Here is a 46,211-nt window from a genome sequence, read left to right on the forward strand (position 1 = left end):
GCGACCGGTCATCCGGTCGCCGGGCCCGCGGCTCATCGGGGTACCGCTACCGCTGCTTGCGCAGCTCCCGGACCGCCGTCTCCAGCCGGCGGCCGTAGTCGGCGTCGGCCTGGCGGAAGTTCTCGACCGCCCGCTCGACGATGTCCTCGCGGTCGGCCGAGACCTTGGCGATGAAGCCGGCCAGGTTGGCGATCAGCCGCTGCTTCTCCTCCTCGCCCATCAGCCGGTACAGGTTCCCCGCCTGCACGAAGTCGTCGTCCTCGGCGTGCGAGGGCGCCTCGTGGGTGCCGGTCGCGCCGGTGACCGCCGTCGCGGCCCAGAGCGGGCGGCCGGTCTGCACGGGGCCTCCGAAGCTGTTGGGCTCGTAGTTCTTGCGGCGGCCGTGGCGGCCGTCGTAGAGGTAGCCGTCCCGGCTGTTGGTGCGCGCCTCGGTGGCGTGCGGGCGGTTCACCGGCAGGTGGTCGGCGTTGATGCCGACGCGGTAGCGGTGGGCGTCCGCGTAGGCGAAGAGCCGGCCCTGGAGCATCTTGTCCGGGGACGGGCCGATGCCGGGTACGAAGTGCGACGGCGAGAAGATCGACTGCTCGACCTCGGCGAAGACGTTGTCGGGGTTGCGGTTGAGCTCCAGCTTGCCGAACTCGACCAGTGGGTAGTCGGCGTGCGGCCACACCTTGGTCAGGTCGAAGGGGTTGAAGCGGTAGTGGGCCGCGTCCGCCGCCGGCATGATCTGGACGCTGACCGTCCAGCTCGGGTACTCGCCGCGCTCGATGGACTCGCGCAGGTCGCGCTGGTGGCTGTCCGGGTCCTCGCCCGCGAGCCTGGCCGCCTCCTGCGCCGTCAGGTTCTTGATGCCCTGGTCGGTCTTGAAGTGGTACTTGACCCAGAAGTACTCGCCGGCCTCGTTCTGCCACTGGTACGTGTGCGAGCCGAAGCCGTCGAGGTGGCGGTAGCTGGCCGGGATGCCGCGGTCGCCGAAGAGCCAGGTCACCTGGTGGGTCGCCTCGGGCGACAGCCCCCAGAAGTCCCAGACGTTGTCCGCCTCCTGCGAGCCGGTGTACGGGTCCCGCTTCTGGGTGTGGATGAAGTCCGGGAACTTGGTGGCGTCCTTGATGAAGAACACCGGGGTGTTGTTGCCGACGAGGTCGTAGTTGCCGTCCTCGGTGTAGAACTTCAGCGCGAAGCCGCGCGGGTCGCGGACGGCGTCGGCGGAGCCGAGGTTGCCGGCCACGGTGGAGAACCGGAGGAAGGTCTCGGTCTCCTTGCCCACCTCGGAGAGGAAGCGGGCCCGGGTGTACGCGGTGACGTCGGCGGTCACCGTGAAGGTGCCGTAGGCCGCCGCGCCGCGGGCGTGCACCACCCGCTCCGGGATCCGCTCCCGGTTGAAGTGCGCCAGCTTCTCGAAGAGTTGCTGGTCCTGGATGAGCGCCGGGCCGCCGACGCCGGCGGTCTCGGTGTTCTGGTTGTCGGCGACGGGGGCACCCGCCTCCGTGGTGAGGGTGGGGCGCAGCTCGTCCTGGGTGCTCATAAGGGGGTGCCTCCGCGTGGTCCGGTCGTGACAACAACTCGATCCTAACTTGGACTTTGTCCAAGTCAATACTGGAACCAAAGTGAGAGCTCACCTATCCTGTACGCATGAGCGACCTGCTGGAACGACTTCGCGGACGTGGGTGGCGGCTGACCTCGCAGCGCCGGGTCGTGGCCGAGGTCCTCGACGGGGACCACGTCCACCTCACGGCCGACGAGGTGCACTCGCGCGCCGTGGAGCGGCTGCCCGAGATCAGCCGCGCGACGGTCTACAACACGCTCGGCGAGCTGGTCTGCCTCGGCGAGGTGCTGGAGGTCGCCACCGACGGGCGGGCCAAGCGGTACGACCCCAACGCGCACCGGCCGCACCAGCACCTGGTCTGCTCGGGCTGCGGCGCCATCCGCGACGTCCACCCGCAGGGCGACCCGCTGGCCGGCCTCCCGCGGGGCGAGCGGTTCGGCTTCGTCCTCTCCGGGGCCGAGATCACCTACCGGGGCCTCTGTCCGGACTGCGCGGACCGCGGCTGAGCGAGCGCTACGCGCTCAACTCCGCGTGCAGCGCGCCGAGCAGCCGGCCGGCCCGCTCGGCGACCTCGGCGGGGCCGTAGTCGGCCGCCCGCCGGCACCAGTTCTCCGCCTGCACCGGCTCGCCGCGGCGCAGCGCCAGCAGGGCCAGCCGCAGCGCCGCCCGGCCGTGCCCGGCGTCGGCGGCCCTGGTGTACCAGAGCATCGCCTCGGCCTCGCAGTCCTGCCGGGCCAGCAGCAGGCCCAGGTTGAAGGCCGCGCTGCGGCTGCCCGCCCCGGCCGCCCGCCGGTACCAGCTCTCGGCGATCTCCAGCGCCCCGCGCTCGGCGGCCCGCACGCCCATCCGGACCTGCGCCCGGCGGTGGCCGGCGTCGGCCGCGACCGCGTACCAGTGCTCGGCCTCGTCGTCCGCGTCGCCGCGCCGGTCCAGCACCGAGGCCAGCCGGAACGCGCCCTCGGCCGACCCGCCGGCCGCCGCCTGCCGGTAGCGCTCCAGCGCCCCCGCCAGGTTGCCGCGCTGCTCCTGGGCCACCGCCAGCTGGAGGGCCGCCTCGCCGTGGCCCTCGGCGGCGGCGCGCGCGTACCACTCCTGCGCCTGCCGGTGGTCCCCGCGCCCGGCGTGCAGCACGCCCAGGTTGAAGGCGCCGTCCACGCTGCCGGCCTCGGCGGCCTTGGAGAACCAGGGCTCGGCGCCCGACTCGTCGCCGCGCTGGAGCAGCACCACGGCCAGCGCGTTGCACGCCTCGCGGTGCCCGGCGTACGCGGCGCGGCGGTACCACTGCTCGGCCTGCTGGTCGCGGCCGGCCCCGGCGCAGAGCAGTCCGAGGTTGAAGGCGCCGTTCTGGTCGCCGGCGTCCAGTGCGCTGCGGTACCAGCGTTCGGCCTCGGCCGCCTCGCCGCGCGAGGCGTGCAGCGCGCCCAGGGCGTTGGCGGCGTTGCCGTCGCCCGCCTCGGCCGCCTCCTGCCACCACTCGGCGGCGGCGGTGAGGTCCCCGGAGTCGCGCAGCAGGAAGCCCAGCGCGCAGGCCGCCCGCGGCTCGCCGTTCTGCGCCGACTGCCGGTACCAGCGGGCCGCCTCGTCCAGCAGGCCGTGGTCGGCCCGGGAGCGCTCCTCCAGCAGCACCCCGAGCCGCAGCGCGGCGCGGGCGTGGCTGCGGGCGGCGGCGGTGCGGTACCAGGTCTCGGCGGTCTCCTTGTCCCCCGCGGCCTCGCGCATCCGGGCCAGCCGGTAGGCGGCCTCGCGGTGCCCGGCGTCGGCGGAGACCTTGAACCAGCGCTCGGCGCGCACGTCGCGCCGGTGCTCCATCAGGTCGCCCAACGCGTAGGCGCCGAGCGGGTGCCCGTGGTCGGCGGCGAAGTGCAGCCAGTACTCGGCGGCCTCCTCCTCGCCCTGGTCCCGCAGTTGGAGCCCGAGCGCGTGCGCGGCGGGCGCGCTGCCGGCCACCGCGGCCTGACGCCACCACTGGGCCGCCTCCGAGCGGTGGCCCTGCTGGTGCAGCAGCACGCCGAGGTTGTTGGCGGCCGAGCGCAGCCCGGCCGCGGCGGCGCCGCGCAGGTACGGCTCGGCGTCCTCCAGGTCCCCGCGGCGCAGCAGCAGGGTGCCGAGCCGGCCGGCGGCGTCCGCGTCCCCGTCGTCGGCGGCCTGGCGGTGCCGGGCCTCCAGGGCGGCCTGCTCCCGGGCGGCCAGGGCGGTCTCGAAGCTGGCGGAGTCGAATCCGGCCCGCTCGCGCCCCTCCTCGCCGCCCTCCTCGTCCTCGGTGGCGGCGCCGTAGGGGCCGATGGCGGCGGTGAACTGGCTGGCGGAGACGTGCACCAGGCTGTCGGGGCCGTAGCCGTCGACCGGCCGGCGGTCCGTCAGTCCGCCGGTGCGCTGGGCGGGCAGGGCGCCGGGCCGGTCTTCGGAGTTCTCGGAGCTATCGGCCCAGCCCTCGGTGTCCGCCTCGGTGGTCGCCGCGGACTTGGCTCCTGGCCCGTTCTTGCCGATCAGCCTCATGCCGACTCCCGCTCCCCCAGAGTGTCGCGGCATCCTCCCCCGGCCCGCGGCCGGACGGACCCGCTGCCGGCCTCCGGCCGAAGGGGTCCCCATGGGGCGCGCTGGAGCCGACGGCCGGCCAACAGCCGCGCAACGTCCCCCATGTGTCCCATCGTCGCATCACCCGCAACCCGCGTACACCTGCCCCGGCCGAATTCGGCGGCGCGGAACCGAAGCCGACGAAATTGCTTCGGCGCTTTGTCGATTTCCCGACACTCGGGTCCACAAACCCCCATGCCGGCGTCGGTGGCGACGATCGATCCTACCGGAGGGGCCCACACCACCCTCGGCGGGAAACGCGAGAGGCCCGGAGGATGATCCTCCGGGCCTCTCGGCTACTGAGTAGCGGGGACAGGATTTGAACCTGCGACCTCTGGGTTATGAGCCCAGCGAGCTACCGAGCTGCTCCACCCCGCGTCGGTAGTGAAACCATAGCACGGTCGCGGGGTGGAACAGGAATCGGTTCTCCCAGCTCAGGGGCTCGCGCCCGCCGAGGGGCTCGGCGAGGCCCCGGCCGGCGCGGTGGCCGAAGGCGTGGCGGCGGGGGTGCCGCCGGCCTTCTGCTGCGCCGCCTGGGCCGCCTTGATCGCGTCTCCGAGCGCCTTCTGGGCCTGGCCGTAGGCCGCCCAGTCACCGCTCTTGAACGCGTTCTGGCTGTCGTTGTACGCCTTCTCGACGTCCGCCCAGGCCTTCTGCAGCTCCGGGGTGGTGGCCCCGCCGGTGCCCGGGGTGGCCGGCGCCGTCGGGGTGGGCGTCGGGGTGCTCGGGGTCCCCGGGGTGGTCGGCGCGGTCGGCGTGGTCGCCGGGGCGGCACCCGCGAAGACCTTCTTCAGCGCCTCCTCCAGGGTGTTCTCGAACGCCACGTTGTCGTTGCCGTACACCGCGAGCACCTTCTGCAGCGTCGGGTACTTGGCACCGCGCCCGCGCACGTACACCGGCTCGACGTTGAGCAGGCCGCCGCCGACCGGCAGGGTCAGCAGGTTGCCGTACTCCAGCTCGGAGTCACCGCCGCTCTTCAGCAGGGTGATCTGCTGGGCCACTTCCTGGCGGGAGTTGAACTGCGACTGCACCAGGTTGGGCCCGAGGGTCTTGCTGTCCCCCGGCACCTTGAGCAGCCTGATCTTCCCGTAGTCCGGCCCCGGGTCGGCGCTGACCGCCATGAAGGCCGCCAGGTTCTCCCGGCCGCTCGGCACGAAGGTGCTGGTCAGCGAGAAGCTGGCGGAGGTGACCGCCGGGTCCGGCATCCGCACCGTCAGGTAGTACGGCGGCTGCGGCTGCTTGGTGTCGCTGGTCGGGTCGACCGGGATCTGCCAGATGTCGCTGCCGTTGAAGAACGAGTTGGCGTCCGTCACGTGGTACTGGCCGAGCAGGTCGCGCTGCACCTTGAACATGTCCTGCGGGTAGCGCAGGTGCGGCATCAGCGTGCCCGGGATGTCGGCCTTGGCCTTGACGGTGTCCGGGAACGCCTTCATCCAGGTCTTGAGCACCGGGTCGTTCTCGTCCCACTGGTAGAGCGTCACCTCACCGGTGTACGCGTCCACGGTGGCCTTGACCGAGTTGCGGATGTAGTTGACCTGGTTGGCGGCGGTCAGCAGCTCGCCGCGCTGGTTGGTCAGCGAGTCCTTGGTGGCCGTGCCCAGCGTCGTCTTGGACGAGAACGGGTAGCCGTCGGAGGTGGTGTAGCCGTCGAGCACCCAGACCACCCGCCCGGGCTGGCCGTCCGGGCCGGGCTGCACGACCGGGTACGGGTCGGCGTCGATCGACAGCCACGGCGCGACCTTCTCCACCCGCTCCTTGGGCGTCCGGTCGTAGATGACCTTCGCGCCGTCGGTGATCGCCCCCGCGTAGAGGATCTGCGGCTCGGCGAACTTCACCGCGTACGCGGCCCGGGTGATCGGGTTGTCCAGCGAGACGCCGCTGCCGCCGGTGTACTGGTACTGCTTGTTCTCACCGGAGTCGGTGGTGTAGTCGATCTCCTGGTTGGCACCGCCGACGATCGAGTACGTGCCGGTCTTCTCGCCGTAGTAGACCCGCTGCTGGTAGTCGCCCAGCGAACCGGTGGCCGGCAGGCCCGACTCGGTGAAGACCGGCTGGCCCTTGTCGTTGACCTGGTTGCCCTTGGCCACCACCGCGCCGTAGCCGTGGGTGTACTTGAAGTGGTCGTTGATCCAGTTGCGCTGCACGCCGTTGAGGTCCAGCTCACGCAGGCCGATCACGGTGTCCTGGGCGGTCTCGCCCTTGCCGTAGCGGTCCACGTCCAGCGTGGACGGGAAGGCGTAGTACGAGCGCTGCTGCTCGATCGACTGGAAGGTCGGCGAGACCACGTTCGGGTCCAGCAGCCGGATGTCCGCGATGGTCTGCGCGTCGGGCTTGAGCGCCTCGGCCGTGGTCGAACCCTGCGGGGTGTACTGGGTGGTCTGGCTGTCCGCGATCCCGTACGCCTGCCGCGTCGCGTCGATGTTCTTCTGGATGTACGGCGTCTCCTTGGCCTGCTCGTTCGGCTTGACCTGGAACTGCTGCACGATCGCCGGGTACACCCCGCCGATCAGCACCGCCGAGAGCACCATCAGCCCGAGGCCGATCAGGGCCGGTGCCCAGGTGCGGCGGATCGGGGTCAGGAAGAACAGCACCGCGCAGATGATCGCGACGAAGAACAGGATGGTCTTGGCCGGCAGGAACGCGTTGGCGTCCACGTAGCGCAGGCCGGTCCAGCCGGTGACGCTCTTGTACGAGCCGGTCTTCACCGCCAGCGCGTACCGGTCCAGCCAGTACGCCACCGCCTTCAGCAGCACGAACACGCCGAGCAGCACCGCGAGGTGGCCCTGCGCGCCGGCACTGGCCCGGCGGCCGGGCCCCTGCAGCCGCAGGCCCCCGTACAGGTAGTGCACCAGCGCCGAGGTCAGCAGCGAGACGATCACCGCGCTGAACGCGAAGCCGAGCAGGAACTCGTAGAACGGCAGCTCGAAGGCGTAGAACGAGACGTCCATGCCGAACTGCTGGTCCTTGACGCCGAAGGACGTCCCGTTGGTCCACAGCAGCCAGGTCCGCCACTGGCCCGAGGCGGCGGCGCCGGCCACCAGGCCGATCACCAGCGAGATCCCGATCAGCGCCCAGCGCTTGAACGGCGCCAGGCCGGCCCGGTAGCGGTCCAGGCTCTGCTGCTCCACCGACATCGCCGACAGCGGCGGCCGGAGCCGGTGCGCCAGCCAGATGTTGGCGCCCACGACCAGCGCCATCAACAGGCCGAAGACGGCGAACAGGCCGACCTTCGTCCAGAGCTGGGTGGTGAACACCGAGGAGTAGTGGACCGACTTGAACCAGAGCCAGTCCGTCCAGAACCCGGCGAACATGACGAACAGCAGGAAGAGCACCGCGAGTACGCCCAGGGTCAGCAGGAGTACCCGCGCCCGCCGGGAGGGCGGGCCTACCCTGCGCCGGAATCCCGGCCCTGAGCGTTCCGGCATCTGGAATACCACGGGGCACCTCAGCTGTGTCGTCTGGAATCGAGCGGTCGTCAGTGCAACTTAACCAGGCTTTAGCCGAGTTCCCACCGTTAGCAGACGGTTACTCCGGCGTTCCCCGGCCGCAGCCGTCCGGCCGTCCGGCCACCGGACGCGCCACCGGACTCCGCCGCGGCCCGGGCGCTCCCGGGCGGCCCCGCGGCTCCGCCCCGTGGGCGCCGCGCCCGCCCCCGCCGGACCTGTGGCACCGCCCGGACCGCCCGGCGTGTGAGGATTGAGGCATGTCCGATGTCTCCAATTCCCCCGACGACGTCTCCAAGCTCCCGGCCGCGACCCCGCTGACCCGGGCCGCGCTGGAGATCGACGAGTACGCCGCCACCCTCGGCTGGGACCTCCCGGCCCGGCTGTTCGCCCTGGTGGACAGCGCGGCCCTGCTCAAGGCCGATCCCGGGATCGCCAAGAAGCTCGGCCTCTCCGACAGCCCGGAGGCCGGCCTCACCCCGATCGAGCAGGACGAACTGCCCGAAGGCATGGAGCTGGACAAGTTCCTGGGCACCATCGCCTGGCCCGACGCCGTGGTCGGCTGCGCCCTGGTGGTCGAGCGGCTGATGCTGCCGCCGGGCGCCGAGCAGTCCCGCCCGCGCAACGCCAGCGACGCCCAGCTCGCCGACTGGGTGGCCAACCACCCCAACCGCGAGGAAGTGCGGATCACCGCCGCCGTGCTGCGCGACGGCAAGCGGGAGATCGCCCTGCGGCTGCGCTCCAAGGACGTCGCCCGCGAGGTGCTGACCGGCCCCGACCTCGTCCCCGGCCTGACCGCGGCGCTGCTCGCCACCTTCTCCTAGGCCACGACCGGTACGCCGCGGGCCCCGGACGGGATCGTCCGGGGCCCGCGGTGTCCGGCCGGTCAGCCGGTGGCGCAGGAGGGCAGCGCGGCGGTCTGCCCGCTGCGCACCTGCTCCAGCGACTTCAGCGCGCCGTCCAGCGTCTCGGTCCTGATCAGGGTCAGTCCGGACGGGGTGTTCTTGCCGGCCTCGGCGCAGTTGGCGGCCGGGGTGAAGAAGTACTGGGCGCCGGCGTCCCGGGCCGCGATCAGCTTCATCGATATCCCGCCGATCGGCCCGACCGCGCCGGCGTCGTCGATGGTGCCCGTCCCCGCGACGAACCTGCCGCCGGTGAGGTCCTCCGGCGTCAGCTTGTCGATGATGCCCAGCGAGAACATCAGGCCCGCGCTCGGCCCGCCGACGTCCTGGAGGCCGATGTCGATCTGGAACGGGTAGGTGTGCCGGACGCCGGGCCGGATGCCGACCATGGCGGCGCCGGTGTCGGGGGACTTCACGGTCGGGACGGCGATGTCGGTCCGGGCCGCCGCCGGGTCCGCCTTGCTCGCGTCCTTGACCATCGGCACCACGGTGAAGACGGCCGTCTCGCCGGGCTGGTGCTTGGTGACGGCCTTCGCCACGCTGTCCGCGTCGGTGACCGGGGTGCCGTCGACCGCGATGATCCGGTCCCCGGCGTGCAGCTTGCCCTCGGCCGGGGCGCCGGCCGTGACCGACTGGACGATCAGCTCGTTACCGACCGGGATGCCGAGCTGGGTCAGCGCCGCCGTCCGCGCGTGGTCCTCGGAGAGCGCGAACTCCTCGGCGTTCTGCCGCTTGGCGTCGGCGTCCGTCTGGCCCTTCGGGTAGACGTTGTCGTGCGGTACCACCAGCACGTCGTCCCGGAGCCACCCGACCACCGCGTTGACCAGGCTGGGCTCGTACTTGGCACCGGTGACCTGGACGGTGGTCATGTTGAGGTGGCCGCTCACCGGGTAGGACTCGTGGCCGGTGACGGTGATCACCGGCGTGCCCGTCTTCTCCTGCACCCCGAGCGTGTTGTACGTCGGCCCCGGGCTCATCTCCGTGTACGGCACCTTCATCATCACCGACGCGCAGAGCAGCGCTATGAGCAGCAGGGTGGCGGCGAGCATCGTCGCAGAGCGGCGTGGCATGCCTCGACAGTACGGGACGCGCCCGACGCCACGCCCGCCGGGCTACCGGCCGGGGTCCTCGCCCGGGCCGGGGGCGGCGGTGGTGCGTTCCATGGCGGCCATGAAGCGCCGGTGCTCGGCGAGGGAGGCGGGGTCACCGGTGGCTCTGGGGGACCGCTGGGCCCAGCCCGCCCACACGGCGGCGAACAGTGCGGCGATGACAGGAATGATCAACCAGGCGAGCGCAGCCATATCAGTACTCCCAGCTCGTCGTGTCTATGAGCAGACTAACCACCCCGCCGGAGAACGCGGGTGGCGCCGTCCGGGTTACGGCACGGCCGATCGGCTCACTGCCAGGGAGTATCCGGGGCGCCGGCCCGGACCCGTTCGGGTGAAGGCCCGGCGCGCCTGCGCGTCGGCGGTGTCCGGGTGGGTCAGCAGCCGCCGGCGCCGACCCACTCCTCCTCGCCGTCGGCGAACACCTGGTGCTTCCAGATCGGCACCTCGTGCTTGAGGTCGTCGATCAGCCGGCGGGCGGCGGCGAACGCCTCGCCCCGGTGGGCGCAGGAGACGGCGACGATCACGGCCTTGTCGGTGATCTCCAGCCGGCCGATCCGGTGCACCGCGGCGAGCGCCCGGACCGGGAACTCCGCGACGACCTTCTCGGCGATCCGGCGCATCTCCTGTTCGGCCGAGGGGTGGCAGCTGTACTCCAGCGCGGCGACCGACTTCCCGCCGTCGTGGTCCCGGACCGTCCCGACGAAGACGGTCGTACCGCCGGCGGCGTCGTCGCCGACCGCCTCGTAGACCTCGTCGAGCGAGAGGGGGGTGTCGCGGACGGCGAGCAGGCGGATGGGGTCGTGGTTGTCGGCCATACCCCCATGATTCCCCATCGCGGGTGACTTCGGGCAAGGGGGTTCCGTATCACGATTGGGAAATTTCGCATCGTGAGAATCGAGGCAGGCCGACCGCGGTGGGCACCGGTGGCGGGCCCCGCCCGCCGCGGCCGTCGAAGGGTCAGAAGCGGCGCCGCTTGCGCGCCCGCCGGACCAGCGCGGCCGTACCGACCAGCGCCACCGTCGCCCCGGCCGCGCCCAGGCTGGTGGCGGCCTCCTTGCCGCCGAGCCGCCGCCCGGCCACCGCGTGCTTCCCGGAGACCTGCGCCAGCAGCTCCGCCAGCACCTGCTCGTTGCTGTAGGTCGGACGCCAGCCCGCCTCGTGCAGCCGGCTGCCGGACACCACCCAGGGGTACATCGTGTACGCGAGGTCCCCGGCCGGGGCCGGGGTCAGTCCGAGCCGGTGCAGCCGGGCCGCGGTGCCCAGCGCGAGCGAGGCCGGCAGCTCCATCCGCCGGATGCCCGAAAGCCGCTCCACGTCCTCCTGCTCCAGCCAGCCGTCGCAGCCGACCGTGACCTCGCCCTCGACCAGCCCGAGCGCCGCGTACTCCAGCGCCGCCGCCAGGTCGTCCACGTGGCAGAACTGCCAGCACGGCCGGGAGCCCGCCACCACCAGCAGCCGGGGCGCCTCGAAGTGCCGGGTCAGCACGGTGTCGACGCCGGGCCCGACCACCACGGCCGGACGCAGCACGGTCACCTGCAGCCCCGGGTGGGCCCGCGGGGCCCGCCGGGCCAGCCGCTCGATCTCCAGCAGGTCGCCGACCAGCGAGGCCTCCTCGGTGGCCCGCAGCTCGGAGTCCTCGGCCAGCGGCACCTCGTTGTCGGCGAGCGCGCCGTAGACCATCGCGGAGGTGCACAGCACCACCCGGTGCACCCCGGCCGCCGCGGCGGCGGTCAGCACGGTCTGCGCGCCGCGCACGTTGTAGGCGCTGCGGGCGCGCGGATCGGACTCCATCCCGAGGTCCATCGCCAGGTGGACGACCACGTCCACACCGGCCAGCCGCTCGGCCACCGCCGGGTCGCGGACGTCCAGGACGCGCCACTGCACGCCCGGCACCTCGCCCCGCCGGTCGTCGACGGCGAGCACCTTCCTCACCCCCGGCGAGGCGACCAGGCGGGCGGCGACGCGCTCGCCGAGCACACCGGCGGCGCCGGTGACGGCCACGGTCAGTGGCCTTCCGCCGTAGGCTGGAGGCGGCGACGCCGTGATGTCCGGGGCGTCCTCTCCTCCGGTCAGCCCAGAGCGAACGTCCGAAGGCGGGGAACTCACCGGCCATCCTCCACGGTTAGCTTATGTGCGTACGTACGTGTGTCACGTACGTCCATCCTGCCCGAGGCGAAGGCCCGGCGGTGCACCCGGCGCGGACCAGCCGTGCGGGAGCCGCCCGCCGAACGCGAGTCCCCCACTCCGCGGACCGCCCCGGGCGGGCCGAAATTCCGCCACCACCCCGCATGACGGCCGACCGGATCGAGGACCCCGTGAGCGACCTTCCCTTCGGATTCGGCGTTCCGCCAGAGGAGCCCGAGGACGGCAAGCCCGAGGACGGCAAGGGCAAGCCCGGCGACGAGCAGAAGAAGAAGGACCAGGGCGGCGAGCAGGGCGGCCCCCAGCCGTTCGGCTTCGGCGGGAACCCCTTCGGCGCGCTCTTCGGCATGGGGATGCCCGGCGCTCCCGGCGCTCCCGGCACCCCGAGCGGGCCCGGCGGGGGCGACAACCCCTTCGCCGCGATGTTCGGCGGCCTCAATCCCAACGACCTCGGCGCCGCCTTCCAGCAGCTCGGCCAGATGCTCTCGTTCGAGGGCGGCCCGGTGAACTGGGACCTCGCCAAGGACATCGCCCGCCAGACCGTCGTCGCCGAGCCCGTCGAGGGCAAGTCCAAGGACCGGTCGGTCGGCGCCTCCGAGCGCTCCGCCGTCGCCGAGGCCGTCCGGCTCGCCGACCTCTGGCTGGACGGCGCCACCGAGTTCCCCTCCGGGGCCGGCACCGCCGTCGCCTGGAGCCGGGCCGAGTGGATCGAGGCCACCCTGCCGGTCTGGAAGGACCTCGTGGACCCGGTCGCCGAGCGGGTGGGCACGGCCATGGGCGGCGTCCTGCCCGAGGAGATGCAGGCCATGGCGGGCCCGCTGATGGGCATGATGCGCTCGATGGGCGGCGCCATGTTCGGCAGCCAGATCGGCCAGGCGCTCGGCGCGCTCGCCGCCGAGGTGGTCGGCTCGACCGACGTCGGCCTGCCGCTGGCCCCCGCCGGGAAGGCCGCGCTGCTGCCGCAGAACATCGCCGAGTTCGGCGAGGGCCTGAACGTGCCCGCCGACGAGGTCCGGCTCTACCTCGCCCTGCGCGAGGCCGCCCACCAGCGCCTCTTCGCCCACGTGCCGTGGCTGCGCGCCCACCTGTTCGGCGCCGTCGAGGCCTATGCGCGCGGCATCAAGGTCGACACCTCCCGGATGGAGGAGCTCGCCGGCCAGCTCGACCCGAGCAACCCCGAGGCGCTCCAGGAGGCCCTGGCCGGCGGACTGCTCCAGCCCGAGGACACCCCTGAGCAGAAGGCCGCGCTCGCCCGTCTGGAGACGGCGCTCGCGCTGGTCGAGGGCTGGGTCGACGCCGTGGTGCACACCGCCGCCGAACCGCACCTGCCGCAGGCCGGCGCGCTGCGCGAGACCGTCCGCCGCCGCCGTGCGGCCGGCGGACCCGCCGAGCAGACCTTCGCCACCCTGGTCGGCCTGGAGCTGCGCCCGCGCCGGCTGCGCGACGCCGCCCGGCTCTGGGCGCTGCTCGCCGACGCCCGGGGCATCGAGGGCCGCGACGACCTCTGGCAGCACCCCGACATGCTCCCCACCGCCGCCGACCTGGACGACCCGGACGCCTTCGTGCACCGGGATACCGCCGGCGACACCGAGGGCGGCCTGGACTTCGACGCGATCGACAGGCTGCTCGGCGAGGCCGCCGCGGGCGGGCCGTCGAAGTCCTCGGAGCCCTCGAAGCCTTCGGAGTCCGCCAAGCCCGACCTGGAGAAGAAGGACGACGGCGAGGACGGGAAGGGCGAGCCCACCGCATGACGCTCACCGAGACGGGCACGTCCGCCCTGCACGCGGACGCGGTCCGCACCCTGAGCGGCTGGCGTCCGGCCGGCCCGGACCAGGAGCGGCTGCGCCTCGACTACCTGGACCACCTGGCCGGGCAGCCCGAGGGCCTGTTCCGCTCCTGCCTGCCCGCCCACATCACCGCCAGCGCGGCCGTGGTGGACCCGGCCGCCGGGCGGGTGCTGCTGACCCTGCACCCCAAGGTCGGCCTCTGGCTGCAGATGGGCGGCCACTGCGAGCCGGGCGACCGCGACCTGGCCTCCGCCGCGCTGCGCGAGGCCACCGAGGAGTCGGGCATCCCGGACCTCGTGCTGCTGGCCGCCGACGGCGTACCGGTACCGGCCAAGCTCGACCGGCACCAGGTCCGCTGCACCGGCAAGGACCGGCCGGAGAACACCCACCTGGACGTCCAGTACATCGCGGTGGCCCCGCCCGGCGCCGAGGCGCTGATCAGCGAGGAGTCGCTGGACCTGCGCTGGTTCGGCTTCGACGAGCTGCCCGAGCTGACCGACCACTCGGTGCGCGACCTGGTGGCGCGCGCCCGGCAGCTCACCGGCTGAGGCGCGACAGACCTGAGGGGGCGCGGGCCGCTGTGGCCCGCGCCCCCTCTGTCGTGCGCCCGTCCGCCGCTGACCCGCGCCCGTCCGCCCCGCGTGGCCCGCCGCCCGCGCCCGCCAGGGGTGCGGCGCTCCGGTCAGCCGCAGGATCCGGCCGGCTCGGCCTCCGGCGGACCCGCGTGCCGGGCGCCCGGGATGTGCGGCAGCCGGGCCGCCGAGGCGACGCCCTCCAGATAGCCGCGCGCCCGCTCCGTCCGCGGGTACGCCTCCAGCAGGGCCCAGAACGAGGCGCCGTGGTCCGGCACCAGCAGGTGGGCGAGCTCGTGCAGCAGCACGTAGTCGACGACGTACTCCGGCATGCCCTGCAGCCGGTGCGAGAGCCGGATGGTCCGCTCGCTGGGGGTGCAGGAACCCCAGCGCGAGTTCTGGTTGGTGACCCAGCGGACCTGGACCGGCTGGGCGCGGTTGCCCAGGTAGGCGGCGGACAGCTCCCGCGCCCGGACCGCCAGCGCGTCGTCGCCGAGCACCCGGCGGCTCTCCTGGGCGGCCAGCTTCTCCAGCATCTGCGCGACCCAGCGCTGTTCCTCGGCGTGCGACATCCGGGCCGGGATCAGCACGACCGTGCGGTCGCCCTCGCGGTAGGCCGAGACGGTGCGGCTGCGCCGGGCACTGCGGCGGACCTCCACCCGGGATCGGTCGAAGGGCAGCTCGACGTGTTTCTCCGACGGCGCGGGGGGCTGCGCGGGCGCCGATCCGGGCTGTTGGTCCGGGCGCCCGCGCGTGCTCGGCGTCGCGACCTGGGACCCGGAGGCTGCACGGGCACGCCGACGCGACGCCGGGGGATGGGAGTCCCGTTCGGCTGCCATGGCACACGACGTTACCCGGTACCGCTGACAGAAGTCCGCTGCCATGGCCGAAATCTTTCGTGGAGTGATCGGGAACGAAAGGCCGACGGCGGGTGTCCGGAATGCGACCCCGTACCGGCCGGCAGGTTATCCACAGGGCATGCGAACGGATCATTCGATCATGTGCTCGTGCCTGTGGACAACGCCGGGCACGGATCCGCGCCGATCGGGCAGGCTGGCCCCGGCCGTCCGGAAACGATCGGAAGGAAATCCACCGTGCGCCTCCTGCTGAAGCCCGCCCTCTCCCGCAGCTGGCGGGACTCCGAGACCCTGCAGTTCGGCACCGTCCGCCAGTACGCCGGGGTGGTCGAACGCGCGGACCGGGCCCGCTGCGACTTCCTCGGCCTGCTCGACGGGACGCGGGACCGGCCCGCGCTGCTGGCCGTCGGCGAGCGGGCCGGCCTCGGGCGCGAGCCGACCGGCGCGCTGCTGGACGAGCTGGAGCGGACCGGGCTGCTCGACGACGCCGAGGCGGCGGGCCGTGCGCTGGCCCGCTTCCCGCAGCCGCACCGGGAGCTGCTCGGCCCGGACCTCGCTTCGCTCTCCCTGGTGCACTCCGCCCCCGGCGCCGCCCCCGCCGTCCTCGGCCGCCGGGCCGACCACCGGGTCGAGGTGCGCGGGGCCGGCCGGGTCGGCGCCGCGATCGCCGCCGTCCTGGCGGCCGCCGGTACGGGGGCGGTCACCGTCACCGACACCGGCCGGGTGCGGCCCGCGGACTGCTCCCCCGCCGGCCTGCCGCCCGGCGAGGTCGGGCGGCTGCGGTCCACCGCGGCCCGGGACGCCGTCCGGCGGGCCTCGGCCCGCCGCACGGCTCCGGGCACCCGCCGCCCCTCGGCGCGGGACCTCGACCTGGTGGTGCTGGCGCCGAGGGACGGCAGCGGTGCCTTCGCCGGCGGCGCGGCCGAGGCCAGGGAGCTGCTGCGGGCCGGGGTGCCGCACCTGTACGTCGGGGTGGTGGAGGAGTTCGGCGTGGTCGGCCCGCTCGTCGTGCCCGGTGTCTCGGCCTGCGGCCACTGCCTGGTACTGGCCCGCGAGGACGAGGATCCGGCCTGGCCCCGGATCCTGGCCCAGCTCGCCGACGAGGGCCCCGGCCGGGCCCGCACCCCCGCCTGCGACACCGGCCTGGCCACGGCCGTGGCGGGCCTCGCCGCCCTCCACGCCCAGGTCTACCTGGACGGCGGCCGGCCGCCGAGCCTCGACGGCTGGTGCGAACTCTCGGCCGTCGACGGCATGCCCCGGCGGCTGCGGCTGAAGGGCCACCCCGACTGCGGCTGCCTCTGGCAACCGCAGCCGCCGGGATGACCGCGGGCGGGCGCCGCGGCGACCGCCGCACGACAGGTCGGAAAAGGGGGCCGGGACCGGGGCGGCGAGCGGGCACAATGGCGTAGTGATGGTCGGCCCCCGGTCGTGGGGTGCCGGGGGCGTGTGGATTGGAGGCCCGGGTGAGCGATCTTCCGCGCAAGGCAATGACCCGCACGGCACGGCTCGCAGCCCTGCCGCTGGGAATCGCCGGGCGGGCCACCCTCGGGCTGGGGAAGCGGATCGGCGGGCGCTCCGCCGAGGTGGTGACGGCCGAGCTCCAGCAGGCCACCGCCGACCAGCTCTTCAAGGTCCTGGGCGAGCTCAAGGGCGGGGCGATGAAGTTCGGGCAGGTGCTGTCCGTCTTCGAGGCCGCGCTGCCCGAGGAGGTCGCCGGGCCCTACCGGGCGGCCCTGACCAAACTGCAGGACGCCGCCCCGCCGATGCCCGCCGCCAAGGTCCACACCGCGCTCGCGGAGCGCCTCGGCGAAGGCTGGCGGGAGCTGTTCCGGGAGTTCGACGACCGGCCGGCGGCCGCCGCCTCGATCGGGCAGGTGCACCGGGCCGTCTGGCACGACGGCCGCGAGGTGGCCGTCAAGGTCCAGTACCCGGGCGCGGGCGACGCCCTGCTGGCGGACCTCACGCAGCTGAGCCGGGTGGCCTGGCTGCTCGGCCCGCTCATCCCCGGCCTCGACATCAAGCCGCTGATCACCGAGTTGCGCGAGCGGGTCGCCGAGGAGCTGGACTACGAGCTGGAGGCGCAGGCCCAGCGCCGGCACGCCGAGGAGTTCGCGGGCGACCCGGACATCCAGGTGCCCGGCGTGGTCGCGCAGGCCGACCAGGTGCTGGTCACCGAGTGGATGGACGGCACCCCGCTGGCCGAGGTGATCACCGGCGGCACCCAGGAGGAGCGCGACCGGGCCGGGCACCTGCTGGCCCGGTTCCTGTTCGCCGGCCCGTCCCGGACCGGTCTGCTGCACGCCGACCCGCATCCGGGCAACTTCCGGCTGCTCAAGGACGACGGCCCGGTCGCCGGCTGGCGGCTCGGGGTGCTGGACTTCGGCACCGTCGACCGGCTGCCGGGCGGGCTGCCCGCCCCGATCGGCGCCTCCCTGCGGATGGCCCTGGCGGGCGACGCCGCGGGCGTGCTGGAGATGCTGCGCGAGGAGGGCTTCGTCAAGCCCTCGATCGAGCTGGACCCGGACGCGGTGCTGGACTACCTCGTCCCGATCATCGAGCCGGCCGCGGTGGACACCTTCCACTTCACCCGGGCCTGGATGCGGGCCCAGGCCGCGCGGATCGCCGATCCGCGCTCGCCCGCCTACAACCTGGGCAAGCAGCTCAACCTGCCCCCGGCGTACCTGCTGATCCACCGGGTCACGCTGAGCACCATCGGGGTGCTCTGCCAGCTGGGCGCCAACGCGCCGTTCCGGGCGGAGATGCGGCGGTGGCTCCCGGAGTTCGAGGAGCGCCCCACCACCCCGCCGAAGGCGCGCACCGCCACCAGGGCCACCAAGGCTGTCAAGAAGCCCTGACCGGTACGGGCAGCAACGGCCGCAGGCCGCTCCCCGGTTCGGGGGGCGGCCTGCGGCACGACGGGGGTGGAACTCTTACGGCCCGGCGCGCTACATCAGCGCGACGGCGAGGGCCTTGCGGGCCCGCAGCGAGGCCCGTTCGGCCCTCAGCTTGAGCCGGCGGGCCCGGGCGACCCGGGAGACGAGCCGTTCGTGCTCGGCCTCTTGCAAGCGCTCTTGCATATGGGCACGGGCCAGGGATTCGTGGAGGAGTTGCATCTCAAGGGTCCTGTTCTGGATCTGAAGTTCGGTGGTCTGCTCGGCGCGGACGGTCGGGTCAATGGCGGCGGGGGTCATGTCGTGGTCCTGCTCGTGGTGCGACGTAGGGAAGTGGACGGTGCGGGCCGCGTCGGCCTTGGCGGCGGCGATTCGCACGGAGCGGCGAAGGGCGCTGTCCAGCGGGGGCTGCTCTCCCCGGCGGACGGCCTTGGCTCCGAGCGCGGGGTTCACGCTGCGACCTCGGTCTTGCGCGGGCGGCCACGCGGCCGCTTGCGGGCCACGACGACACCCTGGACGAAGAGCTCGCCACCCCAGACGCCCCACGGCTCGCGCCGCTCCAGCGCACCGGTCAGACACGCGTCCTTGACCGGGCAGGTGCCACAGAGGGACTTCGCGTACTCGACGTCGGCGGGCGTCTCGGCGAAGAAGACCTCCGGGTCGAAGGCGCGGCACGGGATGGGGAGACCGAGCGCCTCGGCCTGCTCGATGGTGGTGATCTGCATCAGGGAAACCTCCGGAGGGTCGGCCTGGTCGGCCGGGGTGATCTGGCTTGTCTGCGGTACGGACGGGATGGGCGGCGTGATGACCGTGGACACTGTGGGCGTCTTCCTCGTCTTTTCAGTGGGTCCGGCTCAGCTGACTGGTGGGGCTGGGCCGGAGGCCCCGGAGGGCCTGGGTGGTCTTGCGTACCGGACAAAACAGAAGGGCCGCGGATCCCGGTGTGACGGGTTCCGCGGCCCTGGAGGTGCCGACCTGAGGCTTCCTCAGGTTCGTTCTCTCCAGGGTTCAGGCCCGCGGAAGGCCCGCATCCGGACGGCCGTGGCTCCCGTAAAGGCGGCCATGGCCTGCTCGTTGATCTGCTGCTCGTTCTGCTTCTGGGCGTTTCCGGCACCGATGACCCGCGCATAGCCGCCATGCATGGCGACGGCTACGGCCGCCTTCGGTGCCTGGGTCGGTCGCTCGTCACGCAGGGAGCGCGACGTGCTCACGGCCGCCCAGCCACGGGACAGACCGGTCTCGACAGAGGTGCCGTCAATACCGCCCGTGATATCCGCGCCGCAGACGCCAGTGTGTCCAAGACCACTGACAACGGAGGCGACGGAAGCGGGAATGACGGAGGCACCCACGGCTTCGAGACCCAGACCGGTTCCACCCAGCTCGGCGAGAGCCCGCAGGCGGGCGGCACGCAGAGAGGCAGCGGCGACGACGGTCTGGCCAGTCAGTTTGGTGATCATGATGGTTTCCACTGCCTTCGCCTCCTCTCGGCGTCTCGCGGGGCCTGGTTTCCCGGGCTCCGAACTGTTCGGATGTCTGTCTCGGTGGTGCAGGTGGTACGTGGTGCGGAGAAGCTGTCGGGCCCAGGAGGACATGGCACAGGCGTCACCCCGTGCGTTCGCGTCCCCTTGACCGCTCCGGCAGGCTATTGCGCTCCCGGTACGGCGCGCAAACTATTTTTCCGGCGAGTTTCTCGACGGCTTCCGAAGGAGCCCGGGGCATCGGCTCCGCCCGCCCCGGGGACCTCCCCGGGACCGGCTCAGGCCGGTTCGTCCGGATCGCCGTCCTCGACGTCGACCGGATCCTCCGTGAGCTCTTCCCCCGCACACAACGAGAGCACGGCGGCCCCGTACTTGTCCAGCTTCATCGCACCGACCCCCGAGATCACCGCCAGCTCCTGGGTGGTCGCGGGGACGTCCTCGGCGATCGCCATCAGCGTCGCGTCGGTGAACACCACGTAGGCCGGGGCGCCCTGCTTCTTCGCCTGCCCGGCCCGCCACTCGCGCAGCCGCTCGTACAGCGCCTCGTCCATCGTGGAGGGGCAGCTCTCGCAGCGGCGCAGCTTGCGCTCGACCGCCTCGGTGAGCACCCGCTCGCAGACCCGGCAGCGGACCGGGCCGCGCACCCGGCGCCCGGCGGAGCGCTCGCCCGCCTCGACGCCACCGCGCCCGCCCCGGCCCCCGGCGCGCGCGCCCGGTGCGCCGGAGTTCGGCCGCAGCCCGTCCAGGAAGCGGGTCGGCTTGCGGTTGCCCCGGCCGCCCGGCGAGCGGGAGAGCGACCAGGAGAGCGAGAGGTGCTTGCGGGCCCGGGTGACGCCGACGTAGAGCAGCCGGCGCTCCTCCTCGACCTGCTCGTCCGTCTTGGCGTAGATGATCGGCATGGTGCCCTCGGTGAGGCCGACCAGGAAGACGGCGTCCCACTCCAGGCCCTTGGCGGCGTGCAGCGAGGCCAGCGTGACGCCCTCGACGGCGGGCGCGTGCTGGGCCGCGGCCCGGCCGTCCAGCTCGGCGACGTACGCGGCCAGGTCGGCCGGCTCCCCGGCCGCCGTGCGGGTCCGCTCGAAGTCCTCGGCGAGCCGGACCAGCGCGGCCAGCGACTCCCAGCGCTCGCGCACCGCGCCGGAGCCGGCCGGCGGCTCGGCGGTGAAGCCCCGGGTGGCGAGCACCGCCCGGACCTGCGCGGCGAGGCCGGGGGTGCCGTCGGTGAGGGGGTCGGAGGCGGCCCGGGCGGCGCCGCGCAGCAGCACGCCGGCGTCCCGCACCTCGGGGCGCTCGAAGAACCGCTCGGCGCCCTTGAGCTGGTAGGAGACGCCGAGGTCGGCGAGGGCCTGCTCGTAGACCTCGGACTGGCCGTTGGTGCGGAACAGCACGGCGACCTCGCTGGCCCGCACCCCGGACGCCAGCAGCTCCTTGATCCGGCGGGCGGTGGTCTCGGCCTCGGTCGGCTCGTCCTCGTACTCGGTGTAGACGGGCTCGGGACCGGCCTCGCGCTGCGAGACCAGCTCCAGCCGGTGCCGGGCCGCCTGACCGCGGGCCTGCGCGAGCAGCCCGTTGGCCAGGTGGACGACCTGCGGGGTGGAGCGGTAGTCCCGGACCAGCTTGACCACCGTCGCCTCGGGGTGGCGGGTGCGGAAGTTCAGCAGGTAGTCGGGGGTGGCGCCGGTGAACGAGTAGATGGTCTGACTGGCGTCGCCGACCACGCAGAGGCTGCCCGCGGCGGGGCCGGTCCACTGGTCGAGCAGCCGCTGCTGGAGCGGCGAGACGTCCTGGTACTCGTCGACGGTGAAGTGCCGGTACTGGGCGCGGACCTGGTCGGCGATGTCCGGGCGGTCCTCCAGGATCGCGGCGGTCAGCAGCAGGACGTCCTCGAAGTCGATGACGCCGCGGCGGCTCTTGGTCTCCTCGTACACCCGGTACACCTGGGCGATCTCGGCCGGGTCGCGCGGGGCCTCGCGGGCCGACTTCTGCACCGCGGCCGGGTAGTCGTCCGGGCCGATCTGGGAGACCTTGGCCCACTCGATCTCGGCGGTGAGGTCGCGCAGTTCGGTGCGCTGGACGCGCAGCCCGCAGCGCGCGGCGGACTCGGCGACCAGCTGGACCTTGCGCTCCACCAGCTGCGGCACCGGGCCGCCCACGGCGCGCGGCCAGAAGTACTGGAGCTGGCGCAGCGCGGCGGCGTGGAAGGTGCGGGCCTGGACGCCCTCGGCGCCGAGCTGGCGCAGCCGCCCGCGCATCTCCCCCGCCGCGCGGGCGGTGAAGGTGACGGCGAGCACCTGGGCGGGCTGGTAGACCCCGCTGCGGACCCCGTAGGCGATCCGGTGGGTGATGGCGCGCGTCTTGCCGGTGCCGGCGCCGGCGAGCACGCAGACGGGCCCCTGCAGGGCGGTGGCGACGGCCCGCTGCTCGGGGTCGAGCCCGGCGAGCACCGCGTCGGGGCCGGACGCGGCGCGGTAGTCGTCGAACGGGCTGCCGCTCAAGAGGTCTTCCTGCATGCGTTCCATCCTCTCAGCCCGGTGCGACAACCGGGCGGGCTTGTCCACAGGCCCGGTGCGATCGCAGGATGAACGGTGCGCGCTCGGGCGTGCGAGGTCGATCTCACGCCGGGCGCACGCGGAATGACCGTTGCGTGACGGACGTTCCTCCCAGAGACCGCACGCCCTCTTTCCCGAAGGAGCCCCTCGATGTCCGGCAGCGTGACGATGTACAGCACGACCTGGTGTGGGTACTGCAACCGACTCAAGAGCCAGCTGACCCGTGAAGGCATCGGCTACACCGAGATCAACATCGAGGAGGACCCGAACTCGGCGTCCTTCGTCGAGTCCGTGAACGGCGGCAACCAGATCGTGCCGACGGTGCTGGTGACGCCGGCGGGCGGCGGCGAGCAGGTCGTGATGACCAACCCGAGCCTGATGCAGGTCAAGAAGGCCCTGGCGGCCTGACCCGCGACGGCCCGCGGGGCCCGGGCCGGCGCACCTCAGGGGGCATCGGCCCGGGCCGGGTCCACCGGCGCCGCGGGTGCGGGCAGCTGGGTCCGGGCGGCGAGGTCGCCGACGCCGTAGACCAGCCGGCTGCGGTCGGCGGAGTAGCGGGTCTCGATGACCCGGACGGGGCCGCGCCGGTCGTAGGTCACCCGGGTCTGGACCATCAGCGGCACCCCGGGGCCGCCCTGGAACCACTGCGCCTCCTCGGGGCCGGGCATCCGGGCCACCAGGTGGTCCACCGCCCCGATCTCGGTCCGGCCGAGCAGCGCGAGCACCGCCTCGTCCCCGCCGTCGATCTGGTCGGGCTCCATCAGCGGGGTGCCCGCGGCGAGGCCGGCCCGGTAGTGGCTCTCCTCGATCGAGTACGGCTCACGGTCCAGCAGCCGGAGCTGGCGGCGGACCACGATCGCCTCGCCGGGCCGGAGCCCGAGCCGCTCGGCGATGTCGACCCGGGCCCGGACGATCATCATCTCGAAGTCGACGGTGAGCTCCCGGCCGGCGTCGGCGGCCTCGCCGAGGTAGACGGCGGTGGGCACGGCCAGGCAGTCCCGCGGCCCGGCGAGCGGGTCGCGCGGCCCCGGCGGCGCCGGGGCCGGTCCGTAGGCGCGGTGGTCCAGGACGGGGTGCTCCCGGAGGTAGGTGCCCTTGCCCTGGAGCCGGACCAGCCGGCCCTCGTTGACCAGGACGTCGACGGCCAGCCGGACGGTGTTGCGGGCGACCCCGTACTGGCGCTCCAGTTCGCTCTCGACCGGGAGGGCGGCCTGGGCGGTGAATTCGCCCTCGGCGATCCGGCGGCGCAGATCGGCGGCGAGGCGCTGGTATTTGGGGGATTGGGTGGTGCCCCGGGGGATTGTCACCCGAGTGAATGTAGCGAGGGCGGTGACCCGGTTTCAGCCGATTCCGACAATGTCGACCCGGATCGGCGACGGTGGGCCCGCGGCGGGCGCCCTGGCCCGCCGGAATACGGCAGGAGGCGGCCCCTCCGGATACGAACGTCAGCGCGCCCGGCCGCCGCGAAATCCGTCCGGACCACCCGTTCGGCCGTGCCGGGCCCCTGGATGACCGGCGCGACGGAGGGCACGAAACGAAATCGGGGGCGCGCGGTAATAAGCCGCACGCCCCCGATTGTCGGAATTACCAGCGCGCCGCCGAAGGCAGCCGCTCCCCGTACCAGAGTTCGACCAGGTGACGGGCGATCGAAATCCCGGACGGCGGCAGGATCTCGCCCGCCGCCATGCCGGCCCGCAGCTCCTCCCGGGAGAACCAGCGCGCCTCGGCCAGCTCCTCGCCGTCCACGGTGATGGCCGTCCCGTCCGGATCGGCCTTGCCCATGAAGCCCAGCATCAGACTGGACGGGAACGGCCACGGCTGGCTGGCCACGTAGGCGACCTCGGCCACCCGCACCCCGGCCTCCTCGAAGACCTCGCGGACCACGGCCTGCTCGATCGACTCGCCCGGCTCGACGAACCCGGCCAGGGTCGACCAGCGGCCCTCCGGCCAGAGCGCCTGCCGGCCCAGCAGGCAGCGGTCCTGCTCGTCGGTGATCATCATGATCACCGCCGCGTCGGTGCGCGGGTAGTGCTCGGCCGCGCAGGAGGTGCACCGCCGGACGTGGCCGGCGCCGGCCTTCTCGGTCGGGTGCCCGCAGCGCGAGCAGAAGCTGTGCAGCCGGTGCCAGTGCTCCAGCGCGACGGCGTGCACCAGCAGCCCGGCGTCCCGGTCGGAGAGCATCCCCCCGACCTCGCGCAGCCCGGCCGGGCGGGCGTCGCCGTCGAGGCGCCCCGGCAGGCTCTCGCCGGCCAGCGCGAAGTACGACACCCCGTCCTCGTCGGTGCCGAGGAAGTAGCGGTCCCCGGTCTGCGGCGCCTCGAACGAGGGCATCAGCACCAGTTCGGTGCCCTGCCCGGTGTCCACCACGAACGCCTCGCCGCCGGCGATCGGCAGCACCTTGGTGGTCGGGTGGCTCCAGGCGGCCGCCAGCCAGGGCTCGTCGAACCGGTGCTGGGCCGCCCGGTCGACCCCGGCCCGGGCCAGTGCCGGGGGCAGCGGGCGTTCGGTCTCAGGCACGGTGCTCACTTCGTTCCATCCCCACGTGATGAATCATCCGGATGAGTGGTCTGTTCGCCAGGACGGGCCGCGGAGGGCGCCCCGCGGCCTTCACGCCGCCTCGCCGCCCGGCCGCCAGTTCTCGGCCAGGTCGGCCCAGAGGTAGGCGGTCGTCTCCACGCCCTTGGCCAGCAGGTCGAGCTCGACCTTCTCGTCGACCGAGTGCCAGCCGTCCGAGGGCACCGAGATGCCGAGGAAGAGCACCGGCGCGCCGAGCACGTCCTGGAGTTCGGCGGCCGGACCGGAACCACCCTCCCGGGTGAACAGGATCCGCTGCCCGAAGGCCCGCTCCATCGCCCGGACGGTGGACCGCAGGGCCGGGTGGTCCAGCGGGGTCAGGCAGGGCCGGGTCGCGCCCGGGAACTCCAGCGCGTACCGGATGCCCTCGGGCACGCGCTCCGCCACCCAGGACCGGACGGCCTCCTGGACCCGCTCCACCTCCTGGCCGGCCACCAGCCGGAAGGAGAGCTTGAGGTGCGCCGAGGACGGCACGATGGTCTTGCCGCCGGGGCCGGTGTAGCCGCCCCAGATGCCGTTCACCTCGGCGGTCGGCCGGGCCCAGACGCGCTCCAGGGTGGAGTAGCCGGCCTCACCGAGGGTGCCGTGCGACTTGGCGACCTTCAGCCACTGCCCCTCGTCGAAGGGCAGCTCGGCGAAGAGCTCGCGCTCGCGCGCGGTCAGCTCGATCACGCCGTCGTAGAAGCCCGGGACGGCCACCCGGCGGTCCTCGTCGTGCAGCGCGGCGGCCAGTTCGGCCGCGACCGCCGCCGGGTTGGGGACGGCGCCGCCGAAGGAACCGGAGTGGATGTCGCTGTCCGGGCCGTAGAGGTCGATCTGGGCGTCGGCCAGGCCCCGCATGCCGGTGCAGACCGTCGGCGTGGTCTCGGACCACATCCCGGTGTCCGAGATGATCACCACATCGGCGGCCAGCCGCCCGGCCTCCCGGCGGACCAGCGCGGGGAAGTGCGGCGAGCCGGACTCCTCCTCGCCCTCGATCAGCAGCTTGAGGTTGACGGCCGGCGCGGTGCGCCCGGTGGCGGCCAGGTGGGCGCGGACCCCGAGCGTGTGGAAGAACACCTGCCCCTTGTCGTCGGCGGCCCCGCGCGCGAACAGCTGCCGGCCGACCACGGTCGGCTCGAAGGGCTCCGTCGCCCAGCCGTCCTCCTTGGCGGCGGGCTGCACGTCGTGGTGCCCGTAGACCAGGACGGTCGGCGCGGACGCGTCCCCCGACGGCCACTCGGCGAACACCGCCGGCAGGCCGTCCGTCTCCCAGACCTCGACCACCGGGAACCCGGTCCCGCCCAGCTTCGCGGCCAGCCACTCGGCGGAGCGGCGGACCTCACCGGCCCGCTCGGGCTCGGCCGAGACGGAGGGGATGCCCAGCCAGTCGGAGAGGTCGGCCAGGAACTCGGCCTGGTGCCGGTCGATGAAGGAGCGGACGACGCTGTCCGGGGTTCTCGTCATACGGACGACTTTAGTTCGCCCGTGCGGGTGCCTGCCCCGGCCGTCCGGCCACCGGGCGCCGGACGGCCTGTAACGTCCGTCACCCCCGGCCGCACGGGGGCGGCGGCCGGGGGTGACGGGGGACACGGGGAACGCGCGGTCAGCCGGAGCGGCGCAGCAGCGAGATCCGCGAGCGGGTGAGCAGCGCGGCCAGCCCCACCGCGAGCAGCGGCAGGACGATCACGGTGACGCCGATGTCGAGCCACGGGAAGACGATCACGCTGTGGTCGGCCGTCTCCTCGGGGGACATCCCCGGGTAGGAGACGGACACGCCCTCCACCTTGCGCAGGGCCACCGCCGGCACCACCCCGGCGACCACGCCGAGCAGGGTGCCCATCGCGGCGATCACCCCGCACTGGAAGCCGGAGAGGCTCCGGCGGATCCGCGGCGCGGCGCCGACCGCCGCGAGGGTGGTCAGGTCGCGCTGCGAGTCGGCGGCGGCGAGCCCGGTGGCGATGCCGGCGGCGCCGAGCGCGACCAGGGCGGCGAAGCCCGTCAGACCGAGGCTGACCAGGTCGTCGTTGGACTGGAAGCCGCGCTCGACCCCGAACTGGGTGCCGTCGGCGAGCTTGTCGATCGCCGCCGTCGCCTTCTGCTCGGCGCTGTCGGACGGCGCCTTGGCGGGCAGCCAGACCGAACCGGCGTCATGGGTGCCCAGCCCGAGCCGGCCGGCGGTCTCCGGGCTCACCAGCGCCTGGCCACCGGTCGGGACGACGGCGCGGAACAGCACCGCGTCGACGGCGATCTCGTGGCTGGGCGCGTCGTGCACGGGCGAGGCGTTCAGCTTGTTCGACTGCTCCTCGGCCGGCTCCGTCACGCTCACGACGAGCTTGCCGTCCTTGACGTAGTCGGCGTCGAACACGACGGCCTTGCCGGCGGCCAGCGCCTGGCCGGCGGCCGGGTCGTCCACACCGAACAGGTTGCGCAGCAGGGTGGCGTCCCCGGCGGCCACCATGCTGAACGGGTTGACCCGGTAGGAGTGGTTCGCCCTGCAGCGCGCGTCCTCCTTGCGGAGCCGTTCGGCCTCGGCCGGGGCGATGGCCTCGCTGCCCTTGTCGAACAGCGGGCAGCGCAGCTCCTTCGGCAGCTCGGTGGTGACGTAGCCGCAGTTGCCGTGCGTCCGGTCGCAGTCGCCCTTGAGGCCGACCTCCTGCACGTCGGCGCGCCGGCCGAGGTCGGGGATGTTGCTCTCGACGGCGCCGCGCAGCTGGGGCAGCAGCTTCCCGTCGGCGGCCGAGCCCCAGCCGCTGCTCACCGTGACCGCGCCGGCCGGCGCGGCGGCGACGTACTCCCGGCGGTGCTCCTCATGGCTGCTGGCGGTGTAGATGCCGACGGCGACCGAGCCGGCGACGGCGGCCATCACCGCCGCGACGGCGGGGGCGGTGCGTCCGCGGTGGCGGACCGAGTCGCGCAGCGCGAGCCGGGGGCCGAGCGGCAGCCAGCGGCCGATCCGCCCGAACAGGCCGACCAGGTAGGGCGTCAGGGCGACCATGCCGAGTTCGGCGATCATCGAGCCGCCGAGCACGGCCGTACTGCGGTTGCCGAAGCCGCTGGTCGCGCCGAGCAGGGCGAGCGCGGCGCCGCCGGCCACCATCAGCAGGCCGAGCAGCGCGAGCTTGCGGCTCGGCGGCTTGAGCGAGTCGCGGCCGGTCAGCGCGGCGACGACGTCCTGCCGGGAGGCCTGGACGGCCGGGACGACGGCCGCGAGCAGACCGGTGACCAGGCCGATGCCCAGGACGCCGAGCAGGTCGAGCGGCTGGAGGTCGAAGTGGCCGAACCGCTCGCCGGCGTAGTTCTCGGCCTGGGTGCGCAGCACCGCGACCAGGCCGACGCCGACGGCCAGACCGAGGGCGGCGCCGGTGACTCCGAGCACGACCCCGCCGCCGAGGACGACCGCGCGGACGTCGGCCCGGTTACCGCCGCCGGCGGCGAGCAGCCCGAGCTGGCGCCGGGAGCGCCTGGCCCCGACGGCGAAGGCGGGGCCCGCGAGGAGCACGATCTCCAGCAGCGCCATGCCGACCACGGTGGCGAGGATGACGACGGAGGTCCGGTCGAGGTAGGGGGTACCGCCGCTGCTCTGGCCCTTCTGGGCGTAGAGCGGCACCTCGGAACGGGCCGGCGGGTCGAGCAGCACGCTGCGGGAGGCGACGGTGAAGCCGTACTTGTTGAACTCGGTCACCTTGGGCCAGTCGATCGCGGCCCCGGCCGGGAGCTTGACCAGCCAGCGGGCGCTCTCCCCCAGCGCGGAGCGGCCGAGGCCCTTGTCGGCGCCGGGCAGCTTCATCAGCGGGTCGACCAGCGCGCCGGGGCGGGCGATCAACCCGGTGGTCCGCAGGTCGCCGGGGTACTCGGCGACGGCCGTGATGGTGAAGGGGGTGGCCTCCAGACCGCGCGGGGAGGTGCGGTCGCCGATCCTGAGGCCGGAGCGGTCGAGGAAGTCCCGGGTGACGGCGACCTCGTGGCCGGCGCTCGGGGCGCGGCCCTCGACCACGTCGATCCGGCCCTTCCAGACCGGGTCGTTCAGGTCGGCCTCGGCGGTCCGCACGCTGAGCAGGCCCTGCACGGTGCTGGTGGGGACGAACGGGCCCTCGCGCAGCGGGACGAGCGTGGTGCCGGCCGGGACCAGCTGCTTGACCAGTTCGGCCGGCTCGGTGTCGAGGCTGCGGCGCTGCTCGGGCGTGTACTGGGGCCGGCCGTTCTCCACCTTGGCCTCGTCGGCGCCGGTGAGGTCGAAGGGCTGGTCCGGGTCCGGTGCCTGCAGGATGATCGAGCCGCGGTCGACCATGTGGATCTCGGCGTCGGACTGGCCCATGGTGCGGACGATCCGCTCGACGGGGTCGAGTTCGGCGCTGCGGAAGAACACGTCGGCGCCGGTGACGCCGAGCACGGGCAGCGCGACCATGGCGACCACGAGCGCGCTGCGGCCCTTGGCGCGCAGCGCGTCCCGTCGGGCGATCCGCAGGGCGACCCGCCAGGCGCTGAACCTCACTGCGCCACCGGGCCCTTCGCGTTGGTGGCCGCGGAGACCAGCAGGGTGCCGGCGTCCTGGCTGATGCTCTCGTCGACCATGCGGCCGTCGCGGAGGAAGACCACGCGGTCGGCCCAGGCGGCGTGCCGGGCCTCGTGGGTGACCATCATCGCGGCGGCGCCGGCGTCGCAGCGGGCGCGCAGCACGGCGAGGACGGACTCTCCGGTGGTGGAGTCGAGGGCGCCGGTGGGCTCGTCGGCGAGGACGAGCCGGCGGTCGCCGATCAGCGCGCGGGCGATGGCGACGCGCTGCTGCTGCCCGCCGGACATGTCGTCGGGGAAGCGGTCGGCGAGCTCGGGGATGCCGAGCTCCTCCAGCGCGGTCATCGCCTCGCGGCGGGCGGCGCGGCCGGAGAGACCGTCGAGCTCGCGCGGCAGCGAGACGTTCTCGGCCGCGGTGAGGGCCGGGATCAGGTTGTAGTCCTGGAACACGTAGCCGACCGAACGGCGGCGGACCTCGGCCAGCTTCTTGCGGTTGAGGCCGCCCAGGGCGGTGCCCTCGACCAGGACCCGACCGCTGCTCGGGGTGTCCAGCCCCCCGGCGAGCGTCAGTAGGGTCGACTTGCCGGAGCCGGAGGGCCCCATCACGGCGACGAACTCGCCGGGGTGCACCCGGAGGTCCACCCCGCGGAGCGCGTGCACCTCGGCCGCGCCCTGGCCGTGCACCCGGGTGACGTTGTCCAGGTGCAGCACCGGTTCGGTGCCGAGCCTGCTCGGATCGGTGTGGATCACACTTCCCCCTGCTGTTCTGGGCCCGGGGTCGCGGATGGCGGCCGGGCCGTGGTTCGTGAAGTCCGTACGGGGTTCAGGCCCGGGTGCGGCGCCGCCCGCGCCGGACGACCTCGGGCTCGGCGGCGCGGGCCTCGGCGGCCCGGGCCTGTTCGATCTCGGCGTGCTGGGCGAGGCGGGTCTCGCAGTGGTCGAGCCAGCGGATCTCGGCCTCGGTCTGGAAGATCAGCTGTTCGAGGACGAGCAGCCAGGCGAGGTCGGCGCCGGGGGCGGCCGACGGGCCGGCGCCGCCGGGGCGGGCCTCGCCGGTCAGCGCGCGGGCCTTGAGCCGGGTGTAGTCCTGGAGCGCCTTGATGCTGTGGCGGCGCTGGCCCTGGACGACGGCGGGCACGTCCACCCCGGGGACGGTGACCGCCATGGCCAGCTTGATCGCCAGCTCGTCGCGCGGCGGGCTGGTCCGCGGCACCGGGGTGTCGAACCAGGTGCGCAGCTCCGCGCGTCCTGCTTCGGTGACCGCGTAGAACTGGTGCCCCTCCTCGTCCTCCCCCGCGGGCTCGACCAGGCCGTCGCGTTCCAGGCGGGACAGAGTGGTGTAGACCTGGCCGACGTTGAGCGGCCAGGTGGCACCGGTGCGCGCCTCGAACTCGGTACGCAGCTGGTAGCCGTAGCGCGGGCCCTGGTCGAGCAGGGCGAGCAGACCGTGACGGATGGACATACCGAGTATGTATACCCGGTATGCCCGGCGGGCTCAAGCGGCGCCCCCTCCCGGCGAGCGGGTACCGTCGTGCGGTGTGAGCCAGTTGCGCATCGCCACCTTCAATCTGTTGCACGGTCAGCCGCTCGCCCCGGACGGTGCTCCGCGGCCCTACCCCGCCGACGCCGGTGGACCGTTGGCGGAGGCGGTGGCCGCGCTGGACGCCGACGTGCTCGCCCTCCAGGAGGTGGACCGCTACCAGGCCCGCTCCGGCGGCACCGACCAGGCCGCCGTCGCCGCCAAGGCGATGGGCGCCGCGGACTGGCGGTTCGCCGCCGCGCTGCACGGGCGCCCGGCGCCGGTCGCGGGCTGGGTGCCGGAGCCCGCCGTCCCCGCCGGACTCCAGGTGTACGGGCCGAACGAGGTCGGCGACGACGCGCCGCCGTCGTACGGCACCGCACTGCTGACCCGGCTGCCGGTGCGGCACTGGCGGGCCCGGCGGTTCGCCCCGGCCCCGTTCGGGCTGCCGCTGCGGGTGGCCGGCCGGCGCGGGCTCACGCCCGTCCCGGACGAGCCGCGGGCCGCGCTGGCGGCCGTACTGGAGGGCGAGCACGGGCCGTTCACCGTGGTGGCGGCGCACCTGTCGTTCGTGCCGGGCTGGAACATGGCGCAGCTGGCGGGGATCCGGCGCTGGATCGCCGACCTGCCGCAGCCCTATTTGGTCCTGGGGGACTTCAACCTGATCGGCGCGGTGCCCCGGACGGTGCTGGGCGGGGCCACCGCGCTGGACCGGACGGCGCCCCGCGCGCGGGTGCGCGAACTGCGGGCGGCCCGGCGGGCCCGGCCGGCCCTGGTCGAGCCGCGCCGGCGGCGGGTGCGCGAGCCCCGGGCGCGGCTCCAGGGCTGGTACGACCTGGCCCGCACGCCCACCTACCCCTCGCACCGGCCGGCCGTGCAGTTCGACCACGTGCTCGCGATGGGCGTGCCGCGCACCGCGGTCGGCCCGGCGGCCGCCCCGCGGGCGGTGGTCTCGGACCACCGCCCGCTGGTGGTGGAGGTCGGCCTCTAGGCGGTCCGGCCGGCCGCCCGGTGCCGGGCGGTCAGCTCCGGGGGTGCGTCAGCTGCCCGTTCTGGTGCGGCAGGTGCGGCTCCGGCCCGAGCGGGTCGTACTGGAGCAGCAGCATCGCCGCGTCGTCGCCGAGCTGGCGGCCGACGTGGCGGACCACGTCCTGGTGCAGGCGTCGCAGGACGTCCACCGGGTGGCCGTCCGCGCAGTGCGGCAGCCGCTCGGCGAGCGGGTAGAAGACGCCGGCCCGGTCCCGGGCCTCGATGACTCCGTCGGTGAACAGCAGGACGCGGTCCCCCTGCCGCAGCGGGACCTCGTGCACCGGCGGCCGGACGTCGACCGGGTCGAGGACGCCGAGCGGGGGCACCGTCTCGGCGAGCTCCAGCGGCCGGACCGGCTCGGTGCCCCGCAGCAGCAGCGGCGACGGGTGGCCGCAGTTGACGATCTCGGCGGTGCCGTCGGGCCGGACCCCGATCAGCACCAGGGTGACGAACTCCTCCTCCACCCCGGGGTGCTCGTTCTCGTGCAGGGCCCGGTCGAGGCTCACCGCGAGCCAGCCCGCCACCCGGTCCAGCGCGGGCTCCTGGTGGGCGGCCTCCCGGAAGGCGCCGAGCACGGCGGCGGCGGTCTCCACCGCACCGAGCCCCTTGCCCCGGACGTCGCCGACCACGGCCCGGACCCCGTGCCGGGTGTTGACCACCTCGTAGAGGTCGCCGCCGATCCTGGCGTGCGCGGCGGCGGCCTCGTAGTGGACGGCGGCCCGGACGGTGCCGACCCGCTCGGGGACCGGCCGCAGCAGCACCCGGCGGGCGATCGAGGCGACCAGCTGGGCGTCGGCCAGCGCCTTCTCCTGGCGCAGCCGCAGGGTGGCGCTGACCCAGCCGATCGCGGCGACCAGCACCACGGCGAAGACGGTGGCGCTGTGCACGGACTCGCCGAGCGAGTCGCTGCTGGCGGCCATCAGGAAGGCCACGGCCTCGGTGCAGAGGCCGATGGCGAGCGGGTACCAGGTACGCCGGCTGACCACGGCGGCCAGCGCGGGCACGGCGGTGAGGGCCGGCTCGACCGTCACCTCGGTGTTGCTGACATAGTCGAGGGCCACGACCAGCGCCATGCCGATGAACGGCAGCGCGAGCGCCGTCCTCGGCCAGGTGCCCGTCGAGCCCGGAGCGGTCCCCGGGGCCGGCCCGGCGAACCGCTCTCTCATCCATCCGGTCGCGCTCAACTTCGGTCTCTCCAGCAGAAGACGCCGGTGCCCCGTGGGCACCCGCGGTGATGACTGAGGGTTGGGGAATGCGGGCCTCGCTGGCGGCCGGAGCACAGGGGTTGACCGGTTACCGACCCCACAATAGGCACGAAACGTGCACTACGCACAGGTTTCGCCCGCTGCCGTGATGACTTGAATGCTCTGCGTGACTCATTCTTCACTGTTCCCGATCAGGAGCCGTTCCAACTCTTTTCGGTCGGGAAGTCCTGCGGGTTGTTCGATCCGACCGCTGCGGACGTACAGGAAGGACGCCGTGACCTGCTCCGGCGGAACTCCCAACTGTTCGGCCCAGGCGACCCGGTAGACCGCGAGCTGGAGCGGATCGGCGGTCTCCTCGCGGTGCGTCTTCCAGTCCACCACTTCGTAGCGTGACGCGCCGCCGAATTCCGACCGGCCGTCATCTTCCCGGTAGACCGCATCGATCCGGCCGCGCACCACCCGGCCCGCCAGCACCAACTGGAACGGCGCCTCGACCCGGTAGGGCGTCCGGTTCGCGTAGGGCGTGCGCAGGAACGCCTCCTTGAGCCGCTCCAGGTCCTGCTCGTCCTCGACGCCGTCGTCGTCCGCGCCCGGCAGCGCGCCCGGCTCGATCAGCAGCAGCGGCTCGATCCGGGACTGCACCCAGGCGTGGAACCGGGTGCCCCGGCGGGCGGCCGGCTGCGGCGGCCGGGGCATCGGGCGGGCCAGGTCGTGCGCGAAGCCGTCCGGATCGGCGGCCAGCCGCTGGAGCTGGGTGGCGGACAGCGCGGCGGGCAGCGGCACCTCCCGGACGCTGCGCCGGGACCGCTCCAACTCGCCGACCAGCGCGGTGAGGTCGCGGTCCCAGGACTCGACCTGGCGGCGGTCCTCGGCGGCCATCGGCTCCGGTTCGGGGGCGGGCAGGCCGGCGAGGCGGCGGTGCACCACCTCGGCGACCCGGCGGCGGGCGTGCTGGGCCGCCGGATCCAGCGGCAGCGGCCAGGGCCGCTCGACGGGCGCGGCCAGCGCCGGGTTCTCGGCACCCTTGGGCGGCTGCTCGGCCCAGTGTTCGAGCTCGCCCGCGCCGGGCCGCTCGCAGTGCGTCCGCAGCCGCTCCAGGAAGTCGGACGGGCCGCGCACGGTCTTCTGGCTGGGGCCCCACCAGTGCCCGGAGGCCAGCAGCAGCGACCGCGGCCGGGTGAAGGCGACGTAGCCGAGGCGCAGTTCCTCGGTGCCCGAGTGCTCGGCGAGCGCCGCCTTGAAGGCGGCCATCGACTTGCTGTTCCACCCGCCGCGCACATCGGGCAGGGTGGCCGCGTCGCCGCGCAGGGCGTGCGGCAGCACCCGCTTGACGCTGGTCCAGCGCTCGCGCGTGGTCGAGGACGGGAAGGCGCCCCGGACCAGTCCGGGAACGGCCACGACGTCCCACTCCAGGCCCTTGGACTTGTGCGCGGTGAGGACCTTCACGGTGTCCTCCCCGCCGGGCAGGCTGCTGTCCAGCCCGCGCTCGTACTCCTGGGCGGCGCGCAGGAAGCCGAGGAAGGCCGACAGGCCCGGGTCGCCGTCCAGGTCCGCGAAGCCGGCCGCGACGTCCAGGAAGGCGTGCAGGGTCTCCCGGCGGCGGGCGGCCAGGGCCTGGGGGGAGGCCGCGAGTTCGACCTCCAGGCCGGTGACCGCGAGCACCCGGTGCAGCACGTCCATCAGCGGCTCGGCGAGCGAGCGGCGCAGCTCGCGCAGCTCCCGGGCGAGCCGGGCGAAGCGCGGCCTGGCCTCCGCGGAGAACGGCAGCTCGTCGGACCGGTCGCCGTCCCCGCCGGACGCCGGGTCCAGGAAGGTCTCCAGCGCGTCGGCCAGCGAGACCACCTCGGTCGGATCGGCCTCGGCGACGGCCGCGGCCAGCGCCTCGACGCCCTCCGGCCGGGCGGTGCGCACCAGTTCGGCGGCCCGCCGGCCGAGCAGGGCGAGGTCGCGCGGGCCGATCCGCCAGCGCGGGCCGATCAGCAGCCGGACCAGCGCCGCGTTGGCGGTCGGGTCCTGCAGCACCTCGCAGGTGGCCACCAGGTCGGCCACCTCGGGCAGTTGCAGCAGGCCGCCGAGTCCGACCACCTCGACCGGCACCTCCCGGGCGACCAGCGCCGCGTGGATGTCGGGGAAGGCCGCGCCGCCCCGGCAGAGCACGGCGATCCGGCCCGGGGCGGTGCCGGTGCGGACCAGGTGGGCGATCGAGTCGGCCAGCCAGTCGATCTCCTGCGCGTGGGTGGGCAGCAGCGCGGCCCGGACGTAGCCCTCCTGCTCGGCGCCGGGAGCCGGGCGCAGCGCCTCGACGCCCTCGTGCATCGCGCGCAGCGGTTCGGCCAGCTCGTTGGCGAAGGCGAGCAGCCGCCCGCCGCTGCGGCGGTTCTCGCTGAGCGAGTACCGGGCCGCCCCGGAGCCGTCGGCCTTCGGGAAGTGCCGGGGGAAGTCGTCCAGGTTGGCGACCGAGGCGCCGCGCCAGCCGTAGATCGCCTGGCAGGGGTCGCCGACGGCGGTGACGGGGTGGCCGGTGCCCCGCCCCTCGGGGCCGGCGCCGTACAGGCCGGCCAGCATCAGCCGCTGCGCGACCGAGGTGTCCTGGTACTCGTCGAGCAGGACCACCCGGTACTGGGCCCGGAGCAGCTCGCCGACCTCGGGGCGCTGCTGCGCGAGCCGGGCGGCGGCGGCTATCTGGTCGCCGAAGTCCATCAGCCCGGCCGCGGCCTTGCGCCGCCGGTACTCCTCGACCAGGCGCAGCAGCTCCAGCCGGGCCCGCGCGGTGACCGGCACGGCCCGCAGGTCGTCGTTGCCGAGCCGGACGGTGGCGAGGGTGTCGAGCAGCTCCTCGTCGAAGGCGCGCAGCGCGTCCGGCTCGACCAGGTGCTCGGCGAGCTCGCCGTCCAGCGCGGTCAGGTCGGCGACCAGGTTGCTGAAGGTCCCGGTGAGCGCCGGGAAGGGACCGCGCGCGGTGCGCAGCACCTTGGCGGCGAGCTGGAAGCGGGTGGCGTCGGCGAGCAGCCGGACGTCCGGCTCGATGCCGATCCGCAGGCCGTGCTCCTTGAGCAGGCGGCCGGCGAAGGCGTGGTAGGTGGAGATCTCCGGCTCGCCGAGCGCCTCCTCGTCCGGTTCGGCCACGCCGCCGAGCCGCAGGGCCGCGCGGACGCGTTCGGCGAGCTCCCCGGCGGCCTTGTTGGTGAAGGTGAGGCCGAGCACCTCCTCCGGGCGGACGGCCCCGGACCCGACCAGCCAGACCACCCGGGCGGCCATCACCGTGGTCTTCCCGGAGCCCGCCCCGGCGACGATCACGGCCGGCTCCAGCGGGGCGCCGATGGCCGCCATCTGCTCCCGGTTGAACGGGATGCCCAGCAGCTCCTTGAGCTGGTCGGGGTGGCTGAGCGCGGCGGTCACCCCGCAACGTTAACGGGCACCGCCGACAGTCCGGGCCCCTCGCCCGGCCCGCTGTGGCCACCCCCACACCGCGGCGCTCACTCCACCACCTGGGCGCCGTCACGCTGGGCCGAGCAGCTGCGACGGAAGGTGCAGCGGTCGCAGCCGCCGCCGGTCCGCGGCACGAAGCGCTCGGCGAGGACCCGCCCGGCGGCGTCGGCCAGCAGGTTCTCGATCCACGGCTCGCCGTCCGGCGGGTCCTGGCGCTGCACCTTGGGCGCCTCCGGGGCGCCCTTGTCGGGCTTGCGCAGCTGCACCAGCTCGGCCCCGCCGGAGTCGGGGACGCGGCCCTCGAACCCGGGCAGCTCGTTGAGCGCCCCGGCCCGGACGGCGAGCTGGTAGACCGCGAGCTGCTTGTGCTCGGGCAGCGACTTGTCGGTCGGCGCCTCCTTGCCGGTCTTGAAGTCCACCACGTAGGCCCGCCCGGCGTCGTCCTTCTCCACCCGGTCCATCGAGCCGCGGATCCGCACCGAGACGCCGCCGACGTCCAGCGTGACGTCGAAGCCGTGCTCGGTGGCGACCACGTCGCGGCCGCGCTGCAGGACGTGCCAGTTCAGGAAGCGCTCCAGGGCGGCCCGGGCCTCGGTCTTCTCCTGCTGGGACTTCCAGGGCGCGTCGAAGGCCAGCGCGTCCCAGACCGTGTCCAGCCGCTCCATCAGCACGGCGAGGTCGGCGGGGGTACGGCCGGAGCCGACCTCGTCGGCGAGGGCGTGCACCACGTTGCCGAAGCCCTGAGCGGCCGAACCGGCGCCGCGCGCCTTGACCTCCTTGTCCAGGAACCACTGCAGCGAGCAGTTCTCCAGCTGCTCCAGGCCGCTGCCGGAGAGCCGGACCGGCAGATCGGCGCTGCGCAGCGGCTCGGGGGCGGCGGTGGGGTCGTCCAGGCCCCACCAGCGGTCCGGGTGGGCGGCCGGCACCAGCGGCAGGCCGTCCTCGTCGGCGGCCAGCGCCAGGGTGGCGAGCCGCTCGGCGGCGGCGCGGCGCAGCTCGGGCGACCGGGCCGGGTCGACGGTGACCGCGCGCAGCTCGGCGACCAGCGCGGGGACGGACAGCGGGCGGCGCGGGCGGTGGGTGACGTCCTCGACGGTGACCGGCGGGGTCCGGCGCAGCACCTTGCCGGTCCGCGGGTCGACGTCCTCGCGGTAGAGCTCGCGCAGGAAGCGGGACGGCTCGTCGCCGTCGTCGGCGGGGGCCTTGACGGCGGTGACGATCAGCCGCTCCTTGGCGCGGGTGGCGGCCACGTAGAAGAGCCGGCGCTCCTCGCCGAGCAGGGCGGCCGGGGAGAGCGGCTCGGCGAGGCCGTCGCGGCCGATCCGGTCGGCCTCCAGCAGCGAGCCGCGGCGGCGCAGGTCGGGCCAGAGGCCGTCCTGGACGCCGGCCACCACGACCACCCGCCACTCCAGGCCCTTGGAGCGGTGCGCGGTCATCAGCCGGACGGCGTCCGGGCGGACGGCCCGCACGGTGAGGGTGTCGGCCGCGATGTCCTGGGCCTCCAGCTCGGCGAGCAGGTCGAGGGCACTGCGGTGGCCGGTGACCTGCTCCTCGGCGCGGGCGGCGGTCTCGAACAGGGCGCAGAGCGCGTCGAGGTCCCGGTCGGCGTTGCGGCCGGCCGCGCCGCCGCGCAGCGCCGCCCGCTCCAGGCGCTCGCGCCAGCGCCGGCTGCCGTCCCAGAGCTCCCAGAGCGCGTCCTCCGCGGTGCAGCCGCCGGCCAGCCGCTCGCGGACCTTGCGCAGCAGGGTGCCGAGGTCGCGGGCGCGCCGGGCGTGCGAGGGGTCGAGAGCGATCAGCCGCTCGGGCTCGGCGAGGGCCTCGCGGATCAGCTCCTCGGCCGCGCGGGGCACCGCCGCCGCCCGGCCGTCGGCGCGCAGCGCGGCGCGCTCCTCCTCGCGCAGGGCGCGGCCGAGGCGGCGCAGGTCGGAGCCGTCCAGGCCGCCGAGGGGGCCGGTGAGCAGGGTGTGCGCGAGCTCGGTGGTGAGCGGGTCGGGGCCGGCGGCGCGGTCGTGCTTGTCCCGGGCGGCCTGCTCGGCGCAGACCCGCAGGGCGAGCAGCAGCTGGGCGACGGCGGGTTCCTCGCGCAGCGGCAGGTCGTCACCGTCGATCTCCAGCGGGACGCCGGCCGCGCCGAGCGCCCGCCGCACCCCGGGGATGGACCGGCCGCCGGCCCGGACCAGGACGGCCATCTCGCCCCACGGCACGCCGTCCTCCAGGTGGGCGCGGCGCAGCAGGTCGGCGATCGAGTCCAGCTCGGTGCCCGGGGTCGGGTAGGTGTACACCTCGACCCGGCCGCCCTCGCGGGACGGCAGCAGGGCCCGGTGCTGGGCGAGCTTGTCGGCCGGCAGCCGGCCCATCGGCATCCGCCGGGCCAGCTCGCGGGAGGCGGCGAGCAGGACGGCGCCGGAGCGGCGGGAGACCCGCAGCACCTTGACCTCGGCCGGGCCGCCGCCGGCCTGCCGGAAGGTCTGCGGGAACTCCAGGATGCCGTTGATGTCGGCGCCGCGGAACGCGTAGATCGACTGGTCCGGATCCCCGACGGCGACCAGCTCCCGCCCGCCGCCGGCGAGCTGGCGCAGCAGCCGGACCTGCGAGGGGTCGGTGTCCTGGTACTCGTCGACGAAGACCACCTCGTACCGCTGCCGCAGCCGCTCGCCCACCTCGGGGCGCTCGGCCAGCAGCACCGCGCGGTGGACCAGCTCGGCGTAGTCGAGCACCCCGCGCAGGTCCAGGACGTCCAGGTAGTCGGCCAGGAAGTGGGCGGCGGCCGCCCAGTCGGGGCGCTGCACGCCCTCGGCGAACCGCCGCAGCTCGGCCTCGCCGAGGCCGAGCTCCCGGCTGCGGGCGAGCACGGCGCGGACCTCATCGGCGAAGCCTCGGGTGGTCAGGCAGGCCCGGAGGTCGAGCGGCCAGTCGATCCGGCCCCGGCCCCCGCGGGCGTCCTCGGCGCCGCCGGCCAGCAGCTCGCGGACCATGACGTCCTGCTCGGGGCCGGAGAGCAGCCGCAGCGGCTCGGCGTAGTCCTGAGGGTCCTGGTGGGCCCGGAGCAGCGCGTAGCAGAAGGAGTGGAAGGTGGTGGCCTGCGGGGCGGGGGCGGAGGCCCCGAGCCGGCCGGACATCCGGTCGCGCAGTTCCATCGCGGCCTTGCGGCTGAAGGTCAGCACCAGGATCCGCTCGGGGTCGGTGCCGCGCTCGATCCGCCGGGCGACGGCCTCCACCAGCGTGGTGGTCTTGCCGGTCCCGGGCCCGGCGAGCACCAGCAGCGGGCCGCCCGCGTGCTCCACCACGGCGCGCTGGTAGTCGTCCAGCACGGGCGGGGCGGGGAGCGCGAGGGGGCTTCGCACCAGACGGTAGGGGGAGCTCACGGACGTCCTGGGGGTCGTGCTTCGGGCAACGGCGGACGGGCCCGCGGCGGGGCCCGTCCGTATCGAGCCTACGATCCTGCCCCGTCATTCCCGTCCTCGCACCCGGTTCGGCGCTACCGGCCGTCCCAGCGGGCCCGCTTCAGGTCGACCCGGGGCGGGTCGGCGAGTTCGCGCAGCGGGGTGCCCTCCTCGCCGTACCGGGCGAGGGCGCGGTGCTCGTGTCCGGGCAGGAACCGGCCGTCCGCGCGGACCACCCGCCACCAGGGCACCGAGCCGCCGTACAGCGCCATCACCCGGCCGACCTGGCGGGGGCCGCCCTGGCCGAGGTACTCGGCAACGTCCCCGTAGGTCATCACCCGGCCGGGTGGAATCCGCTCGGTCAGGTCGAGAACCAGTTCGGCGAAGGGCGGCAGGCCGCCCGGTCCGGCGTCGTCGGTAGCGTCCGTCACCTGCGGCATTCTTCCTCACCGGGCCCGGCGCGCGGCCTGGTGGGCATGATCCGCCGCGCCCGATCCGGCCCCTGTCCAGCACGGGGCGCCGCGGCATGCCACCATCTTCGGGGCGGTGAGTGGTGATACGAGGACAAGACCAGATGACCGGGACGGCTGACGTGGGCGAGGGCGAGGACTCCGACGAGTCTTCCGACACCATGCCCGCAAGCCCCGGTGGAGAGCCCGCCGCCACGCCGACACCCGAAGTCTCCCTGATCAAGGACCGGACGATCAAGACCCCGCAGCCGACCGAACCCGGAGCCGTCCCCGGGGCCGGGGCGCCCGGACCGGCCCCGGCCGGCGTCCCGGCCCAGCAGCCCGAGCCGCCCGCCGTCCCCGAGCCGTCCCCGGCGGCCGAGGAGCCGCCCCCGGTACCCGAGGAGCCCTTCCTGGTACCCGAGGGACAGGAGCGGCCGCAGGAGCACGCGGGGTACGAGGGGTACGACCCGCTGGACGACACCCCCTACCTGGACGTCGACGAACCGCTGCTCGCCGCCCGCGCGCACCGCCCGTCGGACCTGATCCGCTTCCTGGCCGGCGTCCTCGGCATAGTCGCCGTGTTCGTCCTGGCCGGGGTGGCGACCTCGACCACCACCGGCATCGAGCTGGACATCGCCTCCAACGCGCCGCGCTTCTCCCCGGTGCTCGCCACCATCACCGGCCTGGTCTCCAGCGTCGCGGTGCTCGCCGTCCCGCTCGCCTTCGCGGTCGAGCGCCTGATCAAACGCGACGGCCTGCGGGTCGCCGACGGCGTCCTCGCCTCGGTGCTCTCCTACGGCGTCTCGCTCGGCATCGACTGGTGGGTGGCCGAAGGCGCCTCCGAGCACATCCGGGACGCCCTCACCCGGCTGCCGATGGACAGCAACGGCACCCTCACCGACCCGGTGCACGGCTATCTGGCGCCGGTGATCGCCTACATGACCGCGGTCGGCATGTCGAGCCGGCCGCGCTGGCGGGTCGCCCTCTGGGTGGTGGTGGTCTTCAGCGGGCTCACCGAGCTGCTCGGCGGCTACACCACCCCGCTGTCCCTGCTGCTCACCGTGCTGATCGGCTGGTCCGTCGCGTACGGCACGCTGTACGCGATCGGCTCGCCCAACATCCGGCCCACCGGCCAGCACCTGATGATCGGCCTGCGCAAGGTCGGCTTCACCCCGGCCAGCGCCCACCGCGCCCCCGACGCCCCCGGCGGCACCCGCCGCTACTACGTCGGCCAGCAGAGCGGCCCGCCGCTGGACGTCCACATCATCGACCGCGAGCAGCAGGCCTCCGGCTTCTTCTACCGCGCCTGGCGGCGGCTGCGGCTGCGCTCGGTGGCCGTCCGCCGCAGCCCGCAGTCGCTGCGCCAGGCGCTGGAGCAGGAGGCGCTGATCGCCTACGCGGCCGCCGCCTCGGGCGCCCACTCGCCGCAGCTGGTGGCCACCTCCGAGCTGGGCCCGGACGCCGCGATCCTGGTCTACGAGAACGTCGAGGGCCGCATCCTGGACGACCTCTCGGACGAGGAGGTCACCGACCGGGTGATGGCCTCGCTCTGGGAGTCCGTCGCCGCCCTGCACGAGCGCCGGATCGCGCACCGCCGGCTGACCGGCGAGTCGCTGCTGGTGGTCGACGAGAAGGCGGCCTGCCTGGTCAACCTCTCCGGCGGCGACATCGCCGCCACCGATCTGACGCTGCGCATCGACGTCGCCCAGCTGCTCACCACCTTCGCCCTGCGGATCGGCCCGGAGCGGGCGGTCGCGACCGCCAACGCCGTCCTCGGCGCCGAGCGGGTCGCGCAGGCGCTGCCGCTGCTGCAGCCGGTCGGGTTGAGCCGCTCCACCAGGGTCGACCTGAAGAAGCTCACCAAGGAGCGCAAGACCGCCGCCCGGGCCCAGGCGCTGGAGCAGGTCGCCGCCGGCGAGCGCACCCAGCAGCAGGCCGAGGAGGACATCGCGCTCGCCGGGGAGGACCTGCTCAGCCGGATCCGCGGCCAGATCCTCCAGATCGCCCCCGAGGCGCCGACCGAGACGGCCAAGCTGGAGCGGCTGAAGCCGAAGAGCCTGATCATGGTGATCGCGCTCACCTTCGCCGCCTACCTCGCGCTGACCACCATCAAGCCGGCCCAGCTCAAGCTCTCCCAGATGGACTGGGCCTGGGCGGCCGTGGCGCTCGCCGCCGCCGCGTTCAGCTACGTCGCCGCCTCGATGAGCCTGACCGGCTTCGTCCCGGAGAAGCTGCCGTTCCGCCGCACCGTGGCGGCCCAGCTGGCCGGCTCCTTCGTCAAGCTGGTGGCGCCGGCCGCGATCGGCGGCATCGCGCTGAACACCCGCTACCTGCAGAAGGCCGGCATCCGCTCCGGGCAGGCGGTCGCCTCGGTCGGCGCCTCCCAGCTGGCCGGCCTGGCCGGGCACCTGCTGCTGCTGTTCAGCTTCGGCCTGATCACCGGCAGCCAGACCAACGGGGACCTCTCGGCCTCCCGCGCGGTGATCATCGGCGTGCTGACCGCCGCCGTGCTCGCCCTGGTGGTCGCGGCCGTCTCGCCGCTGCGGCGGTTCGTGCTGAACCGGCTGCGCTCGCTGTTCTTCGGCGTGGTGCCGCGGATGCTCGACCTGATGCAGACGCCCAGCAAGCTGGTCACCGGCTTCGGCGGGATCCTGCTGCTGACGCTCTCCTTCACCGCCTGCCTGGACGCCTCGGTGCAGGCCTTCGGCGGCAGCATCAGCTTCTCGGCGGTCGCGGTGGTCTTCCTGACCGCCAACGCGGCCGGCTCGGCCATCCCCACCCCCGGCGGCATCGGCCCGGTCGAGGTCGCCCTGATCGGTGCGCTCACCGTCGCCGACGTGCCCCCGACGATCGCCACCCCGGCGGTCTTCCTCTACCGGGCGCTCACCTTCTGGCTGCCCGTCCTGCCCGGCTGGATCTCCTACAACATGCTCCAGCGCAAGGGCGCCCTGTAGGGCTCCCGGTACGCGGGAAGGGCCCGCCGGATCGCTCCGGCGGGCCCTTCCGGCGTCTGCTAGTAGACCGGCTTGTGCGGCTCGACCTGGTTCACCCAGCCGAGCACGCCGCCGCCGAGGTGGACGGCGTTGGAGAACCCGGCCGCCTTCACCACGGCCAGCACCTCGGCCGAGCGGACGCCCGACTTGCAGTGCAGCACGATCTTCCGGTCCTGCGGCAGCGACTCCAGCGCGTTGCCCATCAGGAACTCGTTCTTCGGGATCAGCACCGCGCCGGGGATGTTGACGATCTCGTACTCGCCGGGCTCGCGGACGTCGATCAGGAAGATGTCCTCCTTGTCGTCCTGCCACTGCTTGAGCTGCTTCGAGGTGATCGTCGAACCGGCGGCGGCGGCCTGGGCCTCCTCCGACACGACGCCGCAGAAGGCCTCGTAGTCGATCAGCTCGGTGACCGTCGGGTTCTCGCCGCAGAGCGCGCAGTTCGGGTCCTTGCGGACCTTCACCTGGCGGTAGTTCATCTCCAGGGCGTCGTAGATCATCAGCCGGCCGACCAGCGGCTCGCCGACACCGGCCAGCAGCTTGATCGCCTCGGTGACCTGGATCGAGCCGATGGACGCGCAGAGCACGCCCAGCACGCCGCCCTCGGCGCAGGACGGGACCATGCCCGCCGGCGGGGCCTCGGGGTAGAGGCAGCGGTAGCACGGGCCGTGCTCGGCCCAGAACACGCTGGCCTGGCCGTCGAAGCGGTAGATCGAGCCCCACACGTAGGGCTTGCCGAGCAGCACCGCGGCGTCGTTCACCAGGTACCGGGTGGCGAAGTTGTCGGTCCCGTCGACGATCAGGTCGTAGCCGGAGAAGATCTCCATCACGTTGTCGTTGTCGAGGCGCTCCTCGTGGAGGATCACGTCCACGTAGGGGTTGATCTCCTTGACCGAGTCCCGCGCCGACTCGCCCTTGGAGCGGCCGATGTCCGACTGGCCGTGGATGATCTGCCGCTGCAGGTTGGACTCGTCCACCACGTCGAACTCGACGATGCCGAGCGTGCCCACGCCGGCGGCGGCGAGGTACATCAGCGCGGGCGAGCCCAGGCCGCCGGCGCCGACGCACAGCACCTTGGCGTTCTTCAGCCGCTTCTGCCCGGCCATGCCCACGTCGGGGATGATCAGGTGGCGGGAGTACCTGCGGACCTCGTCGACGGTGAGCTCGGCGGCCGGCTCGACCAGGGGTGGCAGCGACACGGGGACTCCGATGGTCGTCGGTTCAGGTGGCCAGGGGCCGACCTCTAGTGGCTTCACGCTCCGCCACCGCGGTGGCTCAGCTAGGCCAACAGTGTCATGCCGCCCCGGTATTCCGAGACAGTCCGTCCGACTGGCGAGACAGCCGGCCTCGGATGCTGGGACCGCCCGCCGGAGCCCCCCGGGGCGGCGGACGACGGGCGCCCGGGAGCGCCGCGGCCCGCCTCAGCGGGGCCGTCGCGCACCCGGGCACCACGGGCCGGCGGGTCAGACCCGGCAGGCCGTCTCCAGCCAGACGTCACCCAGCGACTCCTCCAGCGGCACCTGTGTCCGCCAGCCGAGACGGTCCCGGGCGGTCCGCACGTCCGCCTGGCGCCACGGCACCGGCTCGCCCGCCGGGCCCCGCCCCTCGGCCGGCCGTGCCTCCGCGGGCCGGTGGTACGGGCCGCCGTGCTGGCCCGCGTGCCGGTCGACGTGCCGGTCCGCGGGCCGGTCGACGTGCTCGACCGGCCCGCCGGCCTGCGCGGGGAGCAGGACCGGCCGGTTCTCCTCCACGATCGCCCCCTCGAAGCCCGAGGCCCGGACCAGCAGCTGGGCCGCCTCGCGGGCCCGGACGGCGTGCCCGCTGCCGATGTTGATCACCCCGGTGGCCGCCGACACCGCCGCCGCCTGGATCGCCCGGGCGACGTCCCGGACGTCGACGAAATCCCGGTATCCGGACAGGTCCGGCATCCGCACCTGCGACTCCTCGCGCTCCAGCGCCCGGCGCAGCCCCTCGGCGAGCCGCCCGAACAGCGAGGCCGTCGGCGCCCCCGGCCCCACCACGTCGAACACCCGGAGCACCGCCGCGTCCAGCCCGGAGGCCAGCACCAGCTCCGTCCCGGCGAGCTTGGAGACCCCGTACGGGCCGACCGGGCGCGGCTCGGCGCCCTCCGAGACCGGGACCCCGCCCGGCACCGGCCCGTACTCGGCCGCCGAGCCGACGTGCACCAGCCGGGCCGGCTCCCGGCTGCGCCGGATCGCCTCGCAGACCGTGGCGACGGCCAGCGTGTTCGCCCGGATCAGCGTCCGCGAGCTGCCGTAGGTGGCGCCCGCGCAGTTGATCACCACCTGGGGCGCGACCGCGTCCAGGAACCGGGCGAGCGCGCCCGGACTCCCGGTGGTCAGGTCGAAGCGGATGTCGGCCGAGTCGCGCCGGCCGAGCACCGTCACCTGCAACTCCTGGTCCACGAGCAGACGATCGGTGACCCGGCGGCCGATAAAGCCGTCGGCGCCCAGCAGCAGCACCCTCATCGGGGGTGTCCTTCCACGAAGCGAGGTCGGGTACGACCTGGCGGACAGAGTGAACAACGGGGAGGTCGAACGGTTCGGTGGGGCCGGGCTCAGCGGTGCGTGTCGGCCCGGTCGAGCACCGGCCAGGCGTACGCCAGCAGGGCGAGCGCGACCGCGCCGCCGCCGAGCAGCCAGGCCGTCGACGCGGAGCGGCCCAGGAGGAGCGGCGCCGCGACGGCGGCCGGCCCGGCGAGCGCGCCCAGCGCGGCGGCGGCGGTCCGGCCGGACCGGGCCAGCAGCGCGGGCAGCACCAGCAGCAGCCCGAGCACACCCTGCGCCGCCCATTGGGCGGGGTCGGCCCGCTCGGCCACCAGGTGCGGCAGTCCGCCGCCGGGGCCCGGCCCGGGCCGGGGCGCCACGGCCGTCAGCACCGCGAGGGCGGCGAAGGTGAGGACCGCGAGGACGGCCAGGTGCAGGGCGACGGCCACCGGCAGCACCGGCCGCATCCGGGCCCGGAACTCCGCGAGGGTGCCCGCCACGCGCAGGTGGCCGCGGGCGATGTGCCGGAACCACCGCGCCGCCCACTCGGCCGACCCGGCCGACAGCGCCGCGGCCAGCACCAGCGCGGCCGTCGCCCGGGTGTCCCCGGTGCCGGACGCCCCGAACCCGGCGCCGACCCCGGCCAGCGGGAGCAGCAGCAGGGCGGCCACCCCGCACCCGTGGCCCAGCCCGGCCGGCCGCAACCGCCGGGCCCGGGGGCCGGGGCCCCCGGCGGACGGTCCGAGCCCGGCGTCCGGCAGGTCGACGGCCGGGGC

33 protein-coding genes, 1 tRNA gene and 1 pseudogene are annotated in these 46,211 nt (G+C 74.3%); 9 read left to right on the forward strand and 26 right to left on the reverse strand.

Annotated features, from left to right (window positions below):
- Positions 1-46: 46 nt before the first annotated feature.
- On the reverse strand, positions 47-1,525 hold the full coding sequence (locus tag ACFWA9_RS17555; protein ID WP_352293074.1) for a catalase: 1,479 nt from the start codon (positions 1,523-1,525) through the stop codon (positions 47-49).
- A 107-nt stretch (positions 1,526-1,632) separates the two neighbouring features.
- Between ACFWA9_RS17555 and ACFWA9_RS17560 the strand changes: the two genes are divergently transcribed.
- The gene (locus ACFWA9_RS17560; protein ID WP_352293072.1) at positions 1,633-2,052 is read left to right on the forward strand and encodes a Fur family transcriptional regulator; all 420 of its coding nucleotides are present in this window, start codon (positions 1,633-1,635) and stop codon (positions 2,050-2,052) included.
- A 7-nt stretch (positions 2,053-2,059) separates the two neighbouring features.
- Here the strand turns inward: ACFWA9_RS17560 and ACFWA9_RS17565 are convergent, their stop codons facing one another.
- From ACFWA9_RS17565 to ACFWA9_RS17575, 3 genes are all read right to left on the reverse strand, one after another.
- The gene (locus tag ACFWA9_RS17565) at positions 2,060-4,042 is read right to left on the reverse strand and encodes a tetratricopeptide repeat protein (RefSeq protein ID WP_380388076.1); all 1,983 of its coding nucleotides are present in this window, start codon (positions 4,040-4,042) and stop codon (positions 2,060-2,062) included.
- A 382-nt stretch (positions 4,043-4,424) separates the two neighbouring features.
- Positions 4,425-4,498 (reverse strand) — tRNA-Met (locus tag ACFWA9_RS17570).
- 56 nt (positions 4,499-4,554) lie between these two features.
- Positions 4,555-7,545, reverse strand: a complete 2,991-nt coding sequence (locus ACFWA9_RS17575; RefSeq protein ID WP_380388077.1) for a UPF0182 family protein — start codon at positions 7,543-7,545, stop codon at positions 4,555-4,557.
- A gap of 278 nt (positions 7,546-7,823) precedes the next feature.
- Here ACFWA9_RS17575 and ACFWA9_RS17580 point away from each other — a divergent pair, with 278 nt between their 5' ends.
- On the forward strand, positions 7,824-8,387 hold the full coding sequence (locus ACFWA9_RS17580; protein WP_329489516.1) for a PPA1309 family protein: 564 nt from the start codon (positions 7,824-7,826) through the stop codon (positions 8,385-8,387).
- 62 nt (positions 8,388-8,449) lie between these two features.
- On the opposite strand, the gene ACFWA9_RS17585 is transcribed toward ACFWA9_RS17580, so the two are convergent.
- From ACFWA9_RS17585 to ACFWA9_RS17600, 4 genes are all read right to left on the reverse strand, one after another.
- Positions 8,450-9,535 carry a PDZ domain-containing protein gene (locus tag ACFWA9_RS17585; RefSeq protein WP_352293063.1) on the reverse strand — a complete coding sequence of 362 codons (1,086 nt, stop codon included), beginning with the start codon at positions 9,533-9,535 and terminating at the stop codon, positions 8,450-8,452.
- A 42-nt stretch (positions 9,536-9,577) separates the two neighbouring features.
- Positions 9,578-9,766 (reverse strand): hypothetical protein, encoded by a 189-nt coding sequence (locus ACFWA9_RS17590; protein ID WP_329489514.1) that lies wholly within the window; start codon positions 9,764-9,766, stop codon positions 9,578-9,580.
- A gap of 182 nt (positions 9,767-9,948) precedes the next feature.
- A complete protein-coding gene (locus ACFWA9_RS17595; RefSeq protein WP_380388080.1) occupies positions 9,949-10,389 on the reverse strand; it encodes a molybdenum cofactor biosynthesis protein MoaE in 441 nt (146 codons plus the stop codon).
- A 142-nt stretch (positions 10,390-10,531) separates the two neighbouring features.
- Complete coding sequence (locus ACFWA9_RS17600) at positions 10,532-11,680, reverse strand: NAD-dependent epimerase/dehydratase family protein (RefSeq protein WP_380388081.1); 1,149 nt, start codon at positions 11,678-11,680, stop codon at positions 10,532-10,534.
- A 209-nt stretch (positions 11,681-11,889) separates the two neighbouring features.
- Here ACFWA9_RS17600 and ACFWA9_RS17605 point away from each other — a divergent pair, with 209 nt between their 5' ends.
- Together ACFWA9_RS17605 and ACFWA9_RS17610 are read left to right on the forward strand one after the other, a co-directional pair.
- Positions 11,890-13,467 carry a zinc-dependent metalloprotease gene (locus ACFWA9_RS17605; protein WP_380388083.1) on the forward strand — a complete coding sequence of 526 codons (1,578 nt, stop codon included), beginning with the start codon at positions 11,890-11,892 and terminating at the stop codon, positions 13,465-13,467.
- On the forward strand, positions 13,464-14,051 hold the full coding sequence (locus ACFWA9_RS17610; RefSeq protein ID WP_380388085.1) for an NUDIX hydrolase: 588 nt from the start codon (positions 13,464-13,466) through the stop codon (positions 14,049-14,051). Before ACFWA9_RS17605 ends, ACFWA9_RS17610 begins: the two co-directional genes overlap by 4 nt.
- 134 nt (positions 14,052-14,185) lie before the next feature.
- Here the strand turns inward: ACFWA9_RS17610 and ACFWA9_RS17615 are convergent, their stop codons facing one another.
- Positions 14,186-14,755 (reverse strand): M48 family metallopeptidase, encoded by a 570-nt coding sequence (locus ACFWA9_RS17615; protein ID WP_329492238.1) that lies wholly within the window; start codon positions 14,753-14,755, stop codon positions 14,186-14,188.
- A gap of 414 nt (positions 14,756-15,169) precedes the next feature.
- Between ACFWA9_RS17615 and ACFWA9_RS17620 the strand changes: the two genes are divergently transcribed.
- Both ACFWA9_RS17620 and ACFWA9_RS17625 read left to right on the forward strand, forming a co-directional pair.
- Positions 15,170-16,255 carry a ThiF family adenylyltransferase gene (locus ACFWA9_RS17620; protein ID WP_380388086.1) on the forward strand — a complete coding sequence of 362 codons (1,086 nt, stop codon included), beginning with the start codon at positions 15,170-15,172 and terminating at the stop codon, positions 16,253-16,255.
- A gap of 140 nt (positions 16,256-16,395) precedes the next feature.
- Positions 16,396-17,787 (forward strand): AarF/ABC1/UbiB kinase family protein, encoded by a 1,392-nt coding sequence (locus tag ACFWA9_RS17625; RefSeq protein WP_352295755.1) that lies wholly within the window; start codon positions 16,396-16,398, stop codon positions 17,785-17,787.
- Between the two features lie 90 nt (positions 17,788-17,877).
- Here the strand turns inward: ACFWA9_RS17625 and ACFWA9_RS17630 are convergent, their stop codons facing one another.
- The 4 genes from ACFWA9_RS17630 to ACFWA9_RS17645 form a co-directional block, all read right to left on the reverse strand.
- Positions 17,878-18,123 carry a hypothetical protein gene (locus ACFWA9_RS17630; RefSeq protein ID WP_380388100.1) on the reverse strand — a complete coding sequence of 82 codons (246 nt, stop codon included), beginning with the start codon at positions 18,121-18,123 and terminating at the stop codon, positions 17,878-17,880.
- 149 nt (positions 18,124-18,272) lie between these two features.
- Positions 18,273-18,641 (reverse strand): WhiB family transcriptional regulator, encoded by a 369-nt coding sequence (locus ACFWA9_RS17635; protein ID WP_380388088.1) that lies wholly within the window; start codon positions 18,639-18,641, stop codon positions 18,273-18,275.
- A gap of 168 nt (positions 18,642-18,809) precedes the next feature.
- Positions 18,810-19,292 carry a hypothetical protein gene (locus ACFWA9_RS17640; RefSeq protein ID WP_352295760.1) on the reverse strand — a complete coding sequence of 161 codons (483 nt, stop codon included), beginning with the start codon at positions 19,290-19,292 and terminating at the stop codon, positions 18,810-18,812.
- Between the two features lie 287 nt (positions 19,293-19,579).
- Positions 19,580-21,811 (reverse strand): ATP-dependent DNA helicase UvrD2, encoded by a 2,232-nt coding sequence (locus tag ACFWA9_RS17645; RefSeq protein ID WP_329489506.1) that lies wholly within the window; start codon positions 21,809-21,811, stop codon positions 19,580-19,582.
- 189 nt (positions 21,812-22,000) lie between these two features.
- Between ACFWA9_RS17645 and ACFWA9_RS17650 the strand changes: the two genes are divergently transcribed.
- Complete coding sequence (locus ACFWA9_RS17650) at positions 22,001-22,258, forward strand: mycoredoxin (RefSeq protein WP_329489505.1); 258 nt, start codon at positions 22,001-22,003, stop codon at positions 22,256-22,258.
- Positions 22,259-22,293: 35 nt separating this feature from the next.
- Here ACFWA9_RS17650 and ACFWA9_RS17655 read toward each other — a convergent pair whose 3' ends face one another.
- From ACFWA9_RS17655 to ACFWA9_RS17680, 6 genes are all read right to left on the reverse strand, one after another.
- Positions 22,294-23,157 carry a GntR family transcriptional regulator gene (locus ACFWA9_RS17655; RefSeq protein WP_352295763.1) on the reverse strand — a complete coding sequence of 288 codons (864 nt, stop codon included), beginning with the start codon at positions 23,155-23,157 and terminating at the stop codon, positions 22,294-22,296.
- Positions 23,158-23,434: 277 nt separating this feature from the next.
- Entirely contained in the window at positions 23,435-24,376 is a 942-nt protein-coding gene (nudC, locus tag ACFWA9_RS17660) for an NAD(+) diphosphatase (RefSeq protein ID WP_329489503.1), read from the reverse strand.
- Between the two features lie 81 nt (positions 24,377-24,457).
- Entirely contained in the window at positions 24,458-25,870 is a 1,413-nt protein-coding gene (locus ACFWA9_RS17665) for a dipeptidase (RefSeq protein ID WP_352295766.1), read from the reverse strand.
- 139 nt (positions 25,871-26,009) lie between these two features.
- Positions 26,010-28,898, reverse strand: coding sequence for an FtsX-like permease family protein (locus tag ACFWA9_RS17670; RefSeq protein ID WP_380388092.1), 2,889 nt, complete (start codon positions 28,896-28,898; stop codon positions 26,010-26,012).
- Positions 28,895-29,668 carry an ABC transporter ATP-binding protein gene (locus ACFWA9_RS17675; RefSeq protein ID WP_329489500.1) on the reverse strand — a complete coding sequence of 258 codons (774 nt, stop codon included), beginning with the start codon at positions 29,666-29,668 and terminating at the stop codon, positions 28,895-28,897. The genes ACFWA9_RS17670 and ACFWA9_RS17675 overlap by 4 nt, the downstream gene beginning before the upstream one ends.
- A gap of 73 nt (positions 29,669-29,741) precedes the next feature.
- Positions 29,742-30,380: a PadR family transcriptional regulator gene (locus ACFWA9_RS17680; RefSeq protein WP_329489499.1), complete on the reverse strand. Its 639-nt coding sequence runs from the start codon at positions 30,378-30,380 to the stop codon at positions 29,742-29,744.
- 76 nt (positions 30,381-30,456) lie between these two features.
- Here ACFWA9_RS17680 and ACFWA9_RS17685 point away from each other — a divergent pair, with 76 nt between their 5' ends.
- Entirely contained in the window at positions 30,457-31,428 is a 972-nt protein-coding gene (locus tag ACFWA9_RS17685) for an endonuclease/exonuclease/phosphatase family protein (protein ID WP_352295772.1), read from the forward strand.
- Positions 31,429-31,459: 31 nt separating this feature from the next.
- Here ACFWA9_RS17685 and ACFWA9_RS17690 read toward each other — a convergent pair whose 3' ends face one another.
- From ACFWA9_RS17690 to ACFWA9_RS17705, 4 genes are all read right to left on the reverse strand, one after another.
- Positions 31,460-32,650, reverse strand: coding sequence for a PP2C family protein-serine/threonine phosphatase (locus tag ACFWA9_RS17690; RefSeq protein WP_329489497.1), 1,191 nt, complete (start codon positions 32,648-32,650; stop codon positions 31,460-31,462).
- A 192-nt stretch (positions 32,651-32,842) separates the two neighbouring features.
- The gene (locus ACFWA9_RS17695) at positions 32,843-36,070 is read right to left on the reverse strand and encodes a UvrD-helicase domain-containing protein (RefSeq protein WP_380388094.1); all 3,228 of its coding nucleotides are present in this window, start codon (positions 36,068-36,070) and stop codon (positions 32,843-32,845) included.
- Between the two features lie 77 nt (positions 36,071-36,147).
- The gene (locus tag ACFWA9_RS17700) at positions 36,148-39,465 is read right to left on the reverse strand and encodes an ATP-dependent helicase (protein WP_380388096.1); all 3,318 of its coding nucleotides are present in this window, start codon (positions 39,463-39,465) and stop codon (positions 36,148-36,150) included.
- Between the two features lie 113 nt (positions 39,466-39,578).
- Positions 39,579-39,923, reverse strand: coding sequence for an MGMT family protein (locus ACFWA9_RS17705; protein WP_359803263.1), 345 nt, complete (start codon positions 39,921-39,923; stop codon positions 39,579-39,581).
- A 134-nt stretch (positions 39,924-40,057) separates the two neighbouring features.
- On the opposite strand from ACFWA9_RS17705, the gene ACFWA9_RS17710 reads away from it, so the two are divergent.
- Positions 40,058-42,889, forward strand: a complete 2,832-nt coding sequence (locus tag ACFWA9_RS17710) for a lysylphosphatidylglycerol synthase transmembrane domain-containing protein (RefSeq protein WP_352295786.1) — start codon at positions 40,058-40,060, stop codon at positions 42,887-42,889.
- Between the two features lie 59 nt (positions 42,890-42,948).
- Here the strand turns inward: ACFWA9_RS17710 and moeZ are convergent, their stop codons facing one another.
- The 3 genes and pseudogenes from moeZ to ACFWA9_RS17725 all read right to left on the reverse strand — a co-directional run.
- Entirely contained in the window at positions 42,949-44,127 is a 1,179-nt protein-coding gene (moeZ, locus tag ACFWA9_RS17715) for an adenylyltransferase/sulfurtransferase MoeZ (RefSeq protein ID WP_329489492.1), read from the reverse strand.
- Positions 44,128-44,391: 264 nt separating this feature from the next.
- Positions 44,392-45,417: an NAD-dependent epimerase/dehydratase family protein gene (locus ACFWA9_RS17720; protein ID WP_380388099.1), complete on the reverse strand. Its 1,026-nt coding sequence runs from the start codon at positions 45,415-45,417 to the stop codon at positions 44,392-44,394.
- A gap of 89 nt (positions 45,418-45,506) precedes the next feature.
- Positions 45,507-46,211: pseudogene (locus tag ACFWA9_RS17725) on the reverse strand (hypothetical protein); the annotation flags it as partial.

It is taken from the genome of Kitasatospora sp. NPDC059973 (assembly GCF_042737525.1).
Lineage (GTDB): Bacteria > Actinomycetota > Actinomycetes > Streptomycetales > Streptomycetaceae > Kitasatospora.

Excerpts from the sequence above, each read along its gene's own strand:
- ACFWA9_RS17555 (WP_352293074.1), bottom strand. The coding sequence starts at position 1,525 with ATGAGCACCCAGGACGAGCTGCGCCCCACCCTCACCACGGAGGCGGGT.
- ACFWA9_RS17560 (WP_352293072.1), top strand. The coding sequence starts at position 1,633 with ATGAGCGACCTGCTGGAACGACTTCGCGGACGTGGGTGGCGGCTGACC.
- ACFWA9_RS17565 (WP_380388076.1), bottom strand. The coding sequence starts at position 4,042 with ATGAGGCTGATCGGCAAGAACGGGCCAGGAGCCAAGTCCGCGGCGACC.
- ACFWA9_RS17575 (WP_380388077.1), bottom strand. The coding sequence starts at position 7,545 with ATGCCGGAACGCTCAGGGCCGGGATTCCGGCGCAGGGTAGGCCCGCCC.
- ACFWA9_RS17580 (WP_329489516.1), top strand. The coding sequence starts at position 7,824 with ATGTCCGATGTCTCCAATTCCCCCGACGACGTCTCCAAGCTCCCGGCC.
- ACFWA9_RS17585 (WP_352293063.1), bottom strand. The coding sequence starts at position 9,535 with ATGCCACGCCGCTCTGCGACGATGCTCGCCGCCACCCTGCTGCTCATA.
- ACFWA9_RS17590 (WP_329489514.1), bottom strand. The coding sequence starts at position 9,766 with ATGGCTGCGCTCGCCTGGTTGATCATTCCTGTCATCGCCGCACTGTTC.
- ACFWA9_RS17595 (WP_380388080.1), bottom strand. The coding sequence starts at position 10,389 with ATGGCCGACAACCACGACCCCATCCGCCTGCTCGCCGTCCGCGACACC.
- ACFWA9_RS17610 (WP_380388085.1), top strand. The coding sequence starts at position 13,464 with ATGACGCTCACCGAGACGGGCACGTCCGCCCTGCACGCGGACGCGGTC.
- ACFWA9_RS17630 (WP_380388100.1), bottom strand. The coding sequence starts at position 18,123 with ATGACCCCCGCCGCCATTGACCCGACCGTCCGCGCCGAGCAGACCACC.
- ACFWA9_RS17645 (WP_329489506.1), bottom strand. The coding sequence starts at position 21,811 with ATGCAGGAAGACCTCTTGAGCGGCAGCCCGTTCGACGACTACCGCGCC.
- ACFWA9_RS17650 (WP_329489505.1), top strand. The coding sequence starts at position 22,001 with ATGTCCGGCAGCGTGACGATGTACAGCACGACCTGGTGTGGGTACTGC.
- ACFWA9_RS17665 (WP_352295766.1), bottom strand. The coding sequence starts at position 25,870 with ATGACGAGAACCCCGGACAGCGTCGTCCGCTCCTTCATCGACCGGCAC.
- ACFWA9_RS17680 (WP_329489499.1), bottom strand. The coding sequence starts at position 30,380 with ATGTCCATCCGTCACGGTCTGCTCGCCCTGCTCGACCAGGGCCCGCGC.
- ACFWA9_RS17705 (WP_359803263.1), bottom strand. The coding sequence starts at position 39,923 with ATGCCGCAGGTGACGGACGCTACCGACGACGCCGGACCGGGCGGCCTG.
- ACFWA9_RS17710 (WP_352295786.1), top strand. The coding sequence starts at position 40,058 with ATGACCGGGACGGCTGACGTGGGCGAGGGCGAGGACTCCGACGAGTCT.
- ACFWA9_RS17720 (WP_380388099.1), bottom strand. The coding sequence starts at position 45,417 with ATGAGGGTGCTGCTGCTGGGCGCCGACGGCTTTATCGGCCGCCGGGTC.